The organism is Streptosporangium sp. NPDC048886 (assembly GCF_055586905.1).
Genome location: NZ_JBVJHH010000038.1, coordinates 57,037 through 109,158, shown reverse-complemented (window position 1 = coordinate 109,158; position 52,122 = coordinate 57,037). Strand labels below are relative to the sequence as shown.

48 protein-coding genes (1 of these 48 only partly in view) are annotated in these 52,122 nt (G+C 72.6%); 34 read left to right on the top strand and 14 right to left on the bottom strand.

Features of this window, described 5'->3' with window-relative positions:
* From ACZ6R6_RS36960 to menC, 3 genes are all read left to right on the top strand, one after another.
* On the top strand, positions 1-829 hold an 829-nt coding region (locus ACZ6R6_RS36960), incomplete at its 5' end, for a M20/M25/M40 family metallo-hydrolase (protein ID WP_470101401.1).
* A gap of 71 nt (positions 830-900) precedes the next feature.
* Entirely contained in the window at positions 901-1,659 is a 759-nt protein-coding gene (locus ACZ6R6_RS36955) for a GNAT family N-acetyltransferase (RefSeq protein WP_470101410.1), read from the top strand.
* A gap of 70 nt (positions 1,660-1,729) precedes the next feature.
* Positions 1,730-2,830 carry an o-succinylbenzoate synthase gene (gene menC / locus ACZ6R6_RS36950; RefSeq protein WP_470101399.1) on the top strand — a complete coding sequence of 367 codons (1,101 nt, stop codon included), beginning with the start codon at positions 1,730-1,732 and terminating at the stop codon, positions 2,828-2,830.
* Between the two features lie 55 nt (positions 2,831-2,885).
* On the opposite strand, the gene ACZ6R6_RS36945 is transcribed toward menC, so the two are convergent.
* The 3 genes from ACZ6R6_RS36945 to ACZ6R6_RS36935 are packed head-to-tail and all read right to left on the bottom strand — an operon-like array spanning position 2,886 to position 6,615.
* Positions 2,886-4,364: an AMP-binding protein gene (locus tag ACZ6R6_RS36945; RefSeq protein WP_470101397.1), complete on the bottom strand. Its 1,479-nt coding sequence runs from the start codon at positions 4,362-4,364 to the stop codon at positions 2,886-2,888.
* A 17-nt stretch (positions 4,365-4,381) separates the two neighbouring features.
* Positions 4,382-5,362 carry an acyl-CoA dehydrogenase family protein gene (locus ACZ6R6_RS36940; RefSeq protein WP_470101395.1) on the bottom strand — a complete coding sequence of 327 codons (981 nt, stop codon included), beginning with the start codon at positions 5,360-5,362 and terminating at the stop codon, positions 4,382-4,384.
* The gene (locus tag ACZ6R6_RS36935) at positions 5,359-6,615 is read right to left on the bottom strand and encodes an acyl-CoA dehydrogenase family protein (RefSeq protein WP_470101393.1); all 1,257 of its coding nucleotides are present in this window, start codon (positions 6,613-6,615) and stop codon (positions 5,359-5,361) included. The genes ACZ6R6_RS36940 and ACZ6R6_RS36935 overlap by 4 nt, the downstream gene beginning before the upstream one ends.
* Before the next feature lie 172 nt (positions 6,616-6,787).
* On the opposite strand from ACZ6R6_RS36935, the gene ACZ6R6_RS36930 reads away from it, so the two are divergent.
* Positions 6,788-8,134: a sensor histidine kinase gene (locus ACZ6R6_RS36930; protein WP_470101391.1), complete on the top strand. Its 1,347-nt coding sequence runs from the start codon at positions 6,788-6,790 to the stop codon at positions 8,132-8,134.
* Between the two features lie 9 nt (positions 8,135-8,143).
* Positions 8,144-8,746 (top strand): TetR/AcrR family transcriptional regulator, encoded by a 603-nt coding sequence (locus ACZ6R6_RS36925; protein ID WP_470101390.1) that lies wholly within the window; start codon positions 8,144-8,146, stop codon positions 8,744-8,746.
* Here the strand turns inward: ACZ6R6_RS36925 and ACZ6R6_RS36920 are convergent.
* Complete coding sequence (locus tag ACZ6R6_RS36920; RefSeq protein WP_470101388.1) at positions 8,703-9,626, bottom strand: DMT family transporter; 924 nt, start codon at positions 9,624-9,626, stop codon at positions 8,703-8,705. The genes ACZ6R6_RS36925 and ACZ6R6_RS36920 overlap by 44 nt on opposite strands.
* Positions 9,627-9,810: 184 nt before the next feature.
* Between ACZ6R6_RS36920 and ACZ6R6_RS36915 the strand changes: the two genes are divergently transcribed.
* Positions 9,811-10,800 carry an AurF N-oxygenase family protein gene (locus ACZ6R6_RS36915; RefSeq protein ID WP_470101386.1) on the top strand — a complete coding sequence of 330 codons (990 nt, stop codon included), beginning with the start codon at positions 9,811-9,813 and terminating at the stop codon, positions 10,798-10,800.
* Positions 10,797-11,594 (top strand): SDR family NAD(P)-dependent oxidoreductase, encoded by a 798-nt coding sequence (locus ACZ6R6_RS36910; protein ID WP_470101384.1) that lies wholly within the window; start codon positions 10,797-10,799, stop codon positions 11,592-11,594. The genes ACZ6R6_RS36915 and ACZ6R6_RS36910 overlap by 4 nt, the downstream gene beginning before the upstream one ends.
* A gap of 118 nt (positions 11,595-11,712) precedes the next feature.
* On the opposite strand, the gene ACZ6R6_RS36905 is transcribed toward ACZ6R6_RS36910, so the two are convergent.
* Positions 11,713-12,819: a zinc-dependent alcohol dehydrogenase gene (locus tag ACZ6R6_RS36905; protein ID WP_470101382.1), complete on the bottom strand. Its 1,107-nt coding sequence runs from the start codon at positions 12,817-12,819 to the stop codon at positions 11,713-11,715.
* Complete coding sequence (locus tag ACZ6R6_RS36900; RefSeq protein WP_470101380.1) at positions 12,812-13,762, bottom strand: Gfo/Idh/MocA family protein; 951 nt, start codon at positions 13,760-13,762, stop codon at positions 12,812-12,814. Before ACZ6R6_RS36900 ends, ACZ6R6_RS36905 begins: the two co-directional genes overlap by 8 nt.
* Positions 13,763-13,930: 168 nt before the next feature.
* Here ACZ6R6_RS36900 and ACZ6R6_RS36895 point away from each other — a divergent pair, with 168 nt between their 5' ends.
* From ACZ6R6_RS36895 to ACZ6R6_RS36865, 7 genes are all read left to right on the top strand, one after another.
* Entirely contained in the window at positions 13,931-14,920 is a 990-nt protein-coding gene (locus tag ACZ6R6_RS36895; RefSeq protein WP_470101379.1) for a glucosyl-3-phosphoglycerate synthase, read from the top strand.
* Positions 14,917-16,137, top strand: a complete 1,221-nt coding sequence (locus tag ACZ6R6_RS36890) for a glycosyltransferase (protein ID WP_470101377.1) — start codon at positions 14,917-14,919, stop codon at positions 16,135-16,137. The genes ACZ6R6_RS36895 and ACZ6R6_RS36890 overlap by 4 nt, the downstream gene beginning before the upstream one ends.
* Positions 16,138-16,174: 37 nt before the next feature.
* Positions 16,175-16,783: a class I SAM-dependent methyltransferase gene (locus ACZ6R6_RS36885; protein WP_470101375.1), complete on the top strand. Its 609-nt coding sequence runs from the start codon at positions 16,175-16,177 to the stop codon at positions 16,781-16,783.
* Positions 16,784-16,941: 158 nt separating this feature from the next.
* A complete protein-coding gene (locus tag ACZ6R6_RS36880; RefSeq protein WP_470101373.1) occupies positions 16,942-19,479 on the top strand; it encodes a chitinase C-terminal domain-containing protein in 2,538 nt (845 codons plus the stop codon).
* A 120-nt stretch (positions 19,480-19,599) separates the two neighbouring features.
* Positions 19,600-20,319 carry a GNAT family N-acetyltransferase gene (locus tag ACZ6R6_RS36875; protein ID WP_470101369.1) on the top strand — a complete coding sequence of 240 codons (720 nt, stop codon included), beginning with the start codon at positions 19,600-19,602 and terminating at the stop codon, positions 20,317-20,319.
* Between the two features lie 25 nt (positions 20,320-20,344).
* Positions 20,345-20,926, top strand: a complete 582-nt coding sequence (locus tag ACZ6R6_RS36870) for a copper resistance CopC family protein (RefSeq protein ID WP_470101367.1) — start codon at positions 20,345-20,347, stop codon at positions 20,924-20,926.
* Entirely contained in the window at positions 20,923-21,954 is a 1,032-nt protein-coding gene (locus tag ACZ6R6_RS36865) for a copper resistance D family protein (protein WP_470101365.1), read from the top strand. The genes ACZ6R6_RS36870 and ACZ6R6_RS36865 overlap by 4 nt, the downstream gene beginning before the upstream one ends.
* Here the strand turns inward: ACZ6R6_RS36865 and ACZ6R6_RS36860 are convergent.
* Positions 21,912-23,069 (bottom strand): hypothetical protein, encoded by a 1,158-nt coding sequence (locus ACZ6R6_RS36860; protein WP_470101364.1) that lies wholly within the window; start codon positions 23,067-23,069, stop codon positions 21,912-21,914. The genes ACZ6R6_RS36865 and ACZ6R6_RS36860 overlap by 43 nt on opposite strands.
* 109 nt (positions 23,070-23,178) lie before the next feature.
* Between ACZ6R6_RS36860 and ACZ6R6_RS36855 the strand changes: the two genes are divergently transcribed.
* The 13 genes from ACZ6R6_RS36855 (at position 23,179) to ACZ6R6_RS36795 (ending at position 33,628) form a co-directional block, all read left to right on the top strand.
* Entirely contained in the window at positions 23,179-23,700 is a 522-nt protein-coding gene (locus ACZ6R6_RS36855; protein WP_470101362.1) for a GNAT family N-acetyltransferase, read from the top strand.
* 64 nt (positions 23,701-23,764) lie between these two features.
* Positions 23,765-26,383 carry a CocE/NonD family hydrolase gene (locus ACZ6R6_RS36850; protein ID WP_470101360.1) on the top strand — a complete coding sequence of 873 codons (2,619 nt, stop codon included), beginning with the start codon at positions 23,765-23,767 and terminating at the stop codon, positions 26,381-26,383.
* Positions 26,380-27,291, top strand: coding sequence for an ABC transporter permease (locus tag ACZ6R6_RS36845; RefSeq protein ID WP_470101358.1), 912 nt, complete (start codon positions 26,380-26,382; stop codon positions 27,289-27,291). Before ACZ6R6_RS36850 ends, ACZ6R6_RS36845 begins: the two co-directional genes overlap by 4 nt.
* A 333-nt stretch (positions 27,292-27,624) precedes the next feature.
* Positions 27,625-28,269 (top strand): hypothetical protein, encoded by a 645-nt coding sequence (locus tag ACZ6R6_RS36840; RefSeq protein WP_470101356.1) that lies wholly within the window; start codon positions 27,625-27,627, stop codon positions 28,267-28,269.
* Between the two features lie 6 nt (positions 28,270-28,275).
* The gene (locus ACZ6R6_RS36835) at positions 28,276-29,619 is read left to right on the top strand and encodes an SRPBCC family protein (protein WP_470101354.1); all 1,344 of its coding nucleotides are present in this window, start codon (positions 28,276-28,278) and stop codon (positions 29,617-29,619) included.
* Positions 29,620-29,660: 41 nt separating this feature from the next.
* Positions 29,661-30,074, top strand: a complete 414-nt coding sequence (gvpJ, locus tag ACZ6R6_RS36830; protein ID WP_470101352.1) for a gas vesicle protein GvpJ — start codon at positions 29,661-29,663, stop codon at positions 30,072-30,074.
* A gap of 1 nt (position 30,075) precedes the next feature.
* Positions 30,076-30,888, top strand: a complete 813-nt coding sequence (locus tag ACZ6R6_RS36825; protein ID WP_470101351.1) for a GvpL/GvpF family gas vesicle protein — start codon at positions 30,076-30,078, stop codon at positions 30,886-30,888.
* A gap of 3 nt (positions 30,889-30,891) precedes the next feature.
* Positions 30,892-31,164, top strand: a complete 273-nt coding sequence (locus tag ACZ6R6_RS36820; protein ID WP_470101350.1) for a gas vesicle protein GvpG — start codon at positions 30,892-30,894, stop codon at positions 31,162-31,164.
* A 4-nt stretch (positions 31,165-31,168) separates the two neighbouring features.
* Positions 31,169-31,600, top strand: coding sequence for a gas vesicle protein GvpO (gvpO, locus tag ACZ6R6_RS36815; RefSeq protein ID WP_470101348.1), 432 nt, complete (start codon positions 31,169-31,171; stop codon positions 31,598-31,600).
* 11 nt (positions 31,601-31,611) lie between these two features.
* Complete coding sequence (locus ACZ6R6_RS36810) at positions 31,612-32,103, top strand: gas vesicle protein (RefSeq protein WP_470101409.1); 492 nt, start codon at positions 31,612-31,614, stop codon at positions 32,101-32,103.
* Positions 32,096-32,902: a GvpL/GvpF family gas vesicle protein gene (locus ACZ6R6_RS36805; RefSeq protein WP_470101347.1), complete on the top strand. Its 807-nt coding sequence runs from the start codon at positions 32,096-32,098 to the stop codon at positions 32,900-32,902. The genes ACZ6R6_RS36810 and ACZ6R6_RS36805 overlap by 8 nt, the downstream gene beginning before the upstream one ends.
* Complete coding sequence (locus ACZ6R6_RS36800) at positions 32,899-33,141, top strand: gas vesicle protein (RefSeq protein ID WP_470101345.1); 243 nt, start codon at positions 32,899-32,901, stop codon at positions 33,139-33,141. Before ACZ6R6_RS36805 ends, ACZ6R6_RS36800 begins: the two co-directional genes overlap by 4 nt.
* Entirely contained in the window at positions 33,122-33,628 is a 507-nt protein-coding gene (locus ACZ6R6_RS36795) for a gas vesicle protein K (RefSeq protein ID WP_470101343.1), read from the top strand. The genes ACZ6R6_RS36800 and ACZ6R6_RS36795 overlap by 20 nt, the downstream gene beginning before the upstream one ends.
* Before the next feature lie 53 nt (positions 33,629-33,681).
* Here ACZ6R6_RS36795 and ACZ6R6_RS36790 read toward each other — a convergent pair whose 3' ends face one another.
* Complete coding sequence (locus ACZ6R6_RS36790) at positions 33,682-33,849, bottom strand: hypothetical protein (protein WP_306867319.1); 168 nt, start codon at positions 33,847-33,849, stop codon at positions 33,682-33,684.
* 164 nt (positions 33,850-34,013) lie between these two features.
* Between ACZ6R6_RS36790 and ACZ6R6_RS36785 the strand changes: the two genes are divergently transcribed.
* The gene (locus ACZ6R6_RS36785; protein WP_470101341.1) at positions 34,014-36,131 is read left to right on the top strand and encodes an ATP-binding protein; all 2,118 of its coding nucleotides are present in this window, start codon (positions 34,014-34,016) and stop codon (positions 36,129-36,131) included.
* Here the strand turns inward: ACZ6R6_RS36785 and ACZ6R6_RS36780 are convergent, their stop codons facing one another.
* Positions 36,132-37,052 (bottom strand): 4-epi-cubebol synthase, encoded by a 921-nt coding sequence (locus ACZ6R6_RS36780; RefSeq protein WP_470101339.1) that lies wholly within the window; start codon positions 37,050-37,052, stop codon positions 36,132-36,134.
* A 145-nt stretch (positions 37,053-37,197) separates the two neighbouring features.
* Complete coding sequence (locus ACZ6R6_RS36775; protein WP_470101337.1) at positions 37,198-37,590, bottom strand: ankyrin repeat domain-containing protein; 393 nt, start codon at positions 37,588-37,590, stop codon at positions 37,198-37,200.
* A gap of 102 nt (positions 37,591-37,692) precedes the next feature.
* Here ACZ6R6_RS36775 and ACZ6R6_RS36770 point away from each other — a divergent pair, with 102 nt between their 5' ends.
* On the top strand, positions 37,693-38,601 hold the full coding sequence (locus ACZ6R6_RS36770; RefSeq protein ID WP_470101336.1) for a proteasome assembly chaperone family protein: 909 nt from the start codon (positions 37,693-37,695) through the stop codon (positions 38,599-38,601).
* Positions 38,594-39,631, top strand: a complete 1,038-nt coding sequence (locus ACZ6R6_RS36765; protein WP_470101334.1) for a Gfo/Idh/MocA family protein — start codon at positions 38,594-38,596, stop codon at positions 39,629-39,631. The genes ACZ6R6_RS36770 and ACZ6R6_RS36765 overlap by 8 nt, the downstream gene beginning before the upstream one ends.
* Before the next feature lie 66 nt (positions 39,632-39,697).
* On the opposite strand, the gene ACZ6R6_RS36760 is transcribed toward ACZ6R6_RS36765, so the two are convergent.
* The 3 genes from ACZ6R6_RS36760 to ACZ6R6_RS36750 all read right to left on the bottom strand — a co-directional run bounded on the left by ACZ6R6_RS36760 (position 39,698) and on the right by ACZ6R6_RS36750 (position 45,639).
* Positions 39,698-40,495: a tyrosine-protein phosphatase gene (locus tag ACZ6R6_RS36760; protein ID WP_470101333.1), complete on the bottom strand. Its 798-nt coding sequence runs from the start codon at positions 40,493-40,495 to the stop codon at positions 39,698-39,700.
* A 51-nt stretch (positions 40,496-40,546) separates the two neighbouring features.
* On the bottom strand, positions 40,547-43,147 hold the full coding sequence (locus tag ACZ6R6_RS36755) for a tetratricopeptide repeat protein (RefSeq protein ID WP_470101331.1): 2,601 nt from the start codon (positions 43,145-43,147) through the stop codon (positions 40,547-40,549).
* Positions 43,148-43,545: 398 nt separating this feature from the next.
* The gene (locus ACZ6R6_RS36750; protein ID WP_470101329.1) at positions 43,546-45,639 is read right to left on the bottom strand and encodes a M6 family metalloprotease domain-containing protein; all 2,094 of its coding nucleotides are present in this window, start codon (positions 45,637-45,639) and stop codon (positions 43,546-43,548) included.
* A gap of 168 nt (positions 45,640-45,807) precedes the next feature.
* Between ACZ6R6_RS36750 and ACZ6R6_RS36745 the strand changes: the two genes are divergently transcribed.
* Entirely contained in the window at positions 45,808-46,854 is a 1,047-nt protein-coding gene (locus ACZ6R6_RS36745; RefSeq protein ID WP_470101328.1) for an amidohydrolase family protein, read from the top strand.
* 132 nt (positions 46,855-46,986) lie between these two features.
* Here the strand turns inward: ACZ6R6_RS36745 and ACZ6R6_RS36740 are convergent, their stop codons facing one another.
* Positions 46,987-47,403, bottom strand: coding sequence for a MarR family winged helix-turn-helix transcriptional regulator (locus ACZ6R6_RS36740; protein WP_470101326.1), 417 nt, complete (start codon positions 47,401-47,403; stop codon positions 46,987-46,989).
* A 122-nt stretch (positions 47,404-47,525) separates the two neighbouring features.
* Here ACZ6R6_RS36740 and ACZ6R6_RS36735 point away from each other — a divergent pair, with 122 nt between their 5' ends.
* The 3 genes from ACZ6R6_RS36735 to ACZ6R6_RS36725 form a co-directional block, all read left to right on the top strand.
* Positions 47,526-49,262, top strand: coding sequence for an ABC transporter ATP-binding protein (locus ACZ6R6_RS36735; protein ID WP_470101324.1), 1,737 nt, complete (start codon positions 47,526-47,528; stop codon positions 49,260-49,262).
* A gap of 89 nt (positions 49,263-49,351) precedes the next feature.
* Positions 49,352-50,488: a PP2C family protein-serine/threonine phosphatase gene (locus tag ACZ6R6_RS36730; protein WP_470101322.1), complete on the top strand. Its 1,137-nt coding sequence runs from the start codon at positions 49,352-49,354 to the stop codon at positions 50,486-50,488.
* Between the two features lie 104 nt (positions 50,489-50,592).
* Positions 50,593-52,122 carry the 5' portion of an ATP-binding protein gene (locus ACZ6R6_RS36725; RefSeq protein ID WP_470101320.1) on the top strand. It continues 1,284 nt past the right edge of the window, so 1,530 of the gene's 2,814 nt are visible here — the first part of the coding sequence; its start codon is at positions 50,593-50,595; its stop codon lies beyond the right edge, outside the window.

Sequence of the window (52,122 nt, the reverse complement as noted above, 5' to 3'; positions counted from 1 at the left end):
GGCCGGGCTGGTGCAGGCCTTCCACGCGCTGGCCGCGCTGCCGTCGCCGGACGGGGTGTGCCTGCTGGTCACCGGGGACGAGGAGGTCGGGTCGCCGACCTCGCGCGCGCTGATCGAGGAGTCGGCGCGCGGTTGCGCGGCCGCGTTCGTGCTGGAGGCCAGCGCCGACGGCGGCGCGCTCAAGACCGCGCGCAAGGGCACCTCCAACTACCGGGTCACCGTGCACGGCAGGGCGGCGCACGCGGGCCTGGAGCCTGCGATGGGGGCCAACGCCGCGGTCGAGCTGGCCCACCAGATCCTCGCGCTCGGCGCGATCGCCGCGTCGGTGGACGGCGGGCCGGCGTCGGGCCGGCCGGGCGGCCTGGGCCCGGCCACGGTGACGCCGACCGTGCTGTCGGGGGGCACCACCGTCAACACCGTGCCCGCGCTGGCCAGCGTGGAGGTGGACGTGCGCGTGCCCACCGTCGCGGCACAGGACCGGGTGGACGAGCTGGTGCGGGCGCTGGTCCCCCGGGTCCCGGGGACCCGGCTGGAGGTGAGCGGGGGCCCGAACCGGCCGCCGCTGGAGGAGACCTCCTCGGCGCGCCTGTACGAGCTGGCCTGCCGGATCGCGAAGAATCTGGGCATGGGAGCGGTGCGGGGGGTGGCCGTGGGCGGCGCCTCCGACGGGAACTTCACCGCCGGCGTCGGCTGCCCGACGCTCGACGGGCTGGGCGCGGTGGGGGGCGGCGCGCACGCCGCGCACGAGCACGTGGTCGTGGCCGAGATGCCCGGCCGTACGGCACTGCTGGCCGGGCTGATCTCGGCGGTGCTGAAGGACGACGGGTGACGGACCGTCCGGCGGGCTCCCCGCGGAGCGACGAGCACGCCGCGGCGGCGGCGGAGGCCGCGGGGGTGCGCATCGTCGAACTGTCGGAGCTGTCCGGCTTCGAGGAGGTCCACCGGCTGTTCGACGACATCTGGCACCCCGGGCCCGGCGATCCGCCGATCACCGTGGAGATGATGCGGGCGCTGTCCCACGCGGGCAACTACGTGGCCGGGGCCTACCAGGGCGGCCGGATGGTCGGGGCCTCGGTGGCGTTCTTCGGGGCGCCGCCCGGGCAGGTGCTGCACTCCCACGTCACCGGCGCCTCCGCCGGGCGCGGGATCGGGTTCGCCCTCAAGCTGCACCAGCGCGCCTGGGCCCTCGACCGGGGCCTGGACCGGATCACCTGGACCTACGACCCGCTGGTGCGGCGCAACGCCCACTTCAACCTGGTCAAGCTCGGCGCCCGCCCCGAGGAGTACCTGCCGTCCTTCTACGGCGTCATGGAGGACGCGATCAACATCGGTGACGAGTCGGACCGGGTGCTCGCCGTCTGGCGGCTGTCCGAGCCGCGGGTGTCGGCGGCCGCCCGGGGCGAGCCGTACCGACCGCAGGTCCCGCCGGACGCGGTGACCGCCCTGGCCGAACGCGACGGCCGCCCGGTCGCCGGACGGACCGACGCCCCCACGGTACTGGTCGCGGTCCCCGCCGACATCGAGACGCTGCGCCGCGCCGATCCGGGCGCGGCGCTGGCGTGGCGCCACGCCGTACATGACGTGCTGGGCGGATTGATGAGGGAAGGAGCCCGGGTGACCGGGTTCACCGGCGAGGGCCACTACGTCGTGGAACGGTGAGCCCGGCCGGAGGGAGCGGGGGCGGGCGACGGCCCCCGGCAGGCGAGGGACCCACCGAGAAGGAGAGAACATGAAGATCACTGGAATCGAACTGCGGCGGATCGGGATGCCGCTGGTCGCGCCGTTCCGCACCTCGTTCGGCACCGAGACCGAACGGGACGTGCTGCTGGTGCGGGTCGTCACCCCCGACGCCGAGGGCTGGGGCGAGTGCGTGGCCATGTCCGAGCCGCTCTACTCCCCCGAGTACGTGGACGGCGCCGCGGAGGTGCTGCGCCGCTTCCTCATCCCCGCCCTGCCCGCCCACGCCGACGTGCACGGCGTGGGCCGGGCCCTCGAACCGTTCAAGGGGCACCGGATGGCCAAGGCCGCCCTGGAGAGCGCCGTCCTGGACGCCCAGCTCCGGGCCGGCGGCCAGTCCCTGGCCTCCTTCCTGGGGGCGTCCAAGGACCGGGTGCCGTGCGGGGTGTCGGTGGGCATCATGAACTCCGTCCCGGAGCTCCTGGACGCCGTCGGCGGCTATCTCGCGGAGGGCTACGTCCGGATCAAACTGAAGATCGAGCCCGGCTGGGACGTGGCCCCCGTCCGTGCCGTGCGTGAGCGCTTCGGCGACGACCTGCTGCTCCAGGTCGACGCCAACGCCGCCTACACCCTCACCGACGCCCCCCACCTGGCCAAGCTCGACGACTTCGGCCTGCTGCTCATCGAGCAGCCACTGGCCAACGACGACATGGTCCAGCACGCCCGGCTCGCCGAGCGGCTGAAGACCCCGATCTGCCTCGACGAGTCCATCGAGTCGGCCGAGCACGCCGCCGCCGCCATCACCCTGGGCGCCTGCTCGATCATCAACGTCAAGCCCGGCCGGATCGGCGGCTATCTGGAGGCCCGCCGGATCCACGACCTGGCCCGCGCCCACGGCGTCGCCCTGTGGTGCGGGGGCATGCTGGAGACCGGCGTCGGCCGCGCCGCCAACGTCGCCCTGGCCGCGCTGCCCGGCTTCACCCTGCCCGGCGACACCTCCGCCTCGCGCCGTTACTATGCCACCGACATCACGCCGCCGTTCGAGCTCCGCGACGGCCACCTGGACGTCCCGACCGGCCCCGGCATCGGCGTCGACCCCGTCCAGGACATCCTGGAGGAGGTCACCACCTCCACCGAGTGGATCACCACCTAGCGGCGGCGCCGGACGGCCCGGCCGCCAGCTCCGGACCTGATCTAAGAAACAGCCCTTAGCGGGACAGATACGCCTCCCGGACCCTGGTGCGGGAGAGTTTCCCGGTGGGAGTGCGGGGCAGCTCCTCACGGAACTCGATCACCCGGGGGTGCTTGAACCGGGCGATGCGCGGGCCGAGGTGCTCCAGCAGCTCCTGCGGGGAGGGCCGGGCGCCGGGCGCCGGCTGGACGAGCGCGACGACGGTGTGGCCCCATTCCTCGTCGGGCACGCCGATCACCGCGACGTCGGCGACCCCCGGGTGCTCCAGCAGCGCCGCCTCGATCTCGGCGGGGTAGATGTTCACCCCGCCCGAGACGATCAGGTCGGTACGGCGGTCGCACAGGAACAGGAAGCCGTCCTTGTCCATGAACCCGATGTCCCCGGGGGCGTACCACTCCCCCCGCATGCTGGCGGCGGTCTTGGCCGGGTCCTTGCGGTAGGCGAAGCCGCCGAGCCCCGACTTGACGTAGACCATGCCGGGCTCGCCGGCCGGGAGCTCCTCGCCCTCCGGGCCGAGGATCCGGGCCTCGAAGCCCGGCGCCGGGCGGCCGACCGTGCCGGGGCGCTCCAGCCAGTCGTGCGGCTTGACGGAGAAGGCGATGGTCGACTCGGTGGAGCCGTAGTACTCGTACAGGACCGGTCCCCACCAGTCCATGATCTGCTTCTTGACCTCCACCGGGCAGGCCGCGGCGGTGTGGACCACCTGCCGGAGCGACGACACGTCATGGGCGCGGCGGACCTCCGCCGGCAGCCGGAGCATCCGGTGGAACATCGTCGGGACCATCATGGCGTTGGTCACCCGGTAGCGGTCGATCAGTTCGAGGATCCCGGCCGGCTCGAACCTGGGCGCGATCACCAGGGTGTGGCCCAGGTGCAGCGCGAACATCGTGTGGGCGCAGGGCGCGGAGTGGTACATCGGCGAGGTCACCAGGTGGATCCCGTCGCCCGGCCGCAGGTCGCAGACCTCGCCCAGGAACCAGGTGACGAGCGGGACCGTCGCCTCCGGCTCGGTGCCGGGCAGCGGCCGCTGCACGCCCTTGGGGAACCCGGTGGTGCCCGAGGTGTACCACATGACCGCGCCCGCCGATCTGCCCTCGGGGGCGGTCACGGGCTGCCCCTCGGCCAGGGCGGCGGTGCCGGTGAGCGCCCCTTCCACGGGGTGGGCCGGGCCGGCGACCACGATCTCGGCGTCGCAGTCGGCCAGGATGTAGGCGATCTCGGCGTCCGTCAGGTGCCAGTTGACCGGCACGTAGTACAGGCCGACCTGGCCGGTGGCCATCAGCATGACCACCGCGTCGAGGCCGTTGGGCAGCACTCCGGCGACCACGCCCCCCTCGGCGAGTCCCCGGGCCCGCAGCCCGTGCGAGACCTGGTTGACCCGGGCGAGCAGCTCGCCGTAGGTCGTCACCGTGCCGTCGGTGTCGATCACCGCCCGGCGCTCCGGGTCGGCCTGCGCGATCCGGTAGAAGCCGGGGAGCGTGCTGATGTCGGGCATGGGGTCCCTCCTCGGGCTCAGAGCTCCAGCAGATCGGCCAGACGTGCCCGGTGGATCCGCGGCGGGCCGAGGAGCACCTCGTCGGCCTTGGCCCGCTTGTAGTAGAGGTGCGCGTCGTGCTCCCAGGTGAAACCGATCCCGCCGTGCAGCAGCAGGCTGTCGCGGGCCACCTCGAAGCAGGCCCGGCCCACGTGGGCCTGGGCGAGCGCGGCGGCCAGGGGCAGCTCGCCGGGGGCCTCGTCGGCCGCCCAGGCGGCGTGCCGGACGATAGAGTCGGCCTGCTCCAGCTTGCAGTGCATGTCGGCGAGCCTGTGCTTGACCCCCTGGTAGGAGCCGATGAACCGGCCGAAGGCCACCCGGACCTTGGCGTAGGCCACGATCGCCTCCAGCGAGGCGCGCAGCACGCCGAGCTGCTCGGCGGCCACCGCCACCGCGAACAGGTCGCGGGCCCTGGCCAGCGCCGCCTCCGGGGCGGAGACGGCCTCGCCCTCCCGCAGGTCCACCCGCGCCTGCCTGCGCGTCGGGTCCAGGACGGTCAGCGGGGTGCGGGCGCCGCCCCGGACGGCCCGGACCCGCGTGCCGTCCACCGCGAGGACCACCTCGGCCTCCACTCCGTTGAGCGCCCGGTCGCCGTCGAGTGCCACGGTCGCGACCGTGGTCCCGGCGGCGATGCCCGGCAGCGTCTCCTTGTCCTCCAGCTCGGTCAGCAGGATCGCCGCGAGGGTGGTGGCCAGGAACGGGCCGGGCAGCAGCGCCGCGCCGGTCTCCTCCAGGACGACGGCGAGCTCGGCGTATCCAGCGCCGGCCCCGCCGTGCTCCTGCGGGACGATGAGGCCGGCGAGCCCGAGCTCGCCGTTGAGGCGCCGGTAGACGGCCGGGTCGTAACCGGTCTCCGAGTCGGCGGCCCGGCGGACCTCGGACAGGGGCGAGGCCGCGGTGAGGAAGGAGCGGACCGTGTCGCGCAGCTCCCGCTGCTCCTCGGTGAGGACGAGTTTCACTGCTGGGTTCCCGTCTTCAGGTCCTTGAACGGCACGTTCTTGTCCACCCGCGGCTCGGGCGGCAGGTTCAGCACCCGGTCGCCGATGATGTTGCGCATGATCTCGTTGGTGCCGCCGCCGAGGGACAGCGCGGGGGCGAGCGCGATCGAGCCGGCCAGCCGGCCGTCGTCCTCGTAGGCCACGGCCTCCGGGCCGGCCAGCGAGGTGGCCAGGTCGGCCTGGAACATGCTGAGCTCGGCCAGGAGCAGCTTGGCCGCGCTGCCCCGGGCGCCGGGGAAGATGCCCGCCTTGGTCTCCTGGGCGAGCCGCTGGTTGAACAGGGCGAGCGCGCGGGAGCGGATGTAGAGCTCGACGAGCTGGTCCCGCACGAGGGGGTCGCCGGTGTCGGCGGTCCGGCGCAGCGCCTCGAAGGCGGCCGGGTCGTCCTTCTGGCCGCTCATGCCGACGCCGCCGGAGATCGACAGGCGCTCGTGCAGGAGGGTCGTGACCGCGCAGCTCCAGCCGTCGTTGACCTGGCCGACCAGGTTCTCGGCGGGAATGCGCACGTCGTCGAAGAAGATCTCGTTGAAGTGGGCGCGGCCGGTCATGTCCCGCAGCGGCCGGACGGTGACGCCGGGGGCCCGCATGTCCACGACGAACATCGTCAGGCCCCGGTGCTTGGGCACGTCCACGTCGGTGCGGGTGAGCAGCAGGCCGTGGGAGGCGTGCTGGGCCACCGAGGTCCAGACCTTCTGGCCGCTGACCACCCAGCCGTCCTCGGTCTCCGTCGCCCGGGTCTGCAGGGCGGCGACGTCGCTGCCCGCGCCGGGCTCGGAGAACAGCTGGCACCAGACCTCCTCCCCGCGCAGCAGCGGCCGGATGTGGCGGGCCTTCTGCTCGGGGGTGCCGAGGTCGAGCAGGGTCGGCCCGCACATGCCCAGTCCGATGGAGAACAGGTAGGTCGGCAGCGTGAAGTCTCTCGCCTCCTCGGCGAAGGCCCGCTCCTCCGCCTGGCTCAGCCCCTGCCCGCCCCACTCCGCGGGCCAGGAGATCCCCGAATAGCCCGCGTCGTGGAGACCGGCCATGAAGGTCTTCGCCGCGGCGACCCCGTCTGCGCCGGGACCGCCTCCGGCCCCGGCCTCCGGGGCGTTGGCCGCCAGCCAGCTCCTGGCCCGCCGGCGGTAGTCCGCGAGGCCGCTGTCCTCGGGGCCGGCGTCCTCAAGATCGGTGTTCGCCGGGTCGGTGCCCGCAGCGTCCGCGTCCGCAAGGTTCATGTCCGCTCCAATCAGCGCTCACTTACTCTAACCAGCGCCGGATCAGCAGTACAGAGCAATGCTCTACAGCGGAAGGCAGGGGGGATATTTGCCCATCCTTGGCCATGAAGCACCAGGAATCGGTAATTAATCCATCCATGTGATCGTCTGATCTCCGGGGGGAGAGATTGGCGTGATCACACGGAACGGCTACTCCGTGCGGACGCGGCTGACGCTCATCGCCGTCACCGTCACCGTCGTGTGCGGCATCCTGGTCACCACCGTCCTGACGCTCGCCCTCTACGACATGGCGGAGTTCTCCCGGACCAACGAGGTGGCCGGATCCGCCCTGGAGGTCGTCAACCTCGCCCGGAGCGGGAGCGCGCGGCCCGCCACCCTGCCGGTGGGGAACACCGAGGGCGTCCAGGTCCTGAACCCGGAGGGCGAGGTCGTCGCCTCGTCCCCGAGCCTGGCCGGCGCCCCCCCGGTAGCGGACTTCGCCCCCCTCGACGGGAAGGTGCGGGCCGACCGGCAGCTCTGCGACATCCCCCGGTTCCCCGACAGGTGCATGGTCGTCGTGGCCCTCCGCATCCACCGGCGGGAGGGCGACTGGCTCATCTACTCCGTCGACGACGAGACCCCCTGGTACGTCCACCCCGGCGTGTTCACCGCGCTCGTCGGCTCCTCCCTGCTGCTCGTGGCGCTGGCCGGGTTCGGCGCCCACCACATGGTGACCAGGGCGCTGCACCCGGTGAGCGACATCAGGAAGCGGCTGGCGGAGATCACCGCGACCGACCTCGGCCGGCGGGTCCCGGTGCCCGAGGCGCACGACGAGATCAGGCAGCTGGCCGAGACGATCAACCAGACCCTCGACCGCCTGGAGGCCGCGGTGGAACGGCAGCGCCGGTTCGTCTCCGACGCCTCCCACGACCTGCGCAGCCCGCTCACCGCCATGCGCGCCCAGGTGGAGGAGGCGCTGCTCTATCCCGACGACACCGACTGGACCGCGAAGGCCACCGCGATGCTCGCCAGTCTCGACCGGCTCCAGGCTCTCGCCTCCGACCTGCTGATGCTCGCCAGGATCGACGCCGGCACGTCCTCCGACAGGGAGCCGGTCGACCTGGGCGAGCTGTGCGGCGACGAGCTGGACCGCCGCAAGCGCGGCGTCACGGTGGTCCGGGAGCTGAAGCCCGGCCTCATCGTGTCGGGCGACCGGCTCCGGCTGGCGCGGCTGCTGACGAACCTGCTGGACAACGCCGAGCGGCACGCCGCCTCGCGGGTCTCGGTGAGCGCGACGGAGCAGGACGGCATGGCCGTCGTCGAAGTGGTCGACGACGGCGCCGGCATCGCCCCCGAGTACCGGGAGATGGTCTTCCACCGGTTCACCCGGCTGGACGCCTCGCGCAACAGGGACGCCGGGGGCACCGGGCTGGGGCTGGCCATCGCCAGGGAGATCGCCCAGGCGCACGGCGGACGGCTGACGCTCGAAGACAGCTCGCAAGGCGCACGTTTCGTCCTGCGTATCCCCCTGAACCGCTAGTGTTCCCCTGTGGCACGGGGATTTGGGCGACTACGCCGTGACGATCTGCTCCGGACCGCCTGCGATGTCATAGCGGCCCAGGGGTTCGGGCACACCCGGACCGCGGACATCGCGCAGGCCGCCGGGGTCAGCCAGGCGCTGCTGTTCTACCACTTCGAGACCAAGGAGAACCTGTTCGCCCAGGCCTTCGCCTACGCGGCGGAGCGCGACCTGGAGGCGCTCACCAAGCTGGAGGAGTCGGGCGGCTCCCCGCTGGAGCGGCTGCGCGGGCTGCTCAGGCTCTACTCCCCCAGCGGCAGGTCCAAGTCGTGGACGCTGTGGATCGACGCCTGGGCCGAGTCGATACGCAACCCCGACCTGGAGGAGATGTCCCGCAGGATCGACCTGCGCTGGAAGCAGGCGCTGCGCGCGATCATCGACGAGGGCGCCGCGGCCGGGGCCTTCACCTGCGCCGACCCCGACGGCTCGACCTGGCGGATCATCTCGCTCGTCGACGGCCTGTCCACCCAGGTGACCGTGCACAAGCGCGTGCTGCCCCGGGCCCGCATGGCCCAGCTCGTCCGTACGGCTACCGCGGCGGAGCTGGGCCTGTCCGTCGACGCGCTGTCCTGAGCAGCCCGCCGGGCAGCACGACCAGGAGCATGGCCAGGGCGATCAGCCCGCCGCCGAGGAAGACGGACCAGGTGAGCGGCTCGCCGTACAGCACGACGGCCAGGGCGGTCACCCAGAGCGGCTGGGCCGACAGGAGCACGGCGGCGGGCACCGGCGGGACGTGGAGCTGGCCGTAGGAGCGGGCCAGGAAGCCCAGCGCGCAGGCCACGACCGACAGGTGGCCGAGGATCATCCAGTCGCCCGGCGTCCGGGGCAGGGTGAGACCGTCCGGCACCGCCAGGACGCCCGTCATGAGCGCGATGGTGCCGAGCTGGATCACCGCGACCGCGTAGGCGTCGCGCCGGGCCCCGGCGGAGCTTCCCAGCACCAGCGTGTGCGCCGAGTACAGGACCGCCGACAGCAGGGTGACGGCCAGGGCGGGCGGGGAGACGGCGGCGCCCCCGGCCTCCCGCAGCAGGGTGAAGGCCGTCATCGCGGCCAGCGCGAGCGCCACCGCGGCCCAGGTGCGCCCCGGGATCCTGGTGCCGAGCAGGACCAGCCCGAGGACCGGGGTGATCACCACGTAGGAGCCGACGGCGAAGCCCGACACCGACGACGGCAGGTCGTGCAGCGCGACGGCCTGGGCGGTCTGGCCCACGCCGAACAGCAGGCCGAGCAGGGCGCCGGTCAGCCAGGTGCCGTCCGGCAGCCCCCGCAGGCAGCCCGGACGGACCGCGACCAGGACGAGCGCGGCGATGCCGTACCGCTCGGCGAGCAGGTCGGCCACCGGCATCCGGACGATGAGGTCTTTCATCAGCGGGAAGGCCGACCCCCAGGCCGCGCTGACGGACAACAGAAGTACGGCTCCCAGGAGGGGTCGAGAAGCGAACACCGCTGTCATACCGGAAGGATCGCATCACCGCGAGCTACCGGAAGGTCACGGTGAGGATCGGGAGTGGCCCGAATACAACGCTGAGTTAAGGACGCCACACCGGCGTGAGGGAGCTCACACCCCTTCGGGGGCTTCCGCCGCTATTAGATGCTTCGTACAATTACGCGGCAGGACACCCGATGGGAGTGCAGCGATGACACCCGCTCCGAACACCACCGCGGACAGAGAGAACGACCAGGCCGTCACGGAGAGGCGCGCCTACGAGGCCGTCATCGAGCGCCTGTCCAAGGCCTCGGTCGACAAGCACTGGGAGCCCTACGCCGACATCCCCTGGGACGACGAGGACTTCCTCGTCCGCCAGGACGACCCCCGCTGGGAGCTGCCCGGGGTCGACAGGCTCGGCGGGCACCCCTGGTACCGGGCGCAGCCGCCCGAGGTCCGCGCCAGGATCGGCCTGTGGCGGGTGGCGACCGCCATGAAGATCGGCCTGCAGTTCGAGAACCTGCTCAAGCGTGGCCTGCTGAACTACGCCTACCGGCTGCCGAACGGCTCCCCCGAGTTCCGCTACGTCTACCACGAGACCATCGAAGAGGGACATCACGGGATGATGTTCCAGGAGTTCGTCAACCGCACGGGGCTTCCGATCAGGGGCATGCCGGGCCCGCTGAGCCTGCTGGCCCAGATCACCCCCTGGATCCCGCTGATCTCCACCGAGCTGTTCTTCATCTTCGTGCTCGGCGGCGAGGACCCGATCGACCACGTGCAGCGCAAGACCCTCAGGGAGGGCCAGATCCGGCACCCCCTGGAGGAGACCATCATGCGGATCCACATCGCGGAGGAGGCCCGGCACATCTCCTTCGCCCGGCACTACCTGCGCCGCCGGGTCCCGCGGATGCCCCGCTACCGCCGCTTCACGCTGGGGATCGTCTCGCCCGTCGTCCTGGGCGTCATGGCCCGGATCATGCTGTCGCCCCCCGGGTCCATGATCAGGCGGTTCCGGATCCCCGAGCACGTCGTCAAGGAGGTCTACACCGACAGCCCCGAGACGGCCGGGCAGATCCGCGACTCGGTGGCCAAGACCCGGGAGCTCTGCGCCGAGCTGGGCATGACGAACCCCGTCCAGCGCGGGGTCTGGAAGGCGATGGGCATCTGGGCGGCGCCGGCCGGGGAGAGGGCCCGATGAGGACGGCGATCGTGACGGGCGGGGCCTCCGGCATCGGCCGGGCCCTCTGCCGCGAGCTCGGCGGGCGCGGCGCGCACGTCGTGGTCGCGGACCTGGACGGCGCCGGGGCCGAGCGGGTCGCCAAGGAGTGCGGCGGCGTGGGCGCGGCGCTGGACGTCACCGACCCGCAGGCCGTCCAGGACCTGGTCACGGCCGTCAGGGCCGAGCGGGGCCGGCTGGACTTCATGTTCAACAACGCCGGGATCGCGGTCGGCGGCACCACCGACGAGCTCACCCTCGACCACTGGGAGCGCACCATCGACGTGAACCTGCGCGGCGTGGTCCACGGCGTCCACGCCGCCTACCCGGTCATGATCCGGCAGGGCCACGGCCGCATCGTGAACACCGCGTCCCTGGCCGGCCTGGTCCCCGCCCCGCTGATGGCCCCCTACACGGCGACCAAGCATGCGGTGGTCGGGCTGTCGCTCGCGCTGCGGGCCGAGGCGGCGGCGCACGGCGTGCGGGTGAGCGTGGTCTGCCCGGGCTTCACCGACACCCCGCTGCTCGACCACGCCAACCCCGGCCTGCCGCAGACCGCGACCGGGACGGGCGCCCGGCGGTCGGCGGTCAGGACCCAGGGCCGGCTCTACCCGGCCGACTCGCTGGCCGTCGACATCATGAGGGGCCTGGCGCGCGACCGGGCGCTCATCGTGGCCCCGGCGTCGGGACGGATGGCCTGGCGCGGCACGCGGCTCTCGCCCGCGCTCGCGGTCCGCGCCGCCGCGCTCGCCGTCCGGCGTCTGGGCGGCGGCTGACGGGCCGCCCGGCCACGGGACCGGGGCCGCCTGGGGCAGGGGCCGGTTGTGGGGCAGGGACCGGCTGCGGGACCAGGACCGGCGTGCTCGCCGCGCGGCCGGCGGGCCGGGACGGGGGTCATCCGGAGACCATGTCGAACACGGTCTGGACGGTGTGCCGGCGCCGGGCCGCGAGAGCGGACATGAACGGGGGCGCCTCGTCGAAGGGCACCATGTCAGTGATCAGGTGGCGGCGGATCCCGTCGCCGTGCGCGCGCAGGAGGTCGAGCGTCTCGGCCGAGAGCCGGTCCCGGCTCCAGACGTGGTCCAGCCCGCGCGGCACGCGGCCGATCTGCGAGCACCTGATCGACAGCGCGTTGTGGTGGAACTCCTCGCCGAGCCGCAGTCGCGCCGCGCCCTCCTGGTAGAAGGCCAGGTCGACGACCGTGCCCTGGGGCCGCAGCAGCCGCAGCCCGAGGTGCAGGCTCTCCGGCCGGCCCCGGCACTGGAAGACCACGTCGGCGCCCCGGTCGTTGCGGGAGTGCCGCCAGCGGGCCTTCACCGCGAGCGCCGGGTCCCGGCCGTCCATCGCGACCGTGTCGAAGCCGAGCCGTCCGGCGCGCTCCAGCCGGTCCCGGGTCCGGTCCACCACCGTCACCGCCGCGGCGCCGTGATGCCGGGCGAACAGGGCGGTCATCAGTCCGACGACCCCCGCCCCGGTCACCGCGACGCACCGGCCCCGCACGCCGTCGCCGAGGGTGCGCACGTCCGCCCCGCAGATGTCGGCGGCCGCGTGCAGCAGGCCGTTCGCGCAGATGGGCCCCATGTGGGCGGCGTAGATGCCCAGCAGGGGGTCCAGTTCGGCGGGCAGCGGGACGTAGCGGTCCTCGACGGAGTCGGCCGTGTAGCCGGTCCGGTGGCCGTACGCCATCGCCACGACCTGGCCGGGCGACAGCGCCGGGGTGCGGCTCTCGGCGACCCGGGCGACCTCCATGTAGCCCAGCCGCGTCACCGGGTACGCGGCGGCCGGCCGGTCGGCGCGGAACAGCCCGAACGCCGGATCCCAGCCCGCCGACAGGTAGGGGTTGGTCCCCTTGACGTAGGACAGCTCCGTGCCCGCCGACAGCCCGCTGTAGAGCGTCTCGACGCGGAAGCCGCCGTCCCCGACCGGCGTCTCCGGCTCCTCGGCGATGACGACCCGGCCCGCGCCGGCGACCTGCAGCACCCGCACGACCCGCTCACCCATCGGTGTCCTCCAACCTCACCGGTGCGCCGGAGGTGGCCGCGCGGGCGACCGCGCACGCCAGCCGGTGCGTGCGGAGCGCGTCGTCGTAGGGGGCCCGCACGTCCGTGCCGCGGCGCAGCACCGCGTCCACGAACGCCCGGTCCACGCGGCGCCTGGCGTCTCCGGATTCGATGATGACCCGGCGTCCCGCCCCGGTGTCGACGACCAGCCGGTCCTCCGATATCCGCAGCGCGATGCCCTCGGCGTAGATCTCCAGCCCGGCCCGGTGCTTCCAGCCCAGCAGGCAGGTGGCGCCGAGGATCCCGGTGGCGCCGTCGCGGAAGCGCAGCAGGGCCCCGGTGGCCGCTCCGACCGCCCCTTCGGCCTGATCGGGCGGGTGTCCTGATTCGTGGGCACTCACCTCGGTGACCTCTCCGACGAGCAGCCGGGCCAGGTCGAGCACGTGCACCGCCTGCTCGATGACCTGCCCGCCCGAGCCGTCGCGGCGCGGCCACCAGGGCACCGGGGGCACCTTGTCCAGCCACACGCCCACCGCCAGCCGTACCGGCCGGTCGCCGAGCAGCCGCCGCGCCTGCTCGACGACGTCCAGGTAGCGCCAGTGGTGCCCGACCGCGGTCACGGCCCCCCGCCGCCGCGCCGCGGCGGCCACCCGCCGGGCGGTCGCCTCGTCCAGCGCGAGCGGCTTCTCCACGAACAGCGACAGGCCGGCGTCCAGGACGGCGAGCTCGATCGGCCCGTGCGCGAAGGGCGGCACGCAGACGTAGACGGCGTCGAGCCGCTCGCTCCGCAGCAGGGTGGCGTGGTCGCCGTAGGCGGCCGTCCCGTGCTCGCGGGCCAGCCCGGCGGCCCGGGTGGCGTCGGTGTCGGCGATCCCGGCGATACGGACGTCCGGGAAGCTCGAAAGCACACGCGCGTGGCGCGCGGCGACGTTCCCCGCGCCCACGAAACCGATTCGACAGGTCACAGAACGAGCAATCCCACCATTACTCGACGTCAAACCCTCTGACACCGGATTTGAACTGCTCTGATCAGGGCAAACAGCAATAACACGGGTATACAGCCGGGGGGACACAGTCGATGACGACACTTGGGTATCCGCCCTTGAGGGGCGATGTTCACTGAGGTCGGCCGCTGGCTGGACGCGCGCACCAGCCGGGCCGGCGACTGGCTCCCTGAGGCCGTGCTCGCCGCCAAGGGCGACCACAGGGTCAGCGTGGTCCTGCCCGCGCGCAACGAGGAACGCACCGTCGGGGAGATCGTCGGGCGGATCCGACGGGACCTGCGGGAGCGTCTCCCCCTGATCGACGAGCTCGTGGTGATCGACTCCTGCTCGACCGACGCGACCGCCCGGGTGGCCGTCGACGCGGGCGCGCAGGTCGTCCACCAGAACGCCGTGCTGCGCGAGTACGGCGTCCTGCCCGGCAAAGGGGACGCGCTGTGGAAGGCGCTGGCCGTCACGACCGGTGACCTCGTCGTCTTCATCGACGCGGACCTGCGCAACTTCGGCACGCATTTCGTCACCGGACTGCTCGGGCCGCTGCTGTCCGACCCCTCGGTGGTCTACGTCAAGGGCTGCTACGACCGGCCGCTGGCCGACGGCACGGCCGCGCAGCCGCACGGCGGCGGAAGGGTGACCGAGCTGGTCGCCCGCCCGTTGATCAACCTGCACTGGCCCGCGCTGGCCGGCTTCATCCAGCCGCTGGCCGGCGAGTACGCCGGCCGCCGCGCCGTGCTGGAGGAGATCTCGTTCGTCACCGGCTACGGCGTCGAGCTGGGCCTGCTCGTCGACCTGCTCGGCCGGGTGGGCCTGGACTCCCTCGCGCAGGTCGATCTCGGCGTGCGGGTCCATTCCCACCAGCCGATCGAGGCGCTCGGCCGGATGGCCGGCCACATCATGCTCACCGCCTGGTCGCGGCTGGAGCGGGAGGGCCGGCTCGTCACCGCCGACCGGCCCAACGGCCGGATCGTGCAGGTCCGCCAGATCGGCAACGGCCGGCGGCTGCACGTCAGCGACGTGGGCGTGTACGAGCGGCCGCCGCTGATCACCATTCCGGAGTACGCCTCGGGCGCTCGGCTGATGCCGGAACGGGGACAGCCGTGAACATCACGGTGCTGATGAACGCCGGCCCCTGGCTGCCGGTCCCGCCCCACGGATACGGGGGGATCGAGACGGTCGTGGCCACGCTCGTGCCCGAGCTGAGGGCCCGCGGCACCCGTGTGGTCCTGGCCACGGTCGCCGCGAGCACCCTGGCGGCCGACGATCAGGTGTGCGTGTTCGACGAGGGACAGTTCGCGCAGCTGCAGCGCCCCTACAACCAGGTGATGGGGCTGGCCCACGCGCACATGCAGCGGGTCGTCGCGGAGCTGCGCCGGCGCGAGGACATCGACCTGGTCCACGACCACGTGGAGGCGGTCGGCCTCGGCGTCCTGAGCACCATGGGCCGCTCCGCCCCGCCCGTGCTGCACACCCTGCACTGGGACCTGCACAAGCATCCCGAGCTCTACGGCGGCTTCAGCGGCGACGGCAGGGTCTGGGTCAACGGCGTGTCCCGCTCCCAGGTCGCGCGGGCGCCGCGCAACCTGCGCGAGCACAGCCTCGGCTGGGCGTATCTGGCGACCCCGCTGGCCGGCGCGGACCGTACGGCCCCGCCCGAGGAGGGCCGGGCCCCGGACGGAGCGCGGCCGGCGGCCCCGTCCGACGGCGCGGGACGGGGCCACCGCGGTCCGGTGGTGATGCTGGGCCGCATCAGCCCGCTCAAGGGGCAGCACCTGGGCGCGCGGCTGTGCCGGGAGCTCGGGCTGCCACTCGTCCTGGCCGGCCCGGTCGGCGGGCTGCGCGGGCCCCGGGAGCTGGCCGCCGCGCTCGCCGATCCGGACCACTGCGCCCACGCCAATCCCGACGTGCGCTATCACCTCGACCGGCTGGCACCGTACGTCGACGGCGAGCTCGTCCGCTGGGCCGGCTCGGTGAACGGCCCGGAGCGCGAGCGGCTGCTCCTCGACGCCCGCGCCGCGCTGTTCCCGGTGCAGTGGGAGGAGCCCGGCGGCACGGCCGTCATCGAGGCGCTGGCCTGCGGCGCCCCCGTCGTCGGCCTGCGGCGCGGCTGCCTGCCCGAGCTCGTCGAGCACGGGCGCACGGGCCTGCTCGCCGACACCGAACAGGAGCTGCGCGAGCACCTGAAGCGTGTCGAGGACATCGACCCCGGCGAGTGCCGCCGCAGCGCCGCGCTCCGGTTCTCCCCGCCGGTGATGGCCGAGCGGTATCTGGACTTCTACGGCCGGGTGCTGGACCTCGCCGCCCGGGCCCGCCGGAGGTAGCACGGCGCCGCGCCGCCGCCCGGAGTACAGTGCGCTGATGCCCGACGACTACTGGAACCACAACGTCCACTACCATCCGCTGGTGCTCGGCGCCGTGCCGGAGGGGTGCGGCGAGGCGCTGGACATCGGCTGCGGCGACGGCATGCTGGCCCGCAAGCTGGCCGGCCGGGCCCGCCACGTGACAGGGGTGGACCGCTCGCCGGAGATGATCCGTCTCGCCCGCGAGCGCGACGTGCCCGGCGACGAGGTGACCTTCGTGACGGCGGACTTCCTCGACGACCCCCGGGGCCGTTTCCCCGCGGGGAAGTACGACTTCGTCAGCGCCGTCGCCGTCGTGCACCACATGGACTTCGAAGCCGCAGTCACCGGCATGGCCCGGCTGCTCGCGCCGGGGGGCCGCCTGGCGATCGTCGGGCTGGCCCGCAACCGCACCGCGTCGGACTGGCTCATCAGCGGCGCCGGCGTCCCCGCCTCCCTCGTCCGGGCGCGGCGGCACGGCGGCAAGGGCCACCCGGCCGGCATGCCGATGGAGGACCCCGACATGTCCTGGGGCCAGGTCCGCGACGCGGCGCGCCGCCTGCTGCCCGGCTGCCGCTTCCGCCGCCATCTGCTGTGGCGCTACTCCATCGTGTGGCAGCGCCCCTGAAGCGCCGCGGGCCGTCGCCGCCGCCCCACATCCCTTAACTATCAAGAAAGTTTCTTAAAAGAAGGCATTGACGGACCTGGTGGGACCGCATAGTTTCCGGTTCAAACGACCCGTGGGGGGCGGGATCACGGCCACGTTCCCTCGGAGGTAGCTCTCCCATGTCCGCACGCCTACGCGCCGGCCTCGCGGCGGCCGGCGCGTCACTCGCCCTGATCGCGGGCGCGCTCGCCGGCACGGCCGGCGCCGCCGCCGGCGACGAGTCCTGCCGCCCGGACGGCCTCTACACCACACCCGGCCTCGACGTGCCCTTCTGCCAGGTCTACGACGAGGCCGGCCGCGAGAAGATGGGGGCCGACCACCCCCGCCGCATCATCGGCTACTTCACCGGATGGCGGACCGGCAAGAACGGTCAGCCCTCCTACCTGGCCAAGGACATCCCGTGGGGCAAGATCACCCACATCAACTACGCGTTCGCGCACGTCGGCCCGGACAACAGGATCTCGGTCGGCGCCGACGGCCCGGACAACGCGGCCACCGGCATGGAGTGGCCGGGGATCGACACCCCCGACCCCGCCCTGCCGTACAAGGGCCACTTCAACCTGCTGAACAAGTACAAGAAGGCCAACCCGGACGCCAAGACGCTGATCAGCGTCGGCGGCTGGGCCGAGACCGGCGGCTACCTCGACGGCTCCGGCAACCGCCAGCCCTCCGGCGGCTTCTACACGATGACGACGAACGCCGACGGCTCGGTCAACACCGCCGGGATCAACGCCTTCGCCGACTCCTCGGTGGCCTTCGTCAGGAAGTACGGCTTCAACGGCGTCGACCTCGACTACGAGTATCCGACCTCGATGAAGGACGCGGGCCACCCGCTGGACTGGCAGGTCGCCAACGCCCGCCGCGCGTCGCTGATGAAGAACTACGCGGTCCTGATGAAGACCATGCGCGACAGGCTCAACGCCGCCTCGGCCGCCGACGGCAAGTACTACATGCTGACGGTCGCCGCCCCGTCGTCCGGCTACCTGCTGCGCGGCATGGAGACCTTCCAGGTCACCCAGTACCTGGACTACGTCAACATCATGTCCTACGACCTGCACGGCGCGTGGAACGAGTTCGTCGGCCCCAACGCCGCGCTCTACGACGACGGCAAGGACGCCGAGCTCGCCAGGTGGAACGTCTACAACACCGAGGCGTACGGCGGGATCGGCTACCTCAACACCGACTGGGCCTACCACTACTTCCGCGGCGCGGTGCAGGCCGGCCGGATCAACATCGGCGTGCCGTACTACACCCGCGGCTGGCGCAACGTCACCGGCGGCGTCAACGGCCTGTGGGGCACGGCCAAGAGCACCAGCGGCTGCCCGACCGGCCTGACCACCTGCGGCGACGGCGCGCGCGGCATCGACAACCTCTGGCACGACGAGGAGAACAACACCGAGGTCAGCGGCGGCGGCAACCCGCTGTGGCACGCCAGGAACCTCCAGGACGGCCGCACCGGCTCCTACGGGCCCGCCTACGGCCTGGACCCGGCCGACCCCGAGGACAGGCTCACCGGCGCCTACACCCGCAACTACGACTCCACCCTGGTGGCGCCGTGGCTGTGGAACTCCGCCAAGAAGGTCTTCCTGTCCACCGAGGACGAGCAGTCCATCGGCGTCAAGACCGGCTACGTCAAGGACCGGGGCATCGGCGGCCTGATGATCTGGGAGCTCGCCGGCGACTACGACTGGGACGCGGCCAAGGGTGAGTGGTTCATGGGCGACACGCTCACCAGCCAGGTGTACGAGGCGTTCAGGAGCGCCACGCCGTACGGCGCCACCCGCGCCAAGGTGAACGTGCCCGCCGAGAAGCTCGACGTGAGCGTGGAGATCGGCGGCTTCCCGGTCGGCGACAGCAACTACCCGATCACCGGCAAGCTGAAGATCACCAACAGGTCGGCCACGGCGATCCCCGGCGGCGCGGAGTTCCAGTGGGACTACGCCAGCTCGGCCCCGAAGAACGCCAAGGACCAGTCCGGCTACGGCGTCACCGTGATCAGCAGCGAGCACGGCGCGGGAAACAACGTCGGCGGCCTGAAGGGCGACTTCAACCGGATCTCCTTCAAGCTGCGCGCCAACGAGCCGCTGGCCCCCGGCGCCTCGCTGAACATGGATTACGTCTACTACCTGCCCGCTCCGGCGCCGGCGAACTTCACCGTGAGCTTCGGCGGCAGGACCTACGGCCTGACCGCCGACAACGCCCGCGGCGGCGTGATCGTCAACCCGACCCCCACGACCGGCCCGGGGGGCGACTGCGCCGCCCCCGCGTGGTCGGCCACCCAGGTCTACGGCGGCGGCAACAAGGTCTCCCACAAGGGCAGGCAGTGGGAGGCCAGGTGGTGGACCCAGAACAACGAGCCGGGCACCAACGACGTCTGGAAGGACCTCGGGGCCTGCGCCACCCCCTCCCCCACGGTGAGCGCCACCCCGACGGTCACCCCGACGCCGACGCCGACGGTCACCCCCACCGTGACTCCCACCCCGACGCCGACCGTCACCCCCACCGGGGCCTACCCCGCCTGGAAGGCGGGCACGGCCTACACCACCGGCAACCGGGTCTCCTACTCCGGCGCCGATTACGAGTGCCGCCAGCCCCACACGGCCTACGCGGGCTGGGAGCCCTCGAACGTCCCCGCCCTCTGGCTGCGCCTGAGCTGAGTCCCGCCCCCGACCCCGCCGGACGTGCCGGCGCCCGGCCGCGACCCCGGTCCCGCGGCCGGGCGCCGGCGCCGGAAATCGAGCCGCCTGCGGCCCAGCCCCCGCTGTAAATTGTCCGGCATGTCGGCACGGAAAGATCACCGGCCACGGATCCTCCTGGAGACCGAGCGGCTGGTGCTGCGCCGGTTCACCGAGGGTGACGCGGACAACCTGTTCGAGCTCGACGGCGACCCCGAGGTCATGCGCTTCCTCAACGGGGGCAGGCCGACCACTCTGGAGGCGATCCGGAGCGGGACCCTGGCGCGGTTCCTGGACTGTCACGCGCGGTTCACCGATCTCGGCTTCTGGGCCGCCGAGGAGAGGTCCACCGGGGAGTTCCTCGGCTGGTTCGAGTTCCGGCCGCTGAGGGACGACGACCTCGGGGAGGTCGAGGTCGGCTACCGGCTGCGCAGGTCGGCCTGGGGCCGGGGCTACGGCACCGAAGGGACGTGCGCGCTGATCCGCAAGGGTTTCACCGAGCTCGGCGTGCGGCGCGTGGTCGCCTTCACGATGACGGTCAACACCGCCTCCCGGCGTGTGATGGAGAAGGCGGGCCTGACGCTGGTGCGGACCTTCCACCAGTCGTGGCCGGAGGCCATCGACGGCTCCGAGCACGGCGAGGTCGAATACGCGCTGCACAGGGCCGACTGGGAGCGCCGGGAGATCTCCGGGCGGGCCCGCCGCCAGGACTCCCGCGCCCGCACGGACGCGGGCCCGTCCGCTCCCCCGGGCCGCCAGACCGTCCCGGGCGGCTCGATTGTCCGGGCGGAAGGCAGTGATGGGACCATGTCCGGGTCATGAAAAACCCAACGGAAGGCCCTCATCGGTGAGGCGGCTACTCACGGTCCTGCTGTTCGCCGGCGCCGCGCTGCTCGGCGTGGTCACCCCGGCCCAGGCCCACAACGTGCTGATCGGCAGCGACCCCAAGGACGGCGCCCAGTTCGCCACCGGCCCGGAGAAGGTCACACTCACCTTCGACCAGCCGGTGCGGCAGGGCTTCGCGCAGATCAGCGTGACCGGTCCCGACGGGAGCCGCTGGGAGGACGGCAAGTCCGCCGTCGACAGCCAGAAGGTCAGCGTCGCGGTCAGACCCCTGGGCCCGGCCGGACAGTACGTCGTGGGTTACCGCATCCTCTCCTCCGACGGCCACCCGGTGGCCGGCAAGGTGACCTTCACCCTGACCGCCGCGGGAGCGGGCACCGCCGCCCAGCCCGCCCCCGTCCCCTCGGCCGCCGCGCCGCAGGCCGCCGCCTCCCAGGCCCCCGACCTGAGCGCCCAGGCCGCCGAGGCCGCGCAGAACGGCGGGGCCGGGATGGCCGTGCTGTGGATCGCCGGCGCCCTCGTCCTGCTGGGCGGGGCCACCGTCGTGGCGCTGCGCCGTACGAGGGAGCAGGGGGCCGGGCGATGACCGCGACCGTCGAGAGCGCCCCCGAGGCGGGCACGGTCAGGAGGCTGGTGGCCGGGGGGCTCGTCTCGGGGGCCGTGCTGGCCGTGCTGGCCGCGACGGCCTTCAGCGCCCAGGAGGCGGTGCCGGGGATCGCGATGCCCGGCCCCCTGGTGGAGTACGGCCTGCCGGTGCTGCGGGTGCTGCTGGACCTGGCCGCGGTGGCCGTGGTCGGGCTGAGCCTGCTGCCCAGGCTGCTCGGCTTCGACGATCCGGAGCGGACCGAGCCGGTGATGCGCCGGGCCCGGCCGCTGGCGGTGACGTTCGCGTGGGCCTGGGCGGTGCTGGCGCTGGTCGTCATCGTCTTCCAGACCGCCCAGCTCAACCCCGGCCTGGTGCCGACCCCGGGAATGATCGCCGAATACGTCGACAGCGTCGGCGCGGGCCAGGGGATGCTCTTCAGCGCCGCCTGCGCGCTCGCCTACGCCGGGATCGGGCTGCTGGCGGTCCGCTTCGGCGAGAAGGTCCCGGCCGAGCTGCGGATCGTGATCGCCTTCTTCGGGCTGCTGCCGATCCCGGTCACCGGCCACGCGGTCGACTCGGTCTGGCACGACCCCATCATGATCTCGATGGAGCTGCACGTGATGGGCTCGGCCGCCTGGACCGGCGGGCTGCTCATGATCGTCACGCTGGTCGCCGGGGACCGTGAGCTGCTGGCGCGGGTCCTGCCGAGGTTCTCCAGGCTGGCGACCCTGGCACTGCTCCTGGTCGGCGTCTCCGGGCTGGTGAACGGCCTGGCCACGATGGCCCTCACGCAGGGGGTGGAGCTGCCCGGCGCGGTGTTCACCAGCGACTACGGGCTGCTCGTGGTGGCCAAGACCGCGTGTGTGGCGCTGCTGGTCCCCTTCGCCGCCCACATCCGCTTCCGCCTGCTGCCGCGCATCGCGCAGCGGCAGGGGACGGCGGTCGTCGCGTGGGCGGCGGCGGAGATCACCGTGATGGGCCTGGCCTACGGCATCGCGGTGGCGCTGACCACGGCCTCCATGTCCTGAGACCGGAGCCTGTGACGGGTGGAGGCCCATTCGAGGCCCAGCCACAGGGCGGCGAGCAGGAGACCGCCGATCAGCATGGTCATGGGAGACACCAGGGGCGGGGTGTAGTAGGCCCCGCTCTGGAGGCGGAGCGCCTGGTCGACGAGGACGGTGACGCCGAGCGAGCCGACCAGCGCCCGCACCACCGGGGTCCGGATCACGAACGCCAGGTCGACGGCGAGCGCCCCGGCGATCAGGAAGACCGGCACCGACGAGCGCGGGAAGTCCGCGATCGCCAGGAGCGGCCAGATCAGGGCCCGGTAGGTGAGATAGACGCCGATCACGGCGGTGGCCGAGAACATCCGGCCGATCATCGCGCGGGCGGCGACCAGGACGATCATCGCGGCGACCGCGGCGTAGAGCGGATACACCTGGTCGGGCACCGGCAGCGAGAAGTTGACCACCATCTGCCGGTCCACCGCGCGGCCCATCTGGTCGGCGGCGAACTGCAGCAGGATGGGCTCGGCCTCCGGCTGCCCCCGGTCCCAGGCGGCGATCCCGAACACGCCGTACTCCTGGTGCTGCGCCGGGAACCAGACGTTCTCGAACAGGAACACGAAGAGCCCGCCGAGCACCATCGTCCGCATCCGCCCGGAGGCCGCGCCCATGAACCAGCCGCGGATCACCCCGCAGATCATCAGGAACGTGCCGATGTAGAGCATCATGTGGGACGGGCTCCACGAGGTGATGTCGAGCCCGTTGATCCGGTGGTTGATCAGGTCCAGCGGCACCGCGGTCAGGAAGATCCCGGTGCCCCAGCCGACGAGGCGCTGCGCCGTCCTGTCCACGCCGTAACCGGTGTAGAGGTGAATGATCGTGAGCACCAGCGCGATGGCCGTGCCGACGCTGTTGAGCAGGTGCGGCGGCGCCAGGTCGTCACGGAGCCACTTGAAGTGCCAGGAGACGTCCCACGAGGCGCCCAGCACCTTGAAGGAGAAGGCCACCAGCCATCCGAGATACAGCAGCCGGAACAGCTCCTCCGGCGTCTGGCGGCCGGCCTTCCCCCTGGTCCACAGGGGCAGGGCCCACTCGACGGCCGGGGTGACTCTTCGTTTGAGGCTCTCGACTGACTTCACGCGTCGAAATGATGCCTGGCCTTTACCTTGGTCCGCAATCGGGGACATCCCTGAGGCATCGTCCGAGCATCGGCATGAGCGGACCTTCATGTCTGGATAATTGCCTGATATGGGAGCTTTTGTGCGGGACGGTGGGCCGGACGACGCCCTGGATGTCATGCGCATCAGGACGGAGACCTGGAAGACCGCCTACAAGGGACTGCTTCCGCAGGACTTCCTCGACGCGCTGCGGATCGAGCCCCGCGCGGTCGAGCTGCGGCGGGGCAGGCTCGCCGTCGGCGCCGAGCACCTCGTGATCGGCGAGGCGGGTGGCGGGGCCGCCGGTTTCAGCCTGTTCGGGCCCGCGCGCGGCGAGGGGCTCACCGGCGGGGAGGTCTACGCGCTCTACGTGCTCAGCGGGCACTGGTCGACCGGACTGGGCCTGGCCATGATGGAACGGTCCGTGACGCGGCTGCGGGACATGGGGCACGCGGAGGCGGGGCTCTGGGTGCTGGAGGGCAACGTCCGCGCCCGCAGGTTCTACGAGCGCTTCGGGTTCACCCTCTCCGGGCGGGCCCAGGACGTGGCGGGCCTGCCGTTCTCCGCCCCCGAGGTGCACTACCGGCTCCCCCTCGCCCCCGCGGGCGTCTGATGCCGCGCCGACGGCCGCCGGACCGTCTCAGGTCTCTCTCAGCTCTCCTCAGTAAGCTCGCGACATGAAACTTGCGGGGAGAACGACCACCTGGGTCGCGGTGGTCGCCGTGCTGGCCGCCGGCGTCGCGGCCTGGCTGCTGTGGCCGTCCGCGCCGCCGGTGCGGGCCCAGGACCACAGGATCGAGGTGCTCGACGGCCCGCGGGACGACCAGCGGGTCACCCTCGACGCGAGTTTCTTCCCGCCCGCCGGCGGCGGCAAGGCTCCGGCGGTGCTGCTCGCGCACGGCTTCGGCGGCAGCAAGCAGAGCGTCCGTGACGCGGCGGTGCGGCTGGCCCAGGAGGGCTACGCCGTGCTGACCTGGTCGGCGCGGGGCTTCGGCCGCTCCACCGGGCAGATCGCGCTCAACTCTCCCGACTACGAGGTCAAGGACGTCCGCCAGCTCGTCGACTGGGTGGCCAGGCGGCCCGAGGTCCGGCTCGACGCGGCCGGCGATCCGCGGGTGGGGATCGCCGGCGGCTCCTACGGCGGGGCCATCGCGCTGATGGCCGCCGCGCACGACGGCAGGATCGACGCGATCGTCCCGCAGGTCACCTGGCACGACCTCGCCGACGCGCTGTTCCCGGACGCCACCGGCCAGGGGCCGGCCAACGGCGTGTTCAAGCGGATGTGGGCGGGGCTGTTCTTCAGCCGGGGCGGTCCGGCGCCGGAGGCCGGGCCGGCGGTGCCGGGCGGCGCCGCCCGGCCCGCCCCGGCCCTGCCGGCCGGCCCGCCGCCGACCGCGCAGGAGGTCCGGTGCGGCCGGTTCCTGCCGGAGATCTGCGACATGTACCAGCAGGTGGCCGAGAGCGGCCGGGCGACCCAGACCGCGATCGACACCCTGCGCAGGTCCAGTCCGGTCTCCGTACCCGGCAAGATCAAGATCCCGACGCTGCTGCTGCAGGGGCAGCGCGACTCGCTGTTCCCCCTGGGTCAGGCGGACGCCAACGCCAGAGCCGTCGCCGCGACGGGCGCCCCGGTCGCCGTCGCCTGGTTCGACGGCGGTCACGACGGCGGCAACGGCGAGGTCGACTGGCTCCATGAGCGGACCCTCGGCTGGTTCGACCGCTATCTGAGCGAGAGCGCCGGCGCGCAGGCGGCCGGCAGCCCGTTCACCGTCACCCGCGACGGCGGCCGGGACCCGGGCACCCGCCGCCCGGTCCAGCTGCACGCCACCGCGGACGCCTATCCCGGCCTGTCCGGCAGCGGCCGGACCTCGGTGCCGCTCAGCGGTCCCGAGCAGCGGGTGGCCAACCCGCCGGGCGGGTCCCCCGCCTCGATCTCCGCCGTCCCCGGTTTCGGCGGCCTCACCAGTGGTGTCGGCAACCTGAGCGTGTCCGTCGACATGGCCGGCCAGAGCGCCGGCTTCGACTCCGCCCCGCTCACCGCCCCGCTCCAGGTGACCGGCAGCTCCACCGTGCGGGTGAAGGTGGCCTCGGAGGCCGGGGAGAGCCCCGGCGGTGGCGCGGACCAGGAGGGGCGGCAGGCCGGCCCGGGTGAGGTGACGCTGTTCGCCAAGCTCTACGACGTGGCGGGGGACGCCCAGGCGCCGCTCCTGCCCGAGGGGCTCGCCGCCCCGGTCAGGATCCCGCTGTCCGAGGGCGGCACCGGGGAGGCCACGGTCACCCTGCCCGCCATCGACCACCGCTTCGACGTCGGGCACCGGCTGCGCGTCGCCTTCACCACCACCGACCTCGGCTACAGCACGCCGGCCGCCCCGGCCGTCTACAGGGTCGGCCTGGCCGAGCCGTCGGTGACCGTCCCGACGGACACCGCGCTGCGGACCCCCTCCGCCGCTCCCGCCTGGTGGACCTGGGCGCTGCCGCTGGCCTCCCTCGTCGTCGCCGCGGCCCTGCTGCTGGCCGGGCGCCGGCGCGGCCGGGACGACCACGACCCGGCCCTGGCCGCCGTCCCGCTGCGGATCAGCGGCCTGACCAAGGCCTACAGCAACGGCGAGCTGGCCGTGAACGACCTGTCCTTCACGGTCGAGCACGGTCAGGTGCTCGGCCTGCTCGGGCCCAACGGCGCGGGCAAGACCACCACCATGCGGATGCTGATGGGCCTGATCCACCCCGACGCGGGCGAGATCCGGATCTTCGGCCACCGGGTCGCCCCCGGCGCCCCGGTCCTGTCCCGGCTGGGCTCCTTCGTCGAGGGCCCCGGCTTCCTGCCGCACCTGACCGGCCGGGCCAACCTGGAGCTCTACTGGAAGGCGACGGGCCGGCCCGCCGAGGACGCCCACTTCGCCGAGGCCCTGGAGATCGCCGGGCTCGGCGGCGCGCTGGAGCGCGCCGTGCGGACCTACTCCCAGGGCATGCGCCAGCGCCTGGCCATCGCCCAGGCCATGCTGGGCCTGCCCGACCTGCTGGTCCTCGACGAGCCCACCAACGGTCTCGACCCGCCCCAGATCCGTGAGATGCGCGAGGTCCTGATCGCCTACGCCGCGCGGGGCCGTACCGTCATCGTCTCCAGCCACCTGCTCGCCGAGGTGGAGCAGACCTGCAGCCACGTGGTGGTCATGCACCGCGGGCGCCTCATCACCGCCGGCCCGGTGAGTGACCTGCTGCGCAGCCGTACCACGTCCAACGGCTCGGGCACCCGCCTGGAGGACGTGTTCCTGGACCTGATCGGAGAAAACGCATGAGCGGCGCCAACGGCTCCGGTACGGCTCTCGCCGGCGGTCCGGCGGGCACCGGCTCCCCGGGGAACGGCTCGGCGGGCGGATACCTGCCCCGGCACACCCTGCCGCTCGCGGTGGAGGTGGTCCGCCAGTTCAAACGGCGCCGCACGCTGGTCATGTTCGGCCTGCTGCTGGCGCTGCCGTGGGTCCTGGTGGTCGCGTTCAAGGTCGGCGCCGGCTCCGGCCAGCCGGGCAACACCTTGCGCATCTCCGACCTGGCGACCGAGGGCGGCCTGAACTTCGCCGCGTTCGCGCTGTCGGTGTCGGCGAGCTTCCTGCTGGTCGTCGCGGTGGCGCTGTTCTGCGGCGACACGGTGGCCAGCGAGGCGAGCTGGTCCTCGCTGCGCTACCTGCTGGCCGCCCCGATCCCCCGCGACCGGCTGCTGCGGCAGAAGCTGGTCGTCGCGATGGGCTACTCGGCGGCGGCGGTGATCTGCCTGCCGCTGATGGCGTTGCTGGCCGGGACCCTCGCCTTCGGCTGGAACGACGTCCGGGTGCCGGGCACCGGCGAGACCATCGCCGCGCTGGAAGTGCTGCCCCGCTTCGGCATCGTGATCGTCTACGCCCTGATCAGCCAGTTCGTGGTGGCGGCGGTGGCCTTCCTGCTGTCGGTCGGCACCGACTCCCCGCTCGGCGCGGTGGGCGGGGCGGTCGGCCTGGTGATCGTGAGCAACATCCTGCAGGCGGTGGAGGCGCTCGGCTGGCTGCGGGAGTTCCTGCCGACGTTCTGGAACACGGCCTGGATGGACGCCCTCGCACCGCAGCCCGACTACAGCGGCATGATCAAGGGTGTGGCGATCTCGGTCACCTACTCGGCCGTCCTGGTCGCGTTCGCCTTCCGCAGGTTCCGGTGGAAGGATGTCGTTTCTTAGCGCTTCAGTGCCATTTCACGATTCCGGCGCATTCGCGCCGAGCATTTGGTCACGGACCGGCTGTCGACATAGCGATCTGAGCACCTTTCTACAGGGTTAACTATGTCCGGTTTTTACCTATATGAGTTTCTTTATCACGTTCCAGGGTAGGAAACAGCCGACCCGGAAGCGAGACGCTTCCGCCACGTTCAAAGCGGCAGGCGTCAGCCCTTCCGACGTCTTCCCTCCCATCCGACCGGCCGGTCCACACGGGCGGACGGATCCCAAGACGGAGTGATCGATTGGGGAGTGGTGATCGTGAAATGCGGAGCACAGATAGCCCTGGCCGTCGGTGTGGGCTACCTGCTCGGGCGGCATCACAAGTTGCGGATGGCCGTCGCCCTGGCTCTGGCCGGCGCGACCGGCCGGCTCGGCGCGGGCGGGAGCGACCTGCTGCAGCAGGCCCTGAAGACGCTTGGAGCCGCACCGGAGCTGGAAAAGATCGTCGACAGCGTCCGGGGTGAGCTGATGGAGGTAGGCAAGGCCGCCGCCAAGGCCGCCGCGAGCAAGCAGGTCGACTCGTTGACCTCCAAGCTCCACGAACGCGCGGAGTCGCTCCGAGGCCAGGGCAAGGGCGGCGAAGAGGAGCCCGAGGAAGAGCCCGAGGAAGAAGAGGAGCCCCCTCGCGGGCGCCGCGCCGCCGGCCGCCGTCCAGGCGGCAGATCCCGCGCCGATCGCGAAGAGCCGGAACCGGAGGACGAGGAAGAGGAAGAGGAAGAGGACGAAGAGGAGCCTGAGGAAGAAGAAGAAGAGCCGGCACCCGCCCGCGGGCGCCGTGCCTCCGGCGGTCGCTCGGCCGGCAGGTCCCGCGGCGAGCCCGAGGAGGAGCCTGAAGAGGAGCCCGAAGAGGAAGAGGAGCCACCGGCGAGGCGCCGCGGCGGCGCGCGGCGCACCCAGACGGCCACCCGCGAGCGGCCGGTCCGCCGGGCCCGAGGGTGAGGTCCCATGACCGAGCAACCGAAGGACGCCCAGTCTGAGCAGGACACCAGGCCGGCGCTGCCCATAGAGCAGCTCACCCAGGAACTGCGCAACCTCGCCGAGGCTCTCGGGGAGCGGATTCTGTCGTCCGCGACCGACAAGATCGGCGGGCTGACCGAACGGCTGACCGACTACGCCCAGGGCGGCGGCGGAGGCGGCGGAGGCGGCGCGTTGAGCCTGCTGGGCTCGGTGGTCGGATCGAAGCACCCCGTGGCCGCCGGGCTCAAGGGAGCGGTGAAGATGGCGGCCGGCGGCCTGATGAACAAGATCACCGGGGGCGGCAAGGGAGGCAAGGGCAAGAAGCTCAAGCTCATCAACATCGTCGAGACGCTCGACGTGGGCGCCCCGCGGCGACTCGTCTACGACCAGTGGACCCAGTTCCAGGACTTCCCCGGCTTCATGAAGAAAGTCGAGGGGGTGGACCAGCAGGACGACCAGAAGACGAACTGGAAGGCGCAGGTCTTCTGGTCTCACCGGACCTGGGAGTCGACGATCGTCGAGCAGGTGCCGGACCAGCGGATCGTCTGGCGTTCCAAGGGGGCCAAGGGCTACGTCGACGGCGCCGTGAGCTTCCACGCGCTCAGCCCCGACATGACCCGGATCCTGGTCGTGTTGGAGTATCACCCGCAGGGCCTGTTCGAGCGCACCGGCAACATCTGGCGCGCGCAAGGTCGCCGGGCCCGCCTGGAGCTCAAGCACTTCCGGCGGCACGTCATGACGCAGACCGTGCTCCACCCCGACGACCTCGAGGGCTGGCGCGGCGAGATCCGCGACAGCAAGGTCGTCAAGGACCACGAGACCGCCCTCAAGGAGGAGCGCGAGCGCGAGGAAGAAGAGGAGCGGGAGGAAGAACCCGGAGCGGGACAGGAGGCCGGCGAGGAACAGCAGCCGGAGGAAGAGGAACAGGCAACGGAGGAGGAAGGGCCGGAAGAAGAGGGGCCCGCCGAGGAAGGCGCAGAAGAAGCGACGGAGGAAGGCGCAGAAGAGGAGCCGGAGGAAGAGCCGGCGCCCAGAAGGCGCCCGGCCCGCCGCCGCGCCGCCCCCGCCGCCGAAGAAGCCGCCCCCGCCGCCGAAGAAGAGGGAGAAGGCGGAGAGGAGGAGCCGGAGGAGGAACCGGCGCCCAGAAGGCGCCCCGCCCGCCGCCGGCCCGCCGCCGCCGAAGAGACGGAGGGCGGAGAGGAGGAAGAGCCGGAGGAGGAACCGGCGCCCAGAAGGCGCCCCGCCCGCCGCCGGCCCGCCGCCGCCGAGGAGACGGAGGAGAGACCTCCTCCGCGGCCCGCCCGCCGACGGACAGGCGCCCGGAGCACATGACCCGGGAGCCGGAAGCGAGCAGCGGACCGAGGAGATAACGGATGACCATCGTGCAGCCTTCAGGAGGCGGAGGAGCCGGCCGCGGGTCCTCGTCGGGACTCGCCGACGTCATCGACACGATCCTGGACAAGGGCCTCGTGATCGACGCGTTCGTCAGGGTCTCCCTCGTCGGCATCGAAATCCTGACGATCGACGCGCGCATCGTCGTGGCCAGCGTCGACACCTACCTGCGTTTCGCCGAGGCCACGAACCGGCTGGATCTCACGCAGACCGGAGGAAAGGGACTGCCGGAAGTCGTGCAGGACATGACGCAGGGCGTGAGCAGTTCCAAGAGCAGGGGGGTCGCCCAGGGGATGCTGGAGGCGGCCTCGGAGAAGCTCCAGGACTTCCTCGGCGCGCCCGAAGAGGAAGAGGAGCCGGCGCCTCGCCGGCGGCGACGGCGAGAGGAGGGGTGAGATGGCCGGGCCTACCGAGAAGACAGGGACCGCCGGGTCCGAGGAGACCGCCCGGCACGGGCGGGTCGGCAATTCCTACGTCTACGGCGTCGTGCCGGCGGACGTCGAGCTGGCCCCCGAGGCCCGCGGCGTGGGCGATCCACCCCAGCGGATCAAGCTGATACGGCACGGCGAGGTCGCCGCCCTGGTGAGCGACATCGTCCTGGACCGTCCGCTGGGCAGGCCCGACGACCTGATGGCCCATCAGCGGCTGCTGGACGACACGGCGGCCGAGGTGCCCGTGCTCCCGTTCCGGTTCGGGGCGGTGTTGACCGGCCCGGAAGCGGTCGTCGAGGAGCTGCTGGACCCCAACCACGACGCGTTCGTCACCGCGTTGAAGGAGCTTGAGGGGCGGGCGGAGTACGTCGTCAAGGGCCGCTACGTCGAGCGGGTGGTGATCGGGGAGGTTCTCGCGGAGAACCCGGAGGCCGAGCGGCTGCGTGAGGAGATCCGCGGCCGTCCGGAGGAGGCGACCTGGGACGCGCGGATCCAGCTCGGGCAGATGATCGGCGAGGCGGTCGCGGCCAAGCGCGACGCCGACACGGCCGTGCTGGTCGAGGCCCTCGCCCCGCGGTGCGTCGCCGTCGCCGTGCGCGAGCCGACCCACGAGCAGGACGCCGCGCACGTGGCCGTCCTGGTGGAGACCGACCGGCAGCCCGAGTTCGAGGAGGTCCTGGACGGGCTGGGCGAGCGGTGGGCGGGCCGGGTCGACCTGCGCCTGCTCGGCCCGATGGCACCGTACGACTTCGTCACGACGCGGGGACAGGGGGAATGACGGATGGACCTGTTCAGCCTGACCTTCGGCCTGCCCTTCGCCCCGATCCGTGCGCTCATCAAGATCGGAGAGATGCTGCAGGAACAGGCCGAGCTCGAAATGCGGCACCCGGCCGCGGTCCGGCGCAGGCTGGAGGAGGTCGAGGAGGCCAGGCTCTCCGGCCAGATCTCCGAGGAGGAGGCGGCCCAGGCGACGACGGAGATCCTCGAACAGATGGTGACCCAGCCGGACCTGCCCGGCATGACCGTGCCGGGCCGAGGCGGAGAGGGGGAATGATCCCGTGCCTGTCAGGCGCAGTTCCCACGACAGGCGCGCGGACGCCTCCGACGACTTCTACGAGGAGGACGAGCGTCTCGACGAGGACCAGGACGAGGAGGACGACGCCTTCGACGACGAGGACTTCGACGAGGACGAGCCGGTGGAGGAGGCTCCGGACACCCGCCGGCGGCCGCGCGGCCTCACCGCGGCGACCGCCGGCCGGGCCGGACTGCGCCACATCGCCGACCTGACCGGGAAGGCTCCCGAGGGCGTCACCTTCGTGCAGCCGGGGGAGAACGGCTGGCGGGTCGGGGTCGAGGTCGTCGAGGACCGCCGCATCCCCTCCTCCGGCGACATCCTGGCGCTCTACGAGGCCGAGATGGACCGGGAAGGCAACCTTCTCTCCTACCGCAGGACGCGCCGCTACAAGCGCGGCAGAGGCGACGACGGTTAGGCGTGACTGAGATGACCGATCCGGCACGGTCCGGCTCCGTGTTCCCCCAGTCCTACGGTGGCAGGGCGCCCGCCCGGCACGAGTCCACCAACCTGGGCGACATCCTGGAGCGGGTGCTCGACAGAGGCGTGGTGATCGTGGGAGACATCCGCGTGAACCTGCTGGACATCGAACTGCTCACGATCAAGCTGCGGCTGCTGATCGCCTCGGTGGACACGGCGCGGGAGCTGGGCATCGACTGGTGGGAGGACGATCCGTGGCTCAGCTCGGACAGCCGCCGGCTGGCCGAGGAGAACCGCCGGCTCCGCAGGCGGCTCGCCGCCGCGGAGGACGGCCTCGGAGCGCTCCGGGACGACCGGGAGGACCTGGAAGACCAGGAGGAGCTGGAAGAGCGGGAGGATCGGGAGGAACTGCGGGGCGACCGGCGAGAGCGCCGCTCCATCGGAGCCCGGCGGAGAGCCTCCGGGGGGCGCCCGCGTGGGACGGAGGAGCGCGGTGGCTGACACCGGCACGTACGTCTACGCGATCGCGCGTGAGGCGGGCTCTCCCCGGCCGGGGGACCTGACGGGTGTGGCCGGAGCGCCCGTGCGGACGGTCGGGTGCGCCTCACTCGTCGCGTACGTGAGCACCGTGCCGCTGGACCGGTTCGGCGAGGAGGCGCTGCGGCACTCCCTGGAGGACCTGGAGTGGGTCGAGGAGACGGCCCGCGCCCACCACCGCGTTGTGGAGGCGGTCGCGGCGGCCGTCCCGACGGCCCCCGTCCGGCTCGTGACCGTCTACAGCGACGAGGAGCAGGTGGGCGACCTGCTCCAGCGGCGGCACGACGACTTCGTGGCGCTGCTGTCCCAGGTGGCCGGGCGGCGGGAATGGGGGGTGAAGGGCTACGCCGAGCGGGTCGAGCCGCCGGCCCCGGCCGGCGGCGACGTCTCCGGGACGGGCAGCCCCGGCACCGCCTACCTGAGACGCCGCCAGGCGGACCTGCGTGGCAGGGAGGACACCTGGCGGCACGCGGTGGCCGAGGCCGAGCGCGTCCATGCCCGCCTCGCGGCCGTCGCCGTCGCCGACCGGCTCCACCGGCCGCAGGATCCGAGCCTGTCCGGCCGCGAGGAGTGGATGGTGCTCAACGGGGCCTATCTCGTCGACGACGACCGCGGCGACGAGTTCGCCGCCGCCCTCGAGTCCCTCCGCGGGCACGGGATCGACCTGGAGCTCACCGGCCCCTGGGCGCCCTACTCCTTCACCGTCCTCGACACCGGCACGACAGGCCCGGAAGGCGCGGCCGGCCCGGGAGACACGCCATGACGCCCCGCGCCTCGCGAGGCGCCGAGCTGGCCGCCGAGGGGCGCCTGCCGTCCCAGCGGGTGGCGCTCGTCGACCTGCTCGACCGGCTGCTGGCGGGCGGCGTCGTGGTGACCGGTGACCTCGTCCTGTCCATCGCCGACATCGACCTCGTGCGTGTCTCCCTGCGCGTGCTGATCACGTCCATCCTGGAGTCCGACCCGTCCGAACGGGAGAACCCGCATGACCTTGCCCGGAAGTGAACCCGCCCCGACAGGCACCGGCCGGCCGTGGGACACGGCGCCCCCCGGCCCCGCGACGCCGTACGCGGCCCGGCAGGACGGAGCACGGCCGTACGCGGCCCGACCTCACGGAGCACAGCCGGACGCGGCCCGGCAGGACGGAGCACGGCCGTACGCGGCCCGACCTCACGGAGCACAGCCGGACGCGGCCCGGCAGGACGGGGCGCGGTCGGGACGCCGGCGCATCGAGGCCGACCCCGAGACGGTCCAGCGTGACCTGACCTGCCTGGTGCTCACCATCGTCGAGCTCGTACGCCAGCTGGTGGAGCGGCAGTGCATCCGGCGGATGGACCGGGGCGACCTGTCCGAGGAGCAGATCGAGACGGTGGGCCTGACGCTGATGCGCCTGGAGGAGGCCATGGCCGAGCTGTGCGACCACTTCGGCCTGTCCCCGTCCGACCTCAACCTCGACCTGGGCCCGCTCGGGACCCTGCTCCCCACGGACTGAGCCCGCACGGACCGGGCCCCACGGGCCGTGACCCCCCTGTCCGACGGCGGCGCCTAGCCCCAGTGGGGCGGGCGGTCCTCCAGCAGCCGGGCGTCGTCGTCCGCCTCGCGCCAGTCTCCCCACCCCAGGTCGGTGTCGTCACCGGTCTGGTCGGGCAGGATGGGCGGACCGTCGTCGGAGAGGTCGACGGGGCGCAGGTCGTCAGGCTCATTCGATGTCACCCGTCCATGCTAGCCACCGTTACGGCGAGTCATTTTCTCCCTCGGAACAAGGCGCGTCGCGCCCGGTGGAAAGCTCCGCGCCGTGGCCCGCAGCGCAAAGGACAGCCGAGGCCCCCGGCGGGTACGATGCGGGTTCAGTGTCAGCTACCCCCCGTGAGGCGGCCATGGCAACGCCATCTGGATGGCGGCGAGACGGCAATCTCCCCAACGAGCTAACCAGCTTCGTGGGACGCACCAGGTTACTGACCACCCTCCGGCAGCGGCTCCGCGAGCACCGCCTGGTCACCGTGACCGGCATCGGCGGCGTCGGCAAGTCCCGCACGGCGCTGCGCGTCGCCCACCTGATGGGCGACCAGTTCAGAGACGGCGTGTGGTTCGCCGACCTGGCCCGGCTGCAGGACTCGGGGATGGTCAGGCACACGATCACCTCGGCGCTCGGGATCGCCGACCAGTCGTCCCGCTCGGCGGACGAGACGCTGGTCGAGTGGCTGGGCGACCGCGAGATCCTCCTGATCATCGACACGTGCGAGCACCTGGTCGACGCCTGCGCCACGCTCTTCGAGGACCTGCTGAGCAGCGCCAAGGGCCTGACGATCCTGGCGACCAGCCGCCAGTCGCTGAACGCCAGGGGCGAGCACACCGTCACCATCCCGCCGCTGGCCGTCCCCGGCGACTCCCCCGGCGAAGACGTCTTCACCAACGAGGCGGTGCAGCTGTTCACCGCGCGGGCGGGCGCGGTGGTGCCCAACTTCATGCTGGACGAGCACAACATCGGGCCCGTGGCCGAGCTCTGCCGCCGTCTGGACGGCATCCCGCTCGCCATCGAGCTGGCCGCGGTCCGGATGCGGGCGCTGTCGGTGGAGCAGATCCTCGGCCTGCTGGCCGACCGCTTCAGCCTGCTCGCGGGCGCCAGCCGTACGGCGCTGCCCCGGCACCAGACGCTGCGCGCCGCGATCGGCTGGAGCCACGAGCTGTGCGAGCCCGCCGAGCGGCTCCTGTGGGCCCGGCTGTCGGTCTTCGCCGGCGACTTCGAGCTGGACGCCGCCCGCTACGTCTGCTCCGGGGAGAGCCTGCCCGCCGAGGACGTCATGGATCTCGTCGCCAGCCTGGTGGAGAAGTCCATCCTGCTGAGCGACGGCACGCCCTCGGGGCACCGCTACCGGCTGATCGACACCCTGCGCCAGTACGGCGAGGAGTGGCTGGACAAGCTCGGCGAGACCGCCGCCGTCCGGGAGCGGCACCGCGACTACTACCTGCAGCTCGCCACGAGGAGCGAGGACGCCTGGTCCGGCCCCCGCCAGGTCTACTGGTACGTCCGGATGCGTCACGAGCACGACAACATCCGGGTGGCCCTGGACCACTGCCTGCGCAGCCCCTCCGAGGTGCAGGCGGGGCTGAAGCTGCTGTCCTCCCTGTGGTTCATGTGGGTGGCCTGCGGGCTGGCCCGCGAGGGCAGGGTCTACCTGGAGAAGACCCTGGAGCTGTCCTCCCATCCGAGCCCGGAGCGGTGCAAGGCGCTGTGGGTGCTCTCCTACATCCACAGCGCCCAGGGCAACATCGCCGGGGCCGTGGAGGCCGCCGAGAAGTGCAGCTCCGACGCCGTCCGGGTGGGCGACTCCGGGGCGGTCATCCTGGCCACGAAGATGCTCGGCACGGCCGCGTTCCTCCAGGGCGACCTGCAGAAGGCCAGCGCGCTGCTCGGGGTCGCGATCGAGTTCCACAAGAGCGGCCGGGAGCTCAACCCGGGGCTGCTCCCCTCGATCGTCGAGCTGTCGATGGTGCTGCTCATGCAGAACGAGCCGGCCGAGGCCGAGGTACTGCTGCGCGACTGCATCGCGGTCTGCACCCAGCGCGGCGAGCTGTGGCTGCGCTCCTATGCCATCTACGCCCTGGCCAGCGTCTACCAGGCGATGGGCCGGGCTCCGGAGGCCATGGCCAACGCGCGCGAAGCGCTCCGGATCAAGCGCTACTTCCACGACGTGCTCGGCATCGGCCTGGCGATCGAGGTGGTGGCCAAGCAGGCCCTGGACGACGGGCAGCCGCTGCTCGCGGCGCGGCTGATGGGGGCCGGCCAGGCGAACTGGCGCACCTTCGGGATGCCCCAGCTCAACTCGCCCTTCTTCAACACCGAGCACGACCGGTGCGTCAAGGAGTGCCGGCGCGTCCTGGGCGAGCAGGCGCACGAGGAGGCGTTCGCCCAGGGCAGGAAGCTGAATCTGGAGGAGCTGATCGAGCTCGCGCTCGACGACCAGGAGCCGGGCGACCCGCTCCTCCAGACCTGATCACTGAGGGGAGATCCGCTGGGCCGCCCGCTGCCAGGCGACCGTGTAGCGGGAGCTGGTCAGCGAGTAGTCGACGCTCCCGCTGATCCAGAACTCCAGGCCGCGCACGTAGGCGAGCACCGCCTCCGAGCCGAGCGCCTCCAGCGAGGGGCGGACCGCCACCATGTCGGCGATGGCCCGGTTGCGCATCTCGCCGATCTCCTCCATCGCCTGCTGCCGGGAGTAGTGCCGGTGCTCGGCCAGCACGTTCACCAGGTTGTTGCGGGAGTTGCCGCCGTCGCTCTCCTTGGCGTAGGAGATGAGGTCGTTGTCCCAGACGACGACGTCGTTGGCGCTCTCGGTGATCGCCCGCATCCCGGGGTGGCGCCACTCGTCGGCGGTCAGGCGGCGGCCGGTGGCGACGTCGATGAGGGCGAAGACGGTGAGCATGGCCCCGGTCCGCCGCCGCATGAAGATGTAGTCCCCCAGGGAGGGCACCATCTCGTCCTCCCGGTTGGCCGCCTCCCACACCTGGGCGAACAGGTAGTCCTTGGTGACGTTGCGCCAGCGGTCGAGCTGGTCGGCGTTGCCGTAGGCGGCGATCCTGCCCTTGATCTCCAGCAGGGATCTCGCGAACACGTCGTCCACCTGCGAGCCGGCGTCCAGGTCCTCCAGGACCGCGTAGAACTGGGGCAGCGCGCGGGCGATCTGCGCGGCGCGCCTGTCCGACTCGCAGAAGGCGTCGTCGAAGGCGAACAGCCATACACACCAGTCAGTCACCAGGCGGAGCGTGTGATGGTCGGCGTAGGGGTATGTCCGAGCGGACAGCCACCCGTATTCGGCCCGCCTGTAGCGCTCCACCGTCTCGGCGTCGTCGAGCATTTCCGAGCCGATGAGCCATTCCAACGTCTCTTTGTTGACCTGCTCGACGTAGGGGTTCACTTCACTCGGGAAGGGGCAGGGGAGTGGAGGGAGGCGGAGGGGCCGGTCGAACCTGTGCGTAGTAGTAGTTCCCACCCGACAAGAATGGCCGAGCACTCAGTGATTTCATATATGTCTTAAAGTAACGACACGTCATGAACAACGTTTAATGCCCGAACCATTTTAGATACTCTCCGTGACCGAACATCCGGGCCGTGTCCGTCGCCGAGGGGGTCCCCTGGTCAGGGTCGGCGCCGGCCTCGAGGAGCGCGCGGATCACCTCTGACTCCTTCTTGAAGACCGCCCCGGACAGCGGCGTCTGCCCGCGGTCGTTGGCCCGTCCCGGGTCGGCGCCCAGGGCGGTCAGCGCGCGGACCGTCTCCGGATGACCGTGGTAGGCGGCCAGCATCAGCAGCGTGTCGCCTCGGTCGTTGGACAGGTCGGCCGGGACCCCGGCCTCGACATAGGCGCGGAGCCGGTCGGCCTGCCCGGTCCTGGCCAGGTCGAACAGGCGGGTCGCGAACTCCTCGAGCTCCGGGTCAGGCTGCATGGGATCCATTGTGCCCCGATAGGGTGCCCATTGATCGTTGCGGGTAGGCGGAATTCACCGGACGCCCCACGGGTTCATGTGAAGAGACGACCGACGAAAGGCTGGAACACGGTGTTCGACCCGACGGATCTCTACCGGCTCAGCGGAGACGTCCCTGAGCTGACCGATCCGGTGCTGCTCTACCACTTCGACGGGTTCGTGGACGCGGGCGGCGCCGGACGGCTCGCCTTCGGCCACCTGCTCGGCGAGCTGGAGCACCGGGTCGTGGCGACCTTTGACGTGGACCGCCTGCTCGACTACCGCTCCCGGCGGCCGGTCATGACCTTCGACACCGACCGGTGGGTCGGCGTGGAGAGCCCCGAGATCGCCCTCCACCTGGTCAACGACACCACGGGCACGCCGTTCCTGCTGCTCACCGGCCCGGAGCCGGACCGGGAGTGGGAGCTGTTCACCGCCGCCGTCGACACGCTGGCCACCCGGCTGAAGGTGAGCAAGCTGGTGACCACCCACGGCATCCCGATGGCCGTGCCGCACACCCGCCCGCTGGGCGTCACCGGTCACGCCAGCCGCGCCGAGCTCGTCACCGGCAGGAGCAGCGCCTTCGGCCGGGTCCAGGTGCCCGGCAGCGTGGCCGCGCTGATCGAGTTCCGGCTCGGCGCCAAGGGCCACGACGCCCTCGGCTACGCCGTGCACGTCCCGCACTACCTGGCCCAGGCGGAATATCCCGCGGCGGCGGTGACCGCCCTGGAGGCGGTGGCCGAGGGCACCGGCCTGGTGTTCCCCCTGGAGAGCCTGCGCGAGGCCGCCGGCAGGACCGACAGCGAGATCGCCGAGCAGATCGAGGCCTCCGACGAGCTGTCCACCGCGATCACCGGCCTGGAGCAGCAGTACGACGCGTTCGCCGCCGGGGCCGAGCGCGAGAGCCTGATGGCCGAGTCCTCCGAGATGCCCACCGGCGACGAGCTCGCCGCCCAGTTCGAGGCCTTCCTCGCCGAGCGCGACGAGCAGCGTGGTGACTGACCTCCGCGTCGGCCTCATCGGATACGGCGTGGCCGGGGCGTTCTTCCACGCCCCGCTGATCGCCGCGACCGCGGGGCTGCGCCTGTCGGCCGTGGTGACCGGCAATCCCGAGCGGGCCGCCGAGGTGGACCGGAAATACGGCGCGCGGGCGGTGGGCGACGCCGCCGAGCTGTGGGACTCCAGTGACCTGATCGTGGTCGCCTCCCCCAACCGCACCCACGTCCCGCTGGCCGAGGCCGCGCTGAAGGCCGGTCTGCCGGTCGTGGTGGACAAGCCGCTGGCGGCGACCGCGGCGCAGGCCGAGTCCCTGGTACGGCTGGCCGGCGACCTCGGTCTGATGCTGACCGTCTTCCAGAACCGGCGCTGGGACGGCGACTTCCTGACGGTCAGGCGGCTGATCTCCTCGGGAGAGCTCGGCACGGTGAGCCGGCTGGAGTCCCGGTTCGAGCGCTGGCGTCCCACCCCCAAGGGGGGCTGGCGGGAGGTCGGCGGGGCCGAGGAGGTCGGCGGTCTCCTCTACGACCTCGGCAGCCATCTGGTGGACCAGGCCCTGCGCCTGCTCGGCCCGGTCACCGACGTCTACGCCGAGTCCGACGTCCGCCGCTCCGCGGTCACCTCCGACGACGACACCTTCATCGCCCTCACCCACGCCGGCGGCGCCCGCTCCCACCTGTGGGTCAGCGCGGTCGCGCCCCGGCTCGGCCCCCGCTTCCGGGTCCTGGGCTCGGCGGCCGGCTACCTGAAACACGGCCTGGACGTCCAGGAGGACCGCCTGCGCGCCGGTCTCACCCCTGACTCCCCGGGTTTCGGCGAGGAGCCGCAGGAGCGGTGGGGCACCCTGGGCACCGACGACGCCCACCACCCCGTCCGCACCGAGCCGGGCGCCTATCTCGACTTCTACAGGGGGGTGGCGGCGAGCCTGCGCGAGGGCGCCCCGCCGCCGGTCGACCCGGGCGAGGTGGTCGAGGCCCTCACCGTCCTGGAGGCCGCCCGCCGGTCGGCCGCCGAGCGCCGGGTGATCGCCGTCTGACGGCAGCGGGTCCCGGGCGGCCACCCCGGCGAGCGGGCGGGAGACCGGGGTCCCCCGCCGGCGGCGTCAGTCGCGCAGGCGGGAGCGGAGCGCCCGGGAGTCGGCCTCGGTCCAGCCGTGGGAGGCGAGCCACGGCATCGGCCCGCCGAAGCGGTCGTCGATGACCTGGAGGAACTGCTCGATGTATTCCGGTCGCGGCCGGTGGTCGTCGGCCGGACGGGAGTCGAGGTCGTCGCGGTAGGTGGCGCTGGAGCGCAGGCGGGCCAGGATGCCCTCCAGGCGCTCGCCGGTGGCGGTGTAGTCGGCGACGATCGCCTCCCGGGTGACGCCGGCGACCTCCAGGGCCAGGGCGCAGACGACGCCGGTGCGGTCCTTGCCCGCCGCGCAGTGCACGACGGCGGCGCCGTCGCCGCCGGCCATGGCGCGCAGGGCGGCCAGCACCGAGTCCGGACGGTCACGCAGGTAGGCGTAGTAGAAGCCGGTCACCCTGAGCTCGGCGAGATCCTCCTCGACCCGCTCCTGCCAGGGCAGCACCCTGTCGGCGTCGATCGTGTCGGCCTCGACGTCGGTGTGCCTGCCGCCCTCGGCGAACAGCGTGTGGTGGTGGATGCTCACCTCCGGCACGGCGGCGAGCGGCCCGGGGCCCTCCAGGGACACCTCGGCGCCGGAGCGCAGGTCGATGACGTGGCGGAGCTTGAGCTCACCGACGAGCAGCTGGACGTCGCGTCCGGTCAGCCCCTGCAGGTTGTCCGACCGGAACACGCGGCCGAAGCGCGTGGTCCCGCCGTCCACCGTCGCGAGCCCGCCGAGGTCGCGCACGTTGACGGCACCTTCGAGATCAATCCATCGTGTGAAGTCATTCATCAACGATGAGCCTATACGCCAGGGTATGTCCGCACAGTTAACGCCCGGTGCTCATTGCCGCAACGGCGCCGCCCCGCCGGGCGGGCCCGGCTCACTCCCAGCGCGGCGCAGGAGTTCGAGGGTGCGGCCCATCCCGGCCTGGTTGCCCAGGCTCCGGTAGATGTCCTGGGCGTGCCTGAGCGAGGAGAGCGCCGCCTCGCGATCGCCCGCCTCCAGACGCGCCTCGCCGAGGTAACGCAGGCTCCTGGCCATCCACCAGCGGTCGCCCAGCTCCTCGAACGCGTGCACGGCCCGCTCCAGGGACGCCTGCGCCTCGGGGGCACGGCCCAGCCGGCCATGGGCGCGTCCGGCCGACAGCTCGGCCCTGGCCACGCCCCAGGAGTCGCCGAGGGCGCTCAGCATCTCCGTGGCCCGCCGTACGTAGGTCAGCTCGCGGAGCCCGTCGGCCGGGTTGCCGACCTCGCCGGCCGCGCGCAGGCACCTGGCCTCCTCCCAGAGCTCGCCTCTGAGCCGGAAGGTCTCCGCCGCCCGGTCGAGGCTGAATCCGGCCCGGATGAAGTCCTCCTCGGCGGCCCTCGTCTCCCCCTTGGCGCGCAACGCCCGCGCGGTCGCGCCGAGCACCTCGCCGTAGGCGCGGAGCGTCTGCGCCTCGGAGTAGCGGTTGCGGTCGCGCTTGAACACCTGCAGGGCCTCCTCCAGCAGCTCCTTGGCCTGCTCGGGCCGGCGCTGGGCGAGCCGGAGCTCGGCCAGGTTGCGCTGGGTCCGGGCCGTCCACCAGCGGTCGTCCTCTCCCTTGAAGGCGGTGATCGCCTCGATGAGGTAGTCCTGGCCCAGGTCGAGGTTGCCGTCGCTGAACAGCGACATGCCGACCGAGCGCATCGCCCGCGCGGCCCACCAGGACTCCCCCAGTCCGGTGAAGAGCTCCAGCGCCCGCTCGGCGTCCGCCCTGGCGACCTGGTGGCTGCCCTGCCCGCCGGTCACCGCCGCCCGGTCCAGCAGCGCGATGCCCAGGGCCCGCCGGTCGTCCATGTGGACCGCCGCCTCGCAGACGATCTCGGCGACCGCCCGCCAGTCGGACCAGTAGGCCCGCAGGGAGTGGCACAGCGAGCAGAAGGCCCGGCCCAGCCCCCAGGCCAGCTCCCACATCTCCAGGCCGCGGGCCTGGTTGATCATGGCGACCAGGGTCAGCCGCTCGGCGTTGAGCCAGTCGGCCGCCGACGCCTGGGCGAGCGTCGTGGACGCCGGGTCGGCGTTCCTGCCGCTGCGGCCCCAGTCCTGCGGCCAGCGGGCCATGGCGGCGGTCTCGGCACGGCGGCGGTAGCCGGACAGGACCCGCTCGATGGCCGCCCGGCGGTGGCCGTCGTCGTCGCCGGAGCCGGAGTCGGCCAGCTCGCGGGCGAAGATCCGGACCAGGTCGTGCAGCCGGTAGCGCATCACGCCGGAGAAGTCGATGCCGGAGCACTCGGCGAGCTGGGTGTCGACGAGGGCCTCCAGCTGGTCGGCGCCCTCCAGCTCGGAGGCGGCCAGCAGCTCCCCCGCCACCCAGCCGGGCACGTCGGGGGCGGTGAGCAGACTGAGCAGGCGCAGCAGGCGGCGCTGGAGGCCGGTGCAGTCGTCGTAGCTGAGCTGGAGCGAGGCGCGCACGCTCTTGTCGAGCCTGCGGGCGAGTTCGAGCTGGTCCAGGCGGCGGCGCTCGTCCCTCAGCCGGTCGGCGAGGCCGCGCAGGGTCCAGTTCTCCCGGGTCGCCAGGCGCCCGCCGCAGATGCCGATGGCCAGCGGCAGGTGGTCGCACATGCGGACGATCTCCTGGGCCGACTCCAGGTCGGCGGCGACCCGGTCGTCCCCGGCCAGCCGGGCCAGCAGCTCCACGCCCTGCGCCTCGCTGAACACCGCCAGCCGCTTGTCGTAGGTGTTGAGCAGGAACAGCGGCTGCCGCGAGGTGATCATCACGGCGCACCCCGGCTCGGCCGGGATCAGGTCCTTGACCTGGTCCCCGTCCTGGGCGTTGTCCAGGCCGATCAGGATGCGCTTGCCCTTGGTCCAGGTCAGCCAGAGCTTGCGCAGCTCGGTCAGGCCGCCGGGGTCGGTGGTGAGCCGCACCCCCAGCGCCCGCAGGAAGCCGATCAGCACCTCCTCGGGCTGGACCGGCGCCTCCACCGCGCCGCGCAGGTCGGCGTAGAGGCGCCCGTCGGGGAACCGGTCGGCGACCTCGTGCCCGAACCTGGCGGTGAGCGCGGACTTGCCCACCCCGCCCCTGCCGTACACCGAGACGACCAGCGGCGCGGTGTTCTCGCCGGGGCCGCGGGAGCGGCGGCGCTCGGCGAACACCTGGCGCAGCTCGGCCAGCGATTCGGTGCGCCCGGTGAAGTGCGTGGAGACCGGTGGCCACTGGTCGGGTGGGCGCCAGGAGGGACCGTGCCCCGGGACGGGCTCCTGCTGCTCCCGCTCCCGCGCTCCGGTGGTCGCCCAGGTGAGCAGGCCGACCAGAAGGGCGGTGCACACGGTGATGCCGACCTTGACCTGGGTGGGCAGGTCCCAGATGTCGAGCGACGTGGCCAGGATGCTGGCGACCGCGGCGGCGATTCCGGCGGCGGCGGGGGCCGCCAGCGGGATCGATCGCCTCCGTGGTCTCGGACCGCGATGATCAGGCACGTTCGACGGCCTGGGCATCCACACCCCCCGGAGAGAACCGCGACACGCCCGCGGCCCCCGCCCCGGCCGACGTGTCGTCCAAGATTGATTGAACCAGATTCCCGGCGGCCGGCGGTGTTCCGAAGTGACACGGATCAGTCGAGAACGTGACATTACCGCGAATTTCCGGGGCGGAGAGCCCCGGCCCCGGCCATGCGGAGGGCCGGCGGGCGCGCCCCCGACCCCGCCCCGGCGCGCCACCGGAGGTCCGGCCGGAGCCGCCGGTGACGGGGGTACGGCACGCACCTCCGTCACCGCGGTACGGCACGCGCCTCCGGAGCCGCCGGTGACGGGGTGCGGCGGCCCGCCGCACCCCGTCACCGTCCGTCCGCGGGTCTCCTCCGGCCTCCGGGGACCCGCTACAGGCCGATCACGTGACAGGTGGCCTTGGCGGTCCTGGACGGGTCGCTCTCGGAGGTGGCGGTCAGCGTGACCTTGGCCAGACGGCTGCCGCCGGAGGCCCGCTGGGCGTTGACGGCCACCAGCGTCCGCCCGCCGAAGTCCGCGGTCGCCAGCTGGTTGGGCAGCGAGGCCGTCCAGCCCCTGCCCTCGACGGTGGCCGAGAGCCGGTAGACGTCGCCGTTGAGGTAGGCGCTCACGTCCTCGGGGTGCTGTCCCTGGGCGGGGGCGGCCTTGCCGGTGTTGAACAGCGGGAAGCGGCAGGAGGACAGGCCCTTGCCGTCGGGGACCCCGGCGGCGGGCAGCAGCCGCAGGCCGCGCCGCTGCGGCCCGGCGCCGTCCAGGGAGCGGACGGCCACCGTGTAGGACAGGACGCCCTTGCGGTCGCGCTGCACGTCGAGGACGTAGAAGTGGAGCCTGTTGGCCTCGTCGACGTACTCGAACTCGGAGCCGGAGTCGGTGCCGGCGTGGAACAGGGCGTCCGAGAGCTGGCGGTAGTCGCCGATCGTGATGGGTACGGCGGTGCCGTCGGGCAGGACGTAGTCGGTCATCCCGATGTCCTGCGGGTTGGCGTCGACGACCCACTCGAACGGCGCGCGGTCCTCGTTCTTGGTCTTGGCCAGCAGCACGCCGGAGTCGGGCGTGAAGGAGTCGGCGCCCATCCGGTCGACGACCTCGACGGTGTAGTTGTTGTAGCCGCCGCCGTCGCAGAACGGATCCTTGGCGGTGTCGCAGGCCGGGCTGCGGTCACCGTCGCCGAAGGCGATGTTGACCCCGGACAGGCCGGTCGGTCCCGGCTGGACCACCCGGGCGGTGACCTTGGCCACGACGAGCCCGGACTCGGCCAGCGCCTCGCGGGACAGGCGCAGCACGTTCTGCTCGTCCACCATCTCAAGCTTGATCTTGTTGCGGAGCATGTGCTGGGCGCCCATGGAGCCGCCTCCGGTGGGCGGGATCATCCAGCGGCTGTGCGGGCCGCCGGGCCCGTTGAAGCTGCCCCGGCTGAGCATCTCCCAGATGCCGGTGTAGGCCCGCCTGGGCGGCACCCCGAACGGGTTGTTGTAGTTGTCGCCGATGCCGAGGATGTGGCTGAGCTCGTGGGCGTAGACGCCCTGCCCGGAGCTCTCGGCCTGGGTGGAGGATCCGCCTCCGGCGTTGGGCCAGATGGCCGAGGCCGAGGCCCAGGATGTCCACTCCACGTACCGGGTCCTGGCCCAGTTGGGCAGGGCGGGGTCGGGCGGGCCGAAGTCGTCGGTCACCGCCTCCTTGGCCGGGAACTTGATCGGCCCGAACTCCTGCCAGGTGGCCGACTCGTCCTGGCCGGCGCTGAGGAAGAAGACGAAGTCGAACCCGGCGGGGACCTCCGTCCCCTCGGCGGCCACCCAGGCGGCCCGCCCGTCGGTCCTGATGTTCTTGTTGCAGTTGTCGCCCGCCGGACAGCCGGTGCCCGCCTGGAACTCCATGGCGTACTCGTGGGACTTGCCCGGCATCTGGTACGGGCCGAAGGCGGTCAGGTCGACGCCGTAGCGGCCGCCGGAGTCCTCCATCCAGTACTCGTGGATGGTGTGGCCGCGGTTGAGCTGGTTGGGGGTGTTGAGGAAGTCCTTGTAGAACTGGGCGACCTTCTCACGCGGCACGTCGTGGGCCTCGGCGCTGGGGTTCTTGAAGACCGTCGACCCCTGGGGCTGGGTGACCACGAACGGCTGGTTGGGATAGTCGAGCAGGACCAGCGCGCCGCGGAAGGTGCGCTTGGAGCCCTTGACCGCGGGGTCGGCCCAGTCGGTGCCCGGCGATTTCCGGTAGTCGGCCCACGTCATGTGGTCCGGGTTCTTCCAGTTCTGCGGGTCGATCGGGGCCGGGCCGCCGGGCTTGCCGCGGAGCGTGGCCGTGGGTTCGTCCCGCTGCCAGGGCTGGGTCTGGGGCCAGTGGTCCAGACGCCAGGGGTGCTCGGGCGCGGGAGAGGGGTCGGCGGAGGCGGGGGCGGAGGCGAGTCCGACGGGGATCAGCACCACCGCCGCGATGAGAGCTTTCAGCAACCTGGGGGGACGAGTCACGGAAAATGACGCTATAGATCGCTTTATCAACGATCAATCGTCTTATGTAGGAAGGTCGTCTGTCAGGTGTAGGAAAACGGCCCGCGACGCACCCCTCCGGTGCGACATTTGAGATCAGCAGGCCGATGCCCTTACCCTCCCTAAAGGGAGAAACGGACAGGAGTGTCTATGCCCACGCGCGCGGGCCACGCCATCGGCGCCCGTGCGCTCACGCCGGTCGCCGTGCACAGCGCGCCCCTCGTCCTCCCCGTCTGCGAGCCGCCCGTCGAGGACGGCGCCGTCGCCGTCCGGGGCCACCGGGTGGTCCGGGTCGGCCCGCGCCGGGAGATCGAGGCCGCCTATCCCGAGCTCGTCCCGGCCCGCTGGCCGGGGATGATCATACCGGGGCTGGTCGACGCCCATCTCCGGCTGGACCGGGCCCTGTCGCGGGTCACCGCCCACGGCGTCACCGCGGTCGCGGGCGTGACGGGCGACCTGGACACCGCGTCCGCCGCCGGTGAGGCCGGCCTCGGCGGCGTGACCTACCTGGAGACGCGCTGCGAGGACGAGAGGCGCTGGGAGCACGACGGGCGTGACCGGCTGATCACCGCCATCCGCGAGGTGGACCATCCGGGGATCGTCGGCATCGCCCCGCACTCCCCCGACCCCGCGGTCATGGAGGACCTGGCCATCCTGTCCCGGACGTTCGGGCTCCGGCTCCACGTCGAGCTCGGGCGGCATCCGGCCGCCTTCCTGGACGAGGTGGGCGCCCTCGGGCCCGGCTGCCACGTGGCGATCTCCGGCCCGCTCGACGAGACCGAACGCAAGCTTCTCCGGGCCCGGAACACGGCGGTGGCGATCTCGTCGCCGTTCGCCGCCGAGGGGCTGCTGGAGGGCGAGCTCACCGTCGCCTTCGGCACCCGGACCGGCGGCGACCCGCTGGCCGCCGCCCGCGCGCACGCCCGCGACCCCGCCCGCGACCGGCTCCTGGTCGAGGCGGTGACCCTGGGCGGGGCCCGGGCCCTGGGCATGGCCGAGGGGCCGGGCCGCCTGGGCTCCCTCGGCCCGGGCAGCCGGGCCGACTTCGCCGTCTTCGCGGTGGAGGCCGACCGGCCGACCGCCTACACCGCCCTGCTCCGCGAGGGGCCGGGCCGGTGCGTGGCCACGGTCATCGGCGGCCGGATCCGCCACCGCCCCGGCGACGACCTGGACGCCGAGACCAGGCGGCTCGCCTGACCGGAGCCGTTCTACCCGCGGCCCGGTCTCCGGCCGACCGGGGAGAAAGGGGAGAGAAGCGAGGACGAGCTCGTCGGCGAGCTGGACCTGACCGCGGCCTGAGCCCACCGGCCCGGCGGACGCGCGGCCCGCCTACCCGAACTCGCGGTCCACCAGCCCCAGCAGCTCCCTGAGCCGGTCCTGCTGCTCGGAGGTGAGGACGGAGAACAGCTCCTCGGCCACCTGCCTGCGTGCCTCGCGCACCTGCGCGTACTGGGACCGGCCCTCGGGAGTGATCACCAGCAGGATGGAGCGGCGGCTGGCCGGGTCGACCTCGCGGCGGACCAGACCGGCCTCCTCCAGCGCGTCCACCACCGGGGTGACCGAGCGCGGCACGATCCTGAGCTTCTCGGCGAGCTGCACCATCTTCAGCGGCGGCTCGGCGTCGGCGATCACCCGCAGCGCCCGCGCCTGGCCGGGGCTGAGTCCGAGCGGCCCGAGCCGCTCGCCGTAGCCGCGCCGCAGCCGGTGGCCGACGCCGTGCACGAGATCGGCCAGTTCCCTCTCCACACCCCGAACTTATCTCATTGTCCGCTGGAATTAATGTGAGCTAACCTCTGTTTGAGAGAACATCAGAAAGAGGTTGCATGACTGAACGAACCGAGAAAGCTCTCCGGCCCGAAGCACCTGACATGAACGACGGACCCCAGGCGCCCCTGCGGCGCATCGTCGCCCTGTTCCGCCCCTACCGGGGCCGGCTCGCCCTGGTGGGCGCCCTCATCGGACTGTCCTCGCTGGTCTCGCTGGCCTCGCCGTTCATGCTCCGCGAGGTGCTCGACGACGCCGTCCCCAACGGCAGGACCGGCCTGCTGACGCTGCTGGTGCTCGGCATGGTCGCGGTCGCCGTCACCACCAGCGTGCTCGACGTCGTCCAGACGCTCATCTCCACCACCGTGGGCCAGCGCGTCATGCACGACCTGCGCACCGCCGTCTACGGCCACCTCCAGCGCATGTCCCTGGCCTTCTTCACCCGCACCCGCACCGGCGAGGTGCAGTCGCGCATCTCCAGCGACATCGGCGGCATGCAGTCGGTGGTCACCTCCACCGCCGCCTCGATCGTGTCGAACCTGACCACCGTGGTGGCGACGGTCATCGCGATGCTCGTCCTCGACTGGCGGCTGACCGTCGTGTCGCTGCTGCTGCTGCCCGTCTTCGTCGGGATCAGCCGCAGGGTCGGCCGCGAGCGCAGGAAGATCACCTCGGAGCGGCAGCGGAAGATGGCCGCGCTGGCCTCCATGATCCAGGAGTCGCTGTCGATCAGCGGGATCCTGCTGGGCCGGACCATGGGCCGCGGCCCCGAGCTCACCGGCCAGTTCACCGCCGCCTCCGGCGAGCTGGCCGATCTGGAGGTCCGCTCCAGCATGGCCGGGCGCTGGCGGCAGTCCACCATCCAGATCATCATGGCGGCCATGCCCGCGATGATCTACTGGGCCACCGGGCTGACCTCCGCCGTCTCCGTCGGCACCGTCGTCGCCTTCACCACGCTCCAGATGAGCCTGTTCCGGCCCACCGTGTCGCTGCTGCGGCTCGGCGTGGACGTGCAGAGCTCCCTGGCCCTCTTCGCCCGGATCTTCGAATACCTCGACCTGCCCGTGGACATCCACCCCGGTACCCGGACGCTGACGGACGTGCGCGGCGAGGTGCGCTTCGAGCGCGTGGACTTCTCCTACGGCGAGGCCCCGACCCTGTCGGAGGTGGACCTCACCGTCCCCGCCGGCACGTCCCTGGCCGTGGTCGGCGAGACCGGCTCGGGCAAGACCACGCTGAGCTACCTGCTCCCCCGCCTCTACGACGTGACCGGCGGCCGGGTCACCGTCGACGGCGTGGACGTGCGCGAGCTGACCTTCGAGACGCTGGCCGAGACGGTCGGCGTGGTCTCCCAGGAGACCTACCTGTTCCACTCCTCGATCGCCGACAACCTCCGTTTCGCCAAGCCCTCCGCGACCGACGCCGAACTGGTCGAGGCCGCACGCGCCGCCCGGATCCACGACCACATCATGTCGCTGCCCGACGGCTACGACACCATGGTCGGCGAGCGCGGCTACCGCTTCTCCGGCGGCGAGAAGCAGCGCCTGGCCATCGCCCGCACCCTGCTGCGCAACCCGCCCGTGCTGATCCTCGACGAGGCCACCAGCGCCCTCGACACCCAGACCGAGCGCGCCGTCCAGGAGGCCCTGGACACCCTGTCGCGCGGCCGCACCACCATCACGATCGCCCACCGCCTGTCCACCGTCCGCGACGCGGACCAGATCGTCGTCCTGGACCACGGCCGCGTCGCCGAGCGCGGCACCCACGGCGGGCTCCTCGCCGCCGGCGGTCCCTACGCCGCCCTGGTCCGGCGCGAGGAGCCCCTGGCCACCGCCGCCTGATGCGCGGGCCCGGTCCGGCGGGCTGGTCCGCGGGCCCGGTCCGGCGGGCTCGGGAAAGATCCGTTTCCGGCAGGGTGTAAGCAGGAAGAATGCAGCTTAGGCAGCGTATTTCCGAGTTACGCGGTCCGTGGCGTCCGGGATACGCGCTGGCCGCGATCCCGTTCGGGCTGATCCTGGGGATCACGGTCGCCGACGTCCTGATCCCGGGCCGGGTCCACCTGGCTCCGCTGCTGGTCGCCGCGCCCGCGATCACGGCCGCCCTCGCCGGTCCGCGGCTTACCGGGACGGTCGGCCTCCTCGCCGTCGCCGACCAGATGCTCATCGGGGCCCGCGACGGCGAGATGGGCTCCCAGGAACTGCGCGTGCAGGTCCTGGCCCTGATGGTGGTCACCGCCCTGGTGGTGGGATTCTCCCTGCTCCGCGACCGGGACCGGCGGGAGCTCGTCCAGGTGCGGTCGGTGTCCGAGGCCGCGCAGCGGGTCCTGCTGCGGCCCCTCCCCGAGCTGATCGGCCCGCTCCGGCTCGCCTCGGTGTATCTCGCCGCCGAGGAGGAGGCCCAGATCGGCGGCGACCTGTACGGCGCCGCACGGACCGACGGCGGGACCCGGCTGATCATCGGCGACGCCCGGGGCAAGGGCCTGGACGCCATCTCCGAGGCCGCCCTGCTGCTCGGCGCCTTCCGCGAGGCCTCCCGCCGCCACACCAGCCTGCCCATGCTCGCCTCCGACCTGGAGGAGAGCGTCAGCGCGGGCCCGGGACAGCCGGCCGAGGCGGGGCACGACGCCGACGAGAGCTTCGTCACCGCCGCGGTGCTCGAGATCCCCGACGACGATGCGCTGCTCGACATGATCAGCTGCGGGCACCCGCCGCCCCTGATGGTGCGCGGCGGGCGCGTCACGACGCTCCACGCCGGCCGGCCCGCGCCCCCGCTGGGCCTGGGCGTGCTCCACGAGCCCGACTACGACATCGAGACGTTCAAGTTCGAGGCGGGCGACATCCTCCTGCTCTACACCGACGGCGTCATCGAGGCCCGCGATCCCGGCGGCGTCTTCTACCCGCTGGCCGAGCGGGTCTCCGGCTGGACCGGCGACGGCCCCGAGGCGCTCCTGCGGCACATCCACGACGACCTCCTCGCCCACGTCGGCGGCCATCCTGGTGACGACGCCGCCATGATCGCGGTCGAACGCCTCGGCGACCGGGACGGCCCGGCCGCGTGTGATTCTTGACACGCACCCGCAACAAGCCCGTTATGTCCAAGGGTTGACCTTGAATGGAGATATGTGGGTACCCTCCGTGAGGGTCCCGCAGCCGTCTCCCCTCGGAGCCGCCAATGAGCAACCCGGCCTCGCCCGTACTCGTTGGACGCGCCTCTGAGCTGCGGGTTCTGATCGACGCGGTGACCCGCCCGCCGGCTGTGGTGCTGGTGGAGGGAGAGGCCGGCATCGGGAAGACCCGACTCGTCCACGCCGCGCTGAACCGTCTCGTGTCCGGCGACCGCTCCATCCTGCTCGGCTACTGCCACCAGATCCGCGAACCCTTCCCGTATGGGCCCGTGGTGGAGGCGCTGCGGGAGGTCGCGGGCCGGCTGCCGGCGGCCGAGGCCCTCAATCCGGTCACCGGCGCGCTCCGCGACTACCTCCCCGAACTGGCTCACGCGCTCCCGCCCGCGCCGCAGCCGCTGAACGACCCGCGGGCCGAGCGGCACCGGCTGTTCCGCGCGATGCGCGCCCTGCTGGCCGCCGTCGGACCGGCCCTGCTCGTGATCGAGGACCTGCACTGGGCCGATGACGGGACGCGGGACCTGCTCCGTTTCCTGGCCGACCAGCCACCCGGAGGGCTGACGGTGGTGGCGACCTACCGGCGCGAGGACCTGGGCACGCCCGGGCTGCCGCTGGGTCACACCTACCGGCGCCCGCCCGGCACGACGAGCCTGGTGATACCGCTGCGACCGCTGGACGCCCCGGAGGTGAGCAGCCTGGCCTGCGCGCTGCTGAAGCGCCCCGACCTGCCGCCGGCGTTCATCACCCGGCTGCACGAGCGTACGGCGGGCATCCCGTTCGTGGTGGAGGAGGTCGTCCGCTCCCTGCCCGACGCGGAGGGGCCCGACGCGCTGGACCGCGCCGGGGTGCCGCTGCTGCTGCGCGAGGCGATGGCCGAGCAGATGGCCGGCCTGTCCGCCGCGGCGGTGAGCGCCGTGCAGGCGGCGGCGGTGCTGCGGCTCCCCATGGGCGAGCGACTGATCGCGGCGGTCGGCGGGGACCCCGCCGGGCTGGGTCAGGCGCTGCGCGCCGGCGTGCTCCACGAGCATCCCGGCGGCCGCTACGGCTTCCGCCACGCCCTGGCCCAGCAGGCCGTGTACGACGCGATCCCGGGTCCGGACCGGCGGCTGGCGCACGAGCGCGCGATGACCGCGCTCGCGGCGGTGGAGCCGCCGCCGCTGGTCCAGCTCGCCTTCCACTCCCGGCGGGCCGGGGACATCGGCGCCTGGCTGCGCCACGGCAGGGCGGCCGCCGACCAGGCGGCCGCCCTCGGGGACACCGCCCTGGCGGTCGAGGTGCTCGACGGCATGCTCGCCGACCCCGATCTGCCCGCGCCGGACCGCGGTCCCCTCGCGCTGGCGCTGAGCCGCCTGGCGGCGACCGGGCTGTCGCACCAGCGGGTGGTGCGGCTGCTGCGCCGCCTGCTGCGGGACGACTTCCTCGCCCGCGAGGTGCGCGGCGAGGCGCGGCTCAACCTCGGCCTGGTGCTGTGCAACCAGGCGGGCGACAGCGCCGCCGGACGTCCTGAGATCATGGCCGCCCTCGCCGAGCTGCACGACCGGCCGACGCTGGCCGCCCGCGGCTGGGCCAGCCTCGCGCTG

Coding starts and splice junctions, on each gene's coding strand:
- menC (WP_470101399.1), top strand. CDS start 1,730: ATGAAGATCACTGGAATCGAACTGCGGCGGATCGGGATGCCGCTGGTC.
- ACZ6R6_RS36945 (WP_470101397.1), bottom strand. CDS start 4,364: ATGCCCGACATCAGCACGCTCCCCGGCTTCTACCGGATCGCGCAGGCC.
- ACZ6R6_RS36935 (WP_470101393.1), bottom strand. CDS start 6,615: ATGAACCTTGCGGACGCGGACGCTGCGGGCACCGACCCGGCGAACACC.
- ACZ6R6_RS36920 (WP_470101388.1), bottom strand. CDS start 9,626: ATGACAGCGGTGTTCGCTTCTCGACCCCTCCTGGGAGCCGTACTTCTG.
- ACZ6R6_RS36915 (WP_470101386.1), top strand. CDS start 9,811: ATGACACCCGCTCCGAACACCACCGCGGACAGAGAGAACGACCAGGCC.
- ACZ6R6_RS36910 (WP_470101384.1), top strand. CDS start 10,797: ATGAGGACGGCGATCGTGACGGGCGGGGCCTCCGGCATCGGCCGGGCC.
- ACZ6R6_RS36905 (WP_470101382.1), bottom strand. CDS start 12,819: ATGGGTGAGCGGGTCGTGCGGGTGCTGCAGGTCGCCGGCGCGGGCCGG.
- ACZ6R6_RS36895 (WP_470101379.1), top strand. CDS start 13,931: ATGTTCACTGAGGTCGGCCGCTGGCTGGACGCGCGCACCAGCCGGGCC.
- ACZ6R6_RS36885 (WP_470101375.1), top strand. CDS start 16,175: ATGCCCGACGACTACTGGAACCACAACGTCCACTACCATCCGCTGGTG.
- ACZ6R6_RS36880 (WP_470101373.1), top strand. CDS start 16,942: ATGTCCGCACGCCTACGCGCCGGCCTCGCGGCGGCCGGCGCGTCACTC.
- ACZ6R6_RS36875 (WP_470101369.1), top strand. CDS start 19,600: ATGTCGGCACGGAAAGATCACCGGCCACGGATCCTCCTGGAGACCGAG.
- ACZ6R6_RS36865 (WP_470101365.1), top strand. CDS start 20,923: ATGACCGCGACCGTCGAGAGCGCCCCCGAGGCGGGCACGGTCAGGAGG.
- ACZ6R6_RS36855 (WP_470101362.1), top strand. CDS start 23,179: ATGGGAGCTTTTGTGCGGGACGGTGGGCCGGACGACGCCCTGGATGTC.
- ACZ6R6_RS36850 (WP_470101360.1), top strand. CDS start 23,765: ATGAAACTTGCGGGGAGAACGACCACCTGGGTCGCGGTGGTCGCCGTG.
- ACZ6R6_RS36845 (WP_470101358.1), top strand. CDS start 26,380: ATGAGCGGCGCCAACGGCTCCGGTACGGCTCTCGCCGGCGGTCCGGCG.
- ACZ6R6_RS36835 (WP_470101354.1), top strand. CDS start 28,276: ATGACCGAGCAACCGAAGGACGCCCAGTCTGAGCAGGACACCAGGCCG.
- gvpJ (WP_470101352.1), top strand. CDS start 29,661: ATGACCATCGTGCAGCCTTCAGGAGGCGGAGGAGCCGGCCGCGGGTCC.
- ACZ6R6_RS36825 (WP_470101351.1), top strand. CDS start 30,076: ATGGCCGGGCCTACCGAGAAGACAGGGACCGCCGGGTCCGAGGAGACC.
- ACZ6R6_RS36820 (WP_470101350.1), top strand. CDS start 30,892: ATGGACCTGTTCAGCCTGACCTTCGGCCTGCCCTTCGCCCCGATCCGT.
- ACZ6R6_RS36810 (WP_470101409.1), top strand. CDS start 31,612: ATGACCGATCCGGCACGGTCCGGCTCCGTGTTCCCCCAGTCCTACGGT.
- ACZ6R6_RS36800 (WP_470101345.1), top strand. CDS start 32,899: ATGACGCCCCGCGCCTCGCGAGGCGCCGAGCTGGCCGCCGAGGGGCGC.
- ACZ6R6_RS36795 (WP_470101343.1), top strand. CDS start 33,122: ATGACCTTGCCCGGAAGTGAACCCGCCCCGACAGGCACCGGCCGGCCG.
- ACZ6R6_RS36785 (WP_470101341.1), top strand. CDS start 34,014: ATGGCAACGCCATCTGGATGGCGGCGAGACGGCAATCTCCCCAACGAG.
- ACZ6R6_RS36775 (WP_470101337.1), bottom strand. CDS start 37,590: ATGGATCCCATGCAGCCTGACCCGGAGCTCGAGGAGTTCGCGACCCGC.
- ACZ6R6_RS36760 (WP_470101333.1), bottom strand. CDS start 40,495: ATGAATGACTTCACACGATGGATTGATCTCGAAGGTGCCGTCAACGTG.
- ACZ6R6_RS36745 (WP_470101328.1), top strand. CDS start 45,808: ATGCCCACGCGCGCGGGCCACGCCATCGGCGCCCGTGCGCTCACGCCG.
- ACZ6R6_RS36735 (WP_470101324.1), top strand. CDS start 47,526: ATGAACGACGGACCCCAGGCGCCCCTGCGGCGCATCGTCGCCCTGTTC.
- ACZ6R6_RS36730 (WP_470101322.1), top strand. CDS start 49,352: ATGCAGCTTAGGCAGCGTATTTCCGAGTTACGCGGTCCGTGGCGTCCG.